We start from the raw sequence: 57,671 nt of genomic DNA on the forward strand, positions 1-57,671 counted from the left end.
CGTTTACGATCTGGTCTGGAGCGATGGCCCGCTGGGTAAAACTACCTACGGCGACGTATTCCATCAGAACGAAGTGGAGCAATCCACCTATAACTTCGAATACGCCGACGTGGATTTCCTGTTCTCCTGCTTCGAGCAGTATGAGAAAGAAGCCCAGCAGCTGCTGGCGCTGGAAAACCCGCTACCGCTGCCTGCTTACGAACGCATTCTGAAAGCCGCCCATAGCTTTAACCTGCTGGACGCGCGTAAAGCCATCTCCGTCACCGAGCGTCAGCGCTATATTCTGCGCATTCGCACCCTGACCAAAGCAGTGGCTGAAGCTTACTATGCTTCCCGTGAAGCCCTTGGCTTCCCGATGTGCAACAAGAATAAATAAGAGGCGGCCATGTCTGAGAAAACTTTCCTGGTGGAAATCGGCACTGAAGAGCTGCCACCAAAAGCCCTGCGCAGCCTGGCTGAATCCTTTGCTGCGAACGTGACCGCGGAGCTGGATAACGCCGGCCTCGCGCACGGTAAAGTTGAATGGTTCGCCGCGCCGCGCCGTCTGGCGCTGAAAGTGGCGAATCTGGCGGCTGCGCAAGCAGACCGTGAAGTCGAAAAACGCGGTCCGGCGATTGCCCAGGCGTTTGACGCCGAAGGTAAACCGAGCAAAGCGGCTGAAGGCTGGGCGCGCGGCTGCGGTATTACCGTCGATCAGGCTGAACGTCTGGCGACCGATAAAGGCGAATGGCTGCTGTATCGTGCCCACGTGAAAGGCGAGAGCACCGAAGCGCTGCTGCCGAACATGATCGCTACCTCGCTGGCGAAGCTGCCGATCCCGAAACTGATGCGCTGGGGCGCGTCTGACGTGCACTTCGTGCGTCCGGTTCACACCGTGACCCTGCTGCTGGGCGACAAAGTGATCCCGGCAACGATTCTGGGCGTACAGTCCGACCGGATTATTCGCGGCCATCGCTTTATGGGCGAGGCGGAGTTCACCATCGATTCTGCCGATCAATACCCAGAAATCCTGCGTGAGCGCGGTAAAGTGATTGCGGATTACGCTGAGCGTAAAGCCAAAATCAAAGCCGATGCCGAAGAAGCGGCGCGCAAAATTGGCGGTAACGCCGATTTGAGCGAAAGCCTGCTGGAAGAAGTCACTTCCCTGGTGGAATGGCCGGTGGTATTGACCGCGAAGTTCGAAGAGAAATTCCTTGCAGTGCCTGCCGAAGCGCTGGTTTATACCATGAAGGGCGACCAGAAGTACTTCCCGGTTTACGACAACGCGGGCAAGCTGCTGCCAAACTTTATCTTCGTGGCCAACATCGAATCGAAAGATCCGACCCAGATTATTTCCGGTAACGAGAAAGTAGTTCGTCCGCGTCTTGCGGATGCGGAGTTCTTCTTCAATACCGACCGCAAAAAGCGTCTGGAAGACAATCTGCCGCGTCTGCAAACCGTACTGTTCCAGCAGCAACTGGGTACGCTGCGCGACAAGACCGATCGCATTCAGGCGCTGGCCGGCTGGATTGCCGGGCAGATTGGCGCAGACGTTAACCACGCGACCCGCGCGGGCCTGCTGTCCAAGTGCGATCTGATGACCAACATGGTCTTCGAATTTACCGATACTCAGGGCGTGATGGGGATGCACTACGCGCGCCATGATGGCGAAGCGGAAGATGTGGCGGTTGCCCTGAATGAGCAATATCAGCCGCGCTTTGCCGGTGACGCCCTGCCGTCAAATCCGGTTGCTTGCGCGCTGGCGATTGCCGACAAGATGGATACTCTCGCGGGTATCTTCGGGATTGGTCAGCACCCTAAAGGCGACAAAGATCCGTTCGCGCTGCGCCGCGCTGCGCTGGGCGTGCTGCGTATCATTGTTGAGAAGAACCTCAATCTGGATCTGCAGACCCTCACCGAAGAAGCGGTGCGCCTGTACGGCGATAAGCTGACGAACGGCAACGTGGTCGATGATGTTATCGACTTCATGCTGGGACGCTTCCGCGCCTGGTATCAGGACGAAGGCTACACCGTCGATACCATTCAGGCGGTACTGGCGCGTCGTCCGACCCGTCCGGCAGACTTCGATGCGCGCATGAAGGCGGTTTCGCACTTCCGTACCCTCGAAGAGTCCTCCGCGCTGGCGGCGGCGAACAAGCGCGTTTCCAATATTCTGGCGAAATCGGACGTTACGCTGAACGATATCGTTCACGCCTCCGTGTTGAAAGAAGCGGCTGAAATCAAACTGGCAGGCAATTTAGTCGTGCTGCGCGATAAGCTGCAGCCGTACTTCGCCGAAGGGCGTTACCAGGATGCGCTGATCGAGCTGGCGTCCCTGCGCGAGCCGGTTGATGAATTCTTCGAGAACGTGATGGTCAACGCCGAAGACCAGAACGTGCGCGTGAACCGTTTGACGCTGTTGTCCAAACTGCGCGATCTGTTCCTGCAGGTAGCGGATATTTCCCTGTTGCAGTAAGCGTATCGCTAATAATAAAAAAACCTGCCTCAGTGCAGGTTTTTTTATGCGTATACTATAAATAAGCGAACCATTAATAATTCTCTGATCAATATTTTTGTTCAATATATAGATTCAAGAAAAATATTTTAGGAATATGCCAGCGCAGTCTGTTCAGATATTTGCGGTAGAATAGTTGTGGGTGTTTGAGACTGTTTTTCTCAGGCGTTCAGCAGGAGACAAATAGAGAAAAGCCCCACCTGATGATAAATCAAAGTGAGGCTCCCCTATGCATCAACACCATAAGAGTAGCCTCTTACCTGTTGGAAATCAACATCGGAGGCGAGGAATGCCGCAAAAGCATCTGTTGTTTGGCTTAATAGTGATTTGCTTCACTATTTTATTATTCACCTGGATGGTTCGTGATTCACTGTGTGAATTACAGGTCAGACAGGGGAATATCAAGCTGGTGACATTCTTAGCCTGTGAAATTAAACGGTAAGAGCATCTGGCGGGGAGAGATTCCCGCCAGACTTACGGCGTTAGGCATTTTCAATGCACCCTGTTTTTTTCATTAATTAATTATTTTGCCTCCTGATACAGGAGGCTTTTTTTTCGCAACCATCGTCTGTTGAAAAAACAGGCTTGAAAAGTATACCGCAGTATGGCTATCCTATGCTCCGACGAATCCCTCGTCTCACCGGAGAGCACGCGCCAAATGAACAAACACGACTGATGAATTTCGCTCCTTGCTTAGCGCTATTTGCGAGCAGGGGAAGTATTGATTTCATTCAGGAGTGCTTATGGCTCATTGTGCCCAATCCCCCTCTTTTCTTTTGCATCAGGTCACCTGTCAATTTGCGACGGGAGATACGCTTTTTGGTCCGCTGAATTTATCGCTGGAAGGCTCCCTCTGCGGGCTTGTCGGGCGCAATGGCGTCGGTAAAACCCGACTGTTGCGTTTACTGGCGGGCCTGGACTCACCGTCGAGCGGCCATATCGAACGTATGGTTTCGGTAAGCTACGTTGCTCAGCAGCATGCGATGACTCCTGATACGACGCTGGCGGAGTGGCTAAGCTTCGAATTCGTTTTTTCTGCTCTGGCGCGTCTTGAGCGAGGCGAAGGGCGAGTTGACGATCTCGAACGTCTTGATGGCTTTTGGGATCTTCCGGATCGTTTGAATGCAGGCTTCCTGGCCGCTGGCTTAGGGGAATTTTCTCCCGGACGGCTCGCCTCTTCGTTGAGCGGCGGGCAAAGAGTGAAGGCGCAGCTCTGCGCAGCATTCTTGTCCGGCGCGGATTTTCTCCTGCTTGATGAGCCCACCAACCATCTCGACAGACAAGGCCGGGCGTGGTTCTATCAGCAGCTTGAGCAATGGCGCGGCGGCGCGCTTATCGCCAGCCATGACCGCGAGCTGCTGGCCCAAACGCCGCGCATCCTCGAGCTGACGTCCGCAGCTTTGCGCAGCTACGGCGGTAACTATGCGGATTATCAGCAGCAGCGTGAGCTGGAGCAGCAGGCGGCTCGCGCCGCGCTGGAGCATGCCGTCATCGAACGGCGGCGTACTCGCGCAAGGATGCACAAAGAGCATGATGCCTGCCTGCGGCGCTCTGCGCAGACGTTGCGTACTATTGATACGCTAAATATCGCTTCATTCGAGCGGGTTGCTTACAAAGGCGCGGCGAAAGAGCGCCCCGGAACCCTTAAGCGCCAGCATCGTGAACAACGTAGCGCGCTTAACGATGCGGTGGTTCAGGCGCGGGAGCGGGTCGAGGAGGACAGCCCGGTGATGTTTACTCTGCCCGGTAGCCAGGTCGCTGCGGGAAAACAGGTGCTGGAGCTGGAAGCGTTGCGGCTGGCGTATGCGCCTATGGCGCCGCTGAACTGGCGCATGGATGGGCCGATGCGTGTGGCGCTGCGGGGCCCCAACGGCTGCGGTAAGACGACGTTGCTTAAAACGCTGCTGGGCCTGGAGTCGCCGCTTTCAGGACGCTGCCGCTTATCGGTAAACGCGGCGTATCTGGACCAGCATCTGACCCAGCTGGATCTGTCATTATCCGCAATGACGCATCTGAATCTCGGCGATACGCCTTTGGAAGAGGGCGTGCTGCGCAGCCAGCTGGCGCAGCTACAGCTGGGGGCGGACAAAGTCCATTTGCCGCTATCGGCCCTTAGCGGAGGAGAACGCCTGAAGGCGGCGCTGGCCTGCGTGCTCTGGCGGAGGGAAGCCACGCAGCTACTGTTGCTGGATGAGCCCACCAATCATCTCGACCTGGCGTCCACCCAGGCGATTGAAAAAGCGCTGGCGCAGTTTCCCGGCGCGATGCTGGTGGTATCGCATGATGACGCCTTTTTACAGGCGCTGAAGCTGACCCACTGCCTGGAATGGCGGGAAGATGGCTGGCGCTTTGAGCGGCGATAAATGCAAAACCGCCATCCCCGGGATGGCGGTTTCTTATCGCACAAATAAAAAAATCCCCGCCGTTTGGCAGGGACTTAAGAATTTTGAGCTTTTTAAGCTTACAGGCTGGTTACGTTGCCAGCTGCCGGGCCTTTAGCGCCGCTTTCGATGGTGAAGGAAACTTTCTGACCTTCGTCCAGAGATTTGTAGCCTTCGTTCTGGATAGCAGAGAAGTGTACGAACACGTCTTTAGAACCATCGTCAGGAGTGATGAAACCAAAACCTTTGTCAGCGTTGAACCATTTTACGATACCAGTCATTTTACCGGACATAGTGAATTACCTTTAAAAAAAATAAATGAGCCTTTCGGCGTTACGGTCTGGACTACAGATTTGAAGCGATAAAGGGAAAGTTCACTACCGGGGTATCAACGGATAACCTTTGAAGGACTGCTCTATTCGAATGCTCTGTGGTCTTTACATCAAACCTGCGAGCATTAACGCATGTTCACGTTGTGATAGCAAACTTTTTTTTCATTGGCATGAAAACGGTCCTTTATCAGGACCGCTAGCCGAAACCAAAAAACGCTAAAATTATGAGTCAATAAGCTGTCTTGAAAGCTGCGGATTCGCCTGTATCAGGCGCATCAGCTTAAGCTCCGTGGGAGAGGGCTTCACGCGTCTCGATTCCCACTCTTGTACCATTGCTACACTGACGCCCATGGCGCTGGCAAAATCATCTATTTTCAGCCCGGTGCCTTTGCGTAGCTGGTCAAATTCAATGCTTGCGGCGGGCTTACGCGTCAGCGAGGCCGCCTGTGCCTGATCTTTAAAAATAATTTGTTCAAGGTTGCTCAGCAGTTCAAATGCAGGATCTTTATATTCCATTGAGAACTCCTCTCTTTCATACGGCGGAGGGTGAATTATGTAGAGCCTCTTAAGAATAGTCGGAAAAAAAAGTCAGGAATGATTACCGTGGTAATTATTTATCACTTGAGGTTCTTTACGTCCGTTTCCAGCGGTATAACGTGCTGAAAAGTAACAAAGAGAGCCGTTAAGAAAATTATTGTAAACAGATAAGAAGAAAATCGGAAAAGGCCAGCGCGCGCCCGCTGGCCGGTGTATTACGCCTTTTGCAGCTTCTTCACATCGCCTTGCGAAGCCGCGGGTTGCCGTTGGCCCAGCTTATATTTGACCAGCAGCGCAATGGCCGACAGGAAGGCCGGAATAGCCAGCAAGGAGAAAATCGTTTCGAAAGAGAGCTGGGCCTGCATCAGGAACGCGCCGCTAAAGGCGCCGAGGATACCGCCAAAGCGGCCAATCCCTAACATCCAGGCCACGCCGGTCGCACGTCCCTGTGTGGGATAGAAACCGGCGGCCAGCGCAGGCATTGATGATTGCGCGCCGTTCATAATGCTGCCGGCGATAAAGACCATTATCCCCATCAGCAGCAGGTTATGGGTCGAGAAACCAACCAGACAAACGAACACGCCGGTCAACAGCCAGCCCACGGCAACCACTTTGTTTGGGTTGAGCTTATCCATCAGCGCGCCGAGGATAAGCACGCCAATACCGCCGCCCAGCGGGAACAGCGCGGTGATAATAGAGGCCTGACTCATCGTCGCGCCGGTTTCGCGGATGAGCAGCGGCAGCCAGCTGGTCAGCAAATAGAAGATCAGCAGGCCCATAAAGTAGGTCAGGCAGAGCATGATGGTGCCGACGGCGTAGCGCGGAGAGAAAATCACGCCGATGGATGATTTCTCTTGTATCTGGCCCGCTTCGCGTAGCTCAAACTCAGCCTGCTCGGGAACCGGCGCGATGCGGCGCAGGATCGCGGCGATACGCTGGGCAGGTTGGCGTTTGACCACCATATAGCGCGCGGATTCCGGCAGAAGAAAGAGCAGCACTACCGCCAGCAGCAGCGGCATCACTCCGCCAAGCACCAGCACGCTTTGCCAGCCGTAGTGGGGGATCATCCAGGCGGAGAGGAAGCCGCCCAGCGAGGAGCCCATCGGAAAGCCGACGAACATCAGGTTGACCATCAGCGCCCTACGCCGCTCGGGGGCGTATTCGCTCATCAGCGTCGCGGCGTTCGGCATGGCGGCGCCCAGCCCAAGGCCGGTGAGAAAACGCAGTAGCGTCAGTTGGTTAAGGCTGGTAGCAAAGGCGGTCAGCAGACTGAAGCCGCCGAAAACCACGATGGACATAATCAGAACTTTTTTCCGCCCAACGCGGTCGGCGAGCGGTCCGGCGGTCAGCGCGCCGACGGCAAGCCCGACTAAGGCGGCGCTCATCACCGGGCCTAACGCCGATTTTTCGACGCCCCATTCCTGCACCAGGTCAGAGGCGATAAAGCCGATTATCGCGGTATCGAATCCGTCCATCGCGACGGTGATAAAACATAAGGCCAGAATCATCCACTGGTATTTCGTGAAGGGATGTTCATTGATAAAAGCCTGAATATCGATGGTTGTGTTCTTCATGCGGCATTCCTGGCAGGCAGAGGGGGGGACAGAGATATACCCGTCATACTTCAAGTTGCCTGTGCGTTGGCTTCGCTCGTTCACCCTAGTCACTTACACCAGTAAGCTCCTGGGGACTCCCTCACTTGCCGCGTCACTCGGCCTAAGGCCTCGCCCCTTACGGGGCCAGCGCAAGCGCTGTTCAAAACGGTTTAACGTTTTGTCCCGCAACTCGAATTATTTTGGGTATAGATTATTGTTATCTCCCTCGCGATCGTTGATGTTGTTTGTGCGATTATCGAACAATACGCCGTTAATCGCTCATTTAATAAAATCATCGAACGGTGGTTCAGGCAATGCGGGAGAAAAGGGAAGCGTGCGATTATCGTCCGCTTTACGGGCAACTCGGGAGTGAGGTTAAAGTAATCGTAGTAAAATCATATTATTAGATAAACTCGCTGCGCGCTGAACGATGGTGGTAATTGTGATGAACTTAACAGAGGCCGCCGCCGCGCGCTAAAACGTCGAAAACCCGGTTTTAAAGGCGGAAGATTGTCAGGAAAAGGTATCCTGCAAGGCCGACCTGGACTATCCTTGTCAGCGTCTGGCACGTGTGTGTCTGTTTGCGCTTTTTTTGGCTGAAAGGAGTAAAAAAATGGCGACAGGAAAGTCCTGCTCTCGCTGGTTTGCGGCTATTGCGGCCCTGTTAATGGTGGTTAGCCTGAGTGGGTGTTTTGATAAAGAAGGCGATCAGCGCAAAGCGTTCATCGACTTCCTGCAAAATACGGCAATGCGTAGCGGCGAACGTCTGCCGACGCTGACCGCCGATCAGAAAAAACAGTTCGGGCCTTTCGTTTCCGATTACGCGGTGATTTACGGCTATTCACAGCAGGTAAGCCAGGCGATGGATGCGGGTTTGCGTCCGGTAGTTGATAGCGTGAACGCGATCCGCGTACCGCAGGATTATGTTACCCAGCGCGAGCCGCTGCGTCAGGCAAATGGCGCTTTGGGCGTACTGAGCCAGCAGCTGGAGAACGCAAAAATACAGGCGGATGCCGCCCACGGCGCGCTGAAACAGGGTGACGATCTCAAGCCGGTCTTCGACCAGGTCTATAATAAAGTCGTGACGGCCCCGGCGAATGCGCTACAGCCGTTAATTCCGGCAGCGCAGGTATTTACCCAGCAGCTGGTGCAGGTGGGTGATTTTATCGCCCAGCAGGAGACTCAGGTCAGCTTCGTGGCGAACGGTATTCAGTTCCCGACTTCGCAGCAGGCCAGTCAGTATAATACGCTGATTGGACCGCTGGCCGCTCAGCATCAAGCTTTTAATCAGGCGTGGACAGCGGCAGTTAACGCGACCCGTTAATGGCTCTGACAACCCGGGCAAGGCTTCACCTTAGCCCGGGTTTTCTTTTTTCACTTCTCACTTCACCTGCGGATTCACGCAGTTCTTCTCAACATTGCCGTTCAGGGCATCAATCAGATTATCCACCGCGCAGGCCGCCATGTTATAGCGGGTTTCATGCGTGGCTGAGCCAATATGCGGCAACGCGACGACATTCGGCATGCTCAGCAGCGGGGAGTCTTTCGCCAGCGGCTCTTGTTCAAAAACGTCCAGCCCGGCAGCATAAATTTCACCTTCCTGCAGCGCGGCAATCAGCGCCTTCTCATCCACTACCGGTCCGCGCCCGGCGTTAATAAAGATGGCGGAGGACTTCATTTTGGCAAACTGCGCTTTGCCGAACAGGTGATGAGTCTCTTCGGTCAGGGGCAGGATCAGACAGACAAAATCCGCTTCCTCCAGCAGGGTATCGAGATCGCAGTAGCGGGCGTTAAAGCGCTCCTCCGCCTGCGGGTGCTGGCGGCGGGCGTTGTAGAGAATGGGCATGCCGAAGCCCGCGTGGGCGCGCTGGGCGAGCGCCATCCCGATACGCCCCATACCGACGATACCGAGGGTTTTATGGTGCACGTCGTTGCCAAACCAGTCCGGGCCGATGCTTTTGGTCCACTCGCCGGCCTTCACGCGGTTAGCCACTTCCACCACCCGACGCGCGGTGCTCAATACCAGCGCCATCACGGTATCGGCGACGGTCTCGGTCAGTACCGTCGGGGTGTGCATCAGCAGTACTTTACGCGCGTTCAGCGCATCGACGTCGAAGTTATCGTAGCCGACGGAAATGGTCGAAGTTGCACGAAGCTTGGGCATTTTCTCCAGTAACGCGGTATCGACTTTTTCGCTGGAACCCAGCAGACCTACCGCCTCAGCAAACGCGGCGGCGTGCTGTGAAACGGTCTCCGGACGCAGGTTTTTCACCTGCGTGACGGTAAAGTGTTGTTCCAGACGCTGTTGCAGGTCGTCGGGAAGCGTTTTGTAGAGAATGACTGACGGCTTCATGCGGTTCTCCGTTGCGTTAAGGTTTCAGGCGTGACGTGCGCCGAGCGGAAGTTTTTGATTATTAGCAGGCTTAACAATCAAAGTAAGCCATACCGAGACGAAAAGCGCCACTCCCATGAAAATGTACGAGGCTGCGGGGCTGCCGGTGGTGCCGTTCAGGTAGCCGACAAACCATGAGCCAAAGAACGAACCCAGCGCGCCCATGCTGTTAATCAGGGCCATGGCGCCCCCGGCGACGTTACGCGGCAGCATCTCGGGAATGATGGCGAAGAACGGCCCGTAGGGGGCGTACATCGCCGCGCCGGCAATCACCAGCAGGGTATAAGAGACCCAGAAATGGTTGGCGCCAACGGCCCAGGAACCAATAAAGGCGAAGGCGGCAATCAGCAGCAGCGGCCAGACGAACAGCTTGCGGTTCTGCATTTTATCGGAGGCCCATGACACCACGATCATCGCGATGGTTGCCGCCAGATAGGGGACGGATGAGAGCCAACCGACCTCGACCATGCCCATATTCTCGCCGCCGCTGCGGATAATTGACGGCAGCCACAGCACGAAACCGTAAACCCCGATGCTCCAGGCGAAATACTGCATGCACAGCAGGACAACGTTGCGCGAGCGGAAGGCTTCGCCGTAGTTGCGCACCGGTTTGATTCCCTGCTGTTCACGCTCCAGCTGCTCCTGCAACGCGGCTTTTTCGCTTTCCGCCAGCCAGTTGACCTGCGAAGGTTTGTCTTTTACCAGCACCCACCAGCAGAAGGCCCAAATTACCGCCGGAACGCCTTCGATAATAAACATTTCCCGCCAGCCGAATGCCTGAATCAGGTAACCGGACACCACCGACATCCACAGCACCGTCACCGGGTTGCCGAGGATCAGGAAGGTATTGGCGCGCGAGCGTTCAGATTTGGTAAACCAGTTGCTGATGTAAATCAGCATCGCCGGCATGACCGCGGCCTCGACGACGCCGAGAATAAAGCGAATCGCCGCCAGCGCGGGAATATTGTGCACCATCCCGGTCAGCGAGGCGCAGGCACCCCACAGGATCAGGCAGATAAAAATGAGTTTGCGTACGCTGCGGCGTTCGGCGTAAATCGCGCCGGGGATCTGAAAGAAGAAGTAGCCAAGGAAGAACAGCGCCCCCAGCAGGGAGGAGATACCTTTGGTGATCCCCAGATCTTCAGTAATACCGGCCGCCGAAGCGAAGCTGAAGTTAGCGCGGTCGAGGTAGGCCAGGCTATACGTGATAAACACGATAGGCATGATGTACCACCAGCGTTTTGTTGCATTCGTCGAACTATTCATAGGTATGCCTCTGTGAGTGAGGTGACGCTCATCATAGAAAAGATCCGTTACGCCGCGCTGCATGTAGGGTACAGAACGGCCTGACGTTGTGCTGAATCTGCTTACTCGCCCAGCGCCTCACGCGTGGGTAAGCCTTCGCTATCGCCCTGAACCTGAATGGCCAGTGAGCCGATTTTGTTTCCGCGTTTCACCGCCTGCCGCAGCGGTTTTCCTTCCAACAGGGCGCTAATCACCCCGACGGCAAAGCCATCGCCGGCACCAACGGTATCGACGACGTTATCTACTTTTATCGCCGCCACGGCCCCCTGTTCGCCGTCGGCCGTTTTATACCAGGCGCCGTCGGAACCGGTTTTAATGATGACCGCGCGAACGCCCTGGCCGAGATAAAAGTCGGCGATGGCTTCCGGCGTTTGTAGACCGGTCAGAATCATGCCCTCTTTTAAACCCGGTAGAACCCAGTCGGCCTGAAACGCCAGCTGGTTAAGCTTCTCGATCATTTCGCCTTCGCTTTTCCACAGCGTTGGCCGCAGGTTGGGGTCGAACGAAATCGTTTTTCCCTGCGCTTTCATCGTGTGCGCCGCGCGCTCCAGCAGGGCGTATGAGCTTTCCGACAGCGCGGCGGCCACGCCGCTTAAGTGCAGGTGACGGGCGCTGGCGAAATACGATTCATTAAAATCGTCCGGCGACAGATGGCTGGCGGCGGAGCCTTTGCGGAAATATTCCACAATGGGATCGGTTCCATTTTCGACTTTAGATTTCAGCTGAAAGCCGGTAGCGTAGCGGCCATCGGTACTCACGCGGCGGGCGTCGATTCCCTCTTTCGCCAGCGTGTTGAGGACGAAGCGGCCAAAGCTGTCCTTGCCGATGCGGCTTACCCAGCCGACGCTCAGGCCGAGGCGAGCCAGCCCGGTCGCGACGTTCAGTTCCGCGCCCGCCACGCGCTTCATAAAATGTTCTACTTCAGCCAGCTCGCCGGTCTCTGTGGCGACAAACATCGCCATGGCTTCGCCTATCGTGATGACATCTAATGCTTTTTGCATAACTTAATCCTCGCGTAGCAGGTTGACGTAGCGGCGGGTCACGGCCGTCAGGTCATGGCCAGTCAGCGGAAATTCAATCCCGCGCGGGGCATCGGCGGGCAGGTTATCGAGCAGCGCCAGCCAGCGTCCGGAGGCTTCATCCGGCGGTACGGCGCGAAAGTGCGAATGGTGCGGCTCAGCCGCCTTAACATGAATATAGCTGACGGCCGGGGCCAGGTGGCGCGCGGCCTCTTCCGGCGAGTCGCCGACCCATAGCCAGTTGCCCATATCAAAGGTGAGAGTGATCGGCAGCTGGTTAACCCGGCAGGCGGCTTTGAAGCGCTGCATCGGCGCCAGCTGGCCGCAGTCGGTTTGATCGTTTTCCACCACCAGCGCCATGCCGCTCTCGCGCAAAATATCGCGCAGGGTTTCCAGGCCATGGTGGTGGGTAAAATGGCCCAGCGAGAGCTTAAGCCACAGCGCGTTAAGGGTTTGCGCTTCCTGTAAAAGGTCAGAAAGATGGGGGTTAAGCGCTCCGTCTGCGGCAAACAGGGCTTCCGGCGCGGAATAGCACACCAGCAGGCCGCGGCGCTCAATATCGGCGGCCAGCTCCGCCAGGCGGTTCAGCTCATCTGCGCTGAAAAGTTCCCGGCGGATCTCTACGCCGTCCGCGCCGGAACCGGCGATAAACGGCAGTACGGCGGACTGCCCGCCAAGCGCTTTAACATGGTCATTCCCGTACGCGGCGGTAACGACAATAATCTTTCTGGCCATCCCAATACTCCCGACGATAATCTGATGCGTTGTTTATTACGCTAGATGGTATCGGTTCCAAAGCAAAGGCCAGGATGTCTAATTTATGATCGCCATCACGAAGGATCGTTAGCGGGAGGTGGAGCCTCTGACGATCAGCTCGCCGGAAAACACCCGTTCGCAGACCGGGTCGTTGCTGCCTTCAATCCGACGCACCACCTGCTCGACGGCGGCGAAGCCAATCTGCCAGGTCGGCTGTTTGAGCGTGGTGATCCCCACGCCCGCCAGTTCGGCCCACTCCAGCTCATCGAAGCCCAGCAGGCCGATATCGCTGCCCCAAATCAGGCCAACGCGTTTAAGCGAGCGTGCCACCTGCAGCGTCAGCGCGCCGTTGGCGGAAATCACCGCCTTGCGCATGCCGCGATGGTGGGAGTGGAAATGGCGCAGGACGTTATCCAGCATCGCGCCATCGTTCAACGGTACTTCGGCGTTTTCCGCGACGATACCGCTGTGGCGCTGCAGGGTGTGACGAAAGGCGCTCAGGCGCTCGCGGCGGGTATTGACCGAGCCAAGGGGTTCGCTGAGGAACAGCAGGGCTTCGAAGCCTTTTTCCACCAGGTGTTCGGTGGCGGTAGTGGCGGCCTGGGTATTATCGAGGCCGACGACATCGCAGGCGAATTCTGGAATCTTGCGGTCGATAAGCACCATCGGCAGCGCCGACTGCTGCAGGCGGTTCAGGCCGTCCTCGCGCATCCCGACGGCGTTGACCACGATCCCTTCCACCTGGTAACTGCGCAGCAGGTCGAGGTAGTGCAGCTCCTGGTCCAGCTCGTTATTGGTATTACATACCAGCAGGGTGAAACCCTTTTCGCGACAGGCGGCTTCAATGCCGCTGAGCACGTTGACGGAGTAGGGATTGGTGATATCGGCGATGATCAGGCCGATCAGCCGGGTGCGGCCATGCTTCAGGCCGCGGGCCATCAGGCTGGGACGATAGTCGAGCTCGGCAATGGCTTTTTCAATCCGCCCCAGCAAATCCTCGGAAAGCAGATGCTTTTCGCCGTTCAGATAGCGTGAAATGCTGGTTTTGCCGGTCTGTGCGGCTTTCGCCACATCGCTAATGGTTGCTCGCGCCGCTTTCGCCATGGTGGCTTCCTTTGCTGAAATCTGCACACACCTTAGCGCGAAAATTCGCTATATCAAGCATTTTGCCCGGCGAGTCGCCGGGCAAAGAGGGCATTACTGCAGCGGGCTGAGGGTAATTTCAACGCGGCGGTTCTGCGCTTTGCCTTCCGCGGTGCTGTTGCTGGCGATCGGGTTCGCCGGGCCCATGCCGGTAGTGCGGATGCGGTTAGCCGCTACGCCCTGGGTGATAAGCGCGCTGGCGACGCTCTCCGCGCGCTGCTGAGAGAGGCGCATATTCAGATCCTGGCTGCCGGTGCTGTCGGTGTAGCCAACCACGTTAACGGCGGTTTTCTCATACTCTTTTAGCACCATCGCTACCCCGGTCAGGGTATTGGCGCCCGCCGGTTTCAGATTGGCGCTGCTGCTGTCGAAGGTCACATTGTTTGGCATGTTCAGCACGATATTGTCGCCATTTCGCGTCACGCTTACGCCGGTTCCCTGCATTTTCTCGCGCAGCTTCGCTTCCTGCACGTCCATATAGTAACCAATGCCGCCGCCCAGCGCCGCGCCGGCCGCCGCGCCGATCAGCGCGCCTTTGCCGCGGTCATGTTTGGAGGAAGAGAGCACCCCTACGCCTGCGCCGACTAACGACCCAATGCCCGCGCCGATCCCGGATTTACCCGCTTCGCGCTCCCCGGTGTAGGGGTTGGTGGTACAGCCAGAAATAGCCAGTGCGCCGCTAACGACAGCCGCAATCATGAGTACGCGTTTTTTCATCTTATTTCCTTAATCCTTTTTATTCTTTGCCACAGCGACCGTGACGGTTGATTATGACGCGCGAAACCGGAGAAAATTCCGCAGAGAGCATCTCAATTTGTAAATAACATTGAACGGCTGAATAACGTGCCGTCACCACACCTGCTATCGCTGACCAGGAGCCCGCATTGCCAACCTCATCCGCCACCAAAACTATCCTCACCGCAGCCCACTGGGGGCCAATGCTGGTCGAAACCGATGGCGAGAACGTCATCTCATCGCGAGGGGCGCTTGATACCCCTTTCGCCAACTCGCTGCAAAGCGCCGTACGCGATCAGGTGCATAGCAAAACCCGCGTACGGTACCCGATGGTACGTAAGGGATTTCTCGCCTCGCCTGAAAGCCCGCAGGGCGTGCGTGGGCAGGATGAGTTTGTGCGGGTAAGCTGGGATCGGGCGCTGGATCTGATTCACGCCCAGCATCGCCGAATTCGCGAAAGCTACGGCCCGGCGTCGATTTTTGCGGGTTCCTACGGCTGGCGCTCAAACGGCGTGCTGCACAAAGCGGCGACGCTGCTCCAGCGCTATATGAGCCTGGCGGGCGGCTATACCGGGCATCTGGGCGATTATTCCACCGGCGCGGCTCAGGCGATCATGCCGTACGTGGTTGGCAACAATGAGGTTTATCAGCAGCAGACCAGCTGGCCAATGGTGCTGGAACATAGCGATGTGGTGGTGCTGTGGAGCGCTAACCCCTTAAATACGTTAAAAATCGCCTGGAACGCTTCCGACGAACAGGGTATCCCGTGGTTCGACCGTCTGCGCCAGAGCGGGAAGCGGGTGATCTGCATCGATCCGATGCGATCGGAAACGGCGGAATTCTTTGGAGATGCGGCGGAGTGGATCGCCCCGCATATGGGCACCGACGTCGCCCTGATGCTTGGTATCGCCCATACGCTGGTGGAAAACGGCTGGCAGGATGACCAATTTTTGGCCCGTTGCACCAGCGGCTATGACGTTTTCGCCCGCTATCTGGCCGGCGAGAGCGACGGAACGGCAAAAACGGCGGAATGGGCGGCGGCGATCTGCGGCGTTAGCGCGGATAAAATTCGCGAACTGGCAAAACTTTTCCACGAAAACACTACCATGCTGATGTCCGGCTGGGGCATGCAGCGCCAGCAGTTTGGCGAACAAAAACACTGGATGCTGGTGACCCTTGCGGCCATGCTCGGCCAGATCGGCACTGAAGGCGGGGGTTTTGGCCTTTCCTATCACTTTGCTAACGGCGGCAACCCTACGCGGCGTGCGGCAGTGCTGGCCTCAATGCAGGGTAGCGTGGCGGGCGGTACCGACGCGGTAGCGAAAATTCCGGTCGCGCGCATCGTTGAAGCGCTGGAGAACCCCGGCGCCGCTTATCAACATAACGGGATGGATCGTAGCTTCCCGGATATTCGCTTTATCTGGTGGGCGGGCGGCGCCAACTTTACCCACCATCAGGACACCAACCGGCTGATCCGCGCCTGGCAAAAACCGGAGCTTATCGTGATTTCAGAATGCTTCTGGACCGCGGCGGCGCGCCATGCCGATATCGTCCTGCCCGCGACAACCTCGTTTGAACGCAATGATATGACCATGACCGGGGATTACAGCAACCAGCATCTGGTGCCGATGAAGCGGGTGGTCGCGCCGCGCGATGAAGCGCGCGATGATTTCGAGGTCTTCGCCGACCTCAGCGAGCGCTGGGAAGCGGGCGGGCGGGAGCGCTTCACCGAGGGTAAAAACGATCTGCAGTGGCTGGAGACGTTTTACCAGATTGCCGCCCAGCGCGGGGCGCAGCATCAGGTTACGCTGCCGCCGTTCGCCCAGTTCTGGCAGGATAATCAGCTGATTGAAATGCCGGAGAGCCCCGAAAACGCGCGCTTCGCCCGTTTTGCCGCCTTCAGGGCCGATCCGCAGGCGAACCCGCTGAAAACCGCTAGCGGTAAAATTGAGATTCACTCACCGACCATCGCCGGGTATGCCTATCCGGATTGCCCGCCGCATCCGATGTGGCTGGAACCGGACGAGTGGCATGGCAATGCGCAGGAAGGTCAGCTTCAGGTGCTGTCAGCGCATCCGGCGCACCGCCTCCACAGCCAGCTCAACCATACGTCGCTACGCGAACGCTACGCGGTGGCGGGCCGTGAACCATTAACCATTCATCCGCGCGATGCGCAGGCGCGTAATATCGCCGATGGCGATCTGGTGCGGGTATGGAATTCACGCGGCCAGGTGCTGGCCGGCGCGGTAGTGACTGACGGTATTCGTCCTGGGGTTATCTGCTTGCATGAAGGAGCATGGCCCGATCTCGACCCTCAGGCGGGGATCTGCAAAAACGGTGCGGTGAACGTGCTGACCAAAGATATTCCGACATCGCGGCTGGGCAACGGCTGCGCCGGAAATACGGCGCTGGCGTGGCTGGAAAAATATATCGGGCCCGAGCTTACGCTGACGGCATTTGATCCGCCGACCAATGCATAATCCAGGTCGGATGCTGGGTTTCATCCTGCCATGCGCAGTCTTCAATACGGAAGCCTTGCGCATGGTAGAAATTCACCGCCTGAACGTTTTTCTGGTATACCTCAAGGGTTAGCCAACCGTAGTGTTTTTTGACTTCGCCAATCAGCGCGCTGCCGATACCCTGTCTGGCTGCATCCGGTGCGACGAACAGCGCGCCGATGAAGCGTGACTCCATCACGCTGATAAAACCCTTCAGCACGCCTTCCTGCTCCCATACCCAGGTTTGGGCGGAGGGCAGGTAAACGTCGCGCACTATCGCCAGACTGTCATGCCAGTAGCTTTCGGCGATAAATGGGTGGGCGTGGATCGTACTCTCCAGCCATAGCTCAAGCAGCGGGCCGGTTTCGTTAGCGTCCCAATTGCGAATCATCCTGGCCTCCTGAGCGACAGAAACAGCCGGTAACGTGGTCATTGACCAGACCGCAGGCCTGCATAAAGGAGTAGCAGATCGTTGAGCCGACAAACTTAAAGCCCCGTTTTTTCAGCGCTTTTGACAGCGCATCAGAAGCCGGAGTGGTTGTCGGGATCTCCGCCAGCGCGGCGGCGGTAGTCACCTGGGGATGATTATCGACGAATGACCAGACGAAATCTGCGAAAGGCTCGCCATTTTCCTCCATCGCCAGAAAGGCCCGGGCGTTGCCGATGATGGCCTGAATTTTCCCGCGATGGCGAATAATACCGGCATCGAGCACCAGACGTTCAACATCTTCTTCGCCCATCGCCGCGACGCGAACCGGGTCAAACTGATGAAAGGCGCTGCGGTAGTTTTCACGCTTTTTCAGTACGGTGATCCACGATAGCCCGGCCTGCTGGCCCTCGAGACAAATCATCTCAAACAGCTTGCGGGGATTTTTTTCAGCAACGCCCCACTCGTTATCGTGGTACTCAATGTATAAAGGATCCTGACTGACCCATCCGCAACGTTGCATCTGTCTCTCCCTTTTGTCATAAAAATCAGCCGGGCAACTTGACGGCTGTAAGATAAAGATAATAGTTAATACAGGGTTATTATCCCCAAAACAGGGATAGGATACCCCATAAAAAAACACAGCAACCTTGCCGTTTCGGCTCTTTTTGGAGTCGCATTAATGATAATAAAGAAATGCAATGGCCTCCGGGTATTCCTGGTCCCGGCGTACGTATCCGTCTGGGCGTCGTGTGTTGCCGGTGCGAATGCCTGGCAACAGGAATATATCGCTATCGATACAAAAAGTAATACTGCGGAACGCTATACATGGGACAGCGATCACCAACCGCGCTATGAAGATATTCTCGCGGAGCGGATAAATGCGTCCGACGATCCTTCCGGGCTGGCGTTTAATCAGGGGGTCTCTCCAGTGGATAGCGCACGCGGTATGAGCGTCGGCTGGAATTTCTCTCTGACCGAGGGTATGACGTCCGGCCCGGTCGCCAGTTTACATTCCGATCTGACGTCGCCGCCGCTGACCCGCAATACGGCCGGAACCGGCTACGTGAATACGCTGGGCTGGCGGGTAGATTATCAGAAGCTATGGGGCGTACATCCGTGGGCCCAGGTGAGCTATAACCAGGGATTCACGGCTGATGCCGGCGGACAGAATCGCACGCAGGACGGTGCCTGGCGGGACGTGACCTTTGGCGCCGATATGTCGCTCAACTCTCATCTTGCCGCCTGGGCGGCGTTGTCGCAGGCGGACAACTTGCCCAACGGGGCAAACTATCTCTATTTAATGGGCGTGAGCGCCAATTTTTAATTTATTCGTCATGCTTCAAGCTGGAGATGCGTTGGCTGCAATTCGAATTATTTAGGCTAATTATGTAGCATATTTGATACGTTTAATTTACTTCATAATTACAGTAATGATGCATCTTCTGGCGGTAGCAGGTACTAACTTTTCAATGAATATTTAAGGCGTGAATGTTTTTCACTGTCATTCATTCCGCCTTTAGTGCATTTCATTCCGCGGTGACGGCAGTTCATGCCTTTTTTCCCCAGGCTTAAAGGGGACTTCGTTATGGTGGCGGCAGTTAATTATCCAGGACAACTGCTATGAACGCTGCAAACCGTCAATACACCCGCTGGCTTACGCTGCTTGGCACTATCATTACGCAATTTGCGCTGGGATCGGTTTATACATGGAGTTTGTTCAATAGTTCGCTTTCCACCAAGCTGGACGAACCGGTCAGCCAGGTGGCGTTCTCATTCGGCCTGTTAAGCCTTGGCCTGGCGCTCTCCTCATCCGTGGCGGGCAAATTACAGGAACGTTTCGGCGTCAAACGCGTCACCATGGCGTCCGGCGTCTTGCTGGGCCTCGGATTCTTCCTGACCGCGCATTCAAACAGCCTGATGATGCTGTGGCTGAGCGCGGGCCTTCTGGTCGGGCTTGCCGACGGCGCCGGCTATCTGCTGACGCTGTCGAACTGCGTCAAATGGTTCCCGGAACGTAAGGGGTTGATTTCTGCTTTCTCTATCGGTTCTTACGGGCTTGGCAGCCTGGGTTTCAAGTTTATTGATTCCCATCTGCTGGCGACGGTCGGTCTGGAAAAAACCTTTATCATCTGGGGCGCTATCGTGCTGGTGATGATCGTTTTCGGCGCGACGCTGATGACAGACGCGCCGAACCACACCGTCTCCGCGAACAATGGCGTGGTCGAAAACGACTTCACCCTCGCCGAATCGATGCGTAAACCTCAGTACTGGATGCTGGCGGTGATGTTCCTGACCGCCTGCATGAGCGGCCTGTACGTGATTGGCGTAGCGAAAGATATTGCCCAGGGAATGGTGCATCTCGATGTGGCGACGGCAGCCAACGCGGTGACGGTGATTTCCATCGCTAACCTGAGCGGCCGTCTGGTTCTGGGCATTCTGTCGGATAAAATGTCGCGCATCCGGGTGATTACCATCGGACAGGTCGTTTCGCTTATCGGTATGGCGGCGCTGCTGTTCGCTCCGCTGAACGCCACGACTTTCTTCGCCGCCATCGCCTGCGTGGCCTTTAACTTCGGCGGCACGATTACCGTCTTCCCGTCGCTGGTCAGCGAGTTCTTTGGCCTCAATAACCTGGCGAAAAACTACGGTGTGATTTATCTCGGTTTCGGTATCGGCAGCATCTGCGGTTCGCTGATTGCTTCCCTGTTCGGCGGTTTCTACGTGACCTTCTGCGTCATTTTTGCGCTGCTGATTCTTTCCCTGGCGCTTTCGACAACGATTCGCCAGCCGAAAAGTGAAATTTACCACCAGGCTCATGCCTGAAACCGGGCGTTATTACGGCCCCGATGGTTAATTACCTAAGCTAATAGTGCCAATCCAACCAAATGTTTTGTAAATGTTTGGTTGGATCACATTCCCTCCTGATACTTTTTCCTTCCGCTGTGGTCTACTTATCGCGCTTTGTAGAGGTTTCTTATAACCAAGCTAAACGCACTTTATTAACCTGCTTACTTATATCGCTTAAGTCGGGCGGTTTTATCTCTTCGTTTTCCAGGTTTTTTGCATGAAATACATTAAAACGATGACGCAGCTGAAGCTCAGTATCTGGCTGGCGCTGTACATCGGCTGGTTTATGAACGCTGCCGTATTCTTCCGCCGCTTCGAAGGGTACGCTCAGGAGTTTACCATCTGGAAAGGACTCTCCGGTGCAGTTGAGCTGATTGGGACCTTTCTGGTCACCTTCTTTCTGCTGCGTATTTTGTCGCTGTTTGGCCGCCGGGTCTGGCGCATCCTTGCGACCATCGTTGTACTATTCTCCGCCGCCGCCAGCTATTACATGACCTTCCTGAACGTGGTGATCGGCTACGGGATTATTGCCTCGGTGATGACTACTGACATCGACTTGTCCAGAGAAGTTATCGGCTGGCACCTGATTCTCTGGCTGGTGCTGATGAGCGCGCTGCCGCTGGTGCTTATCTGGAGCAACCGCTGCCGCTTCACGCTGCTGCGTCAAATTCGTACGCCCGGCCAGCGGATGAAGAATATTACCATCGTGCTGCTGGCTGGCCTGATGGTTTGGGGGCCAATTCGTCTGCTGGAGGTTCGCCAGAAGAACTTCGAGCGCAGTTCCGAAGTCGATCTGCCAAGCTATGGCGGGGTGGTGGCTAATTCCTACCTGCCGTCTAACTGGCTTTCAGCGCTGGGTCTTTACGCATGGGCGCAGGTGGATGAGTCTTCCGATAATAAATCTCTGATCAATCCAGCGAAAAAATTTACCTACGTTGCGCCGCAAGGGCTGGATGACACTTATGTGGTGTTTATCATCGGCGAAACCACCCGCTGGGACCATATGGGCATCCTGGGCTATAACCGCAATACCACGCCTAAGCTGGCGCAGGAGAAAAACCTGGTCGCTTTCCGCGGATACTCCTGCGATACCGCGACTAAGCTGTCGCTGCGCTGTATGTTCGTTCGTCAGGGCGGGGCGGATGATAACCCGCAGCGGACGCTGAAAGAACAGAACGTCTTTGCCGTCCTCCACCAGCTCGGCTTTACCGGCAATCTGTACGCCATGCAGAGCGAGATGTGGTTCTACAGCAACACAATGGCGAACAATATCGCCTATCGCGAGCAGATTGGCGCTGAGCCGAGTAACCGCGGCAAGAGCGTTGACGACATGCTGCTGGTAGATGAAATGAAGCGCGGGCTGGCGAAGAATCCCAATGGTAAGCACCTGATTATTCTGCATACCAAAGGATCGCACTTTAACTATACCCAGCGCTATCCGCGCAGCTTTGCCCAATGGAAGCCGGAGTGCGTTGGCGTCGATAATAAATGCTCGAAGGCTGAGCTGATTAACTCATACGATAACAGCGTGACTTACGTCGATCACTTTATCGTTAGCGTGCTGGATCAACTGCGGGATAAGAAGGCGATTGTTTTCTATGCAGCCGACCACGGCGAGTCCATCAACGAGCGCGAACACCTGCACGGGACGCCGCGCAAGATGGCGCCGCCGGAGCAGTTCCGCGTGCCGATGCTGGTGTGGATGTCCGATAAGTATCTGGAGTCGCCTGACCACGCAGCCTCCTTTGCGCGCCTGAAGCAGCAGGCGGCAATGAAGGTACCGCGTCGTCACGTAGAGCTCTATGACACCATTATGGGCTGTCTTGGCTATACCTCGCCGGACGGCGGGATTAACCAATATAACAACTGGTGCCACGTTCCTGACGCTGCGGCGAAGAAGGAGTAGCAGAGTGGCGAGTTTCTCGCCGCTTGAGCGACTTTTTCATAATAAGGCATTGACGGGTGTGTATCGCAGCAGTAAGATGCGCCCGCATTCGGTGATTGGCGCAGCCTGGTAGCGCACTTCGTTCGGGACGAAGGGGTCGGAGGTTCGAATCCTCTATCACCGACCAAATTCAAAAAGCCTGCTCAACGAGCAGGCTTTTTTGCATCTGCGCTTTATGAGGATGAGAACCTCCGGGGGTAGAGGTTCGACTCGAGCGGAGCGAGAGAACGTTGCGTCAGCAACGGCCCGCAGGGCGAGCCACGGAGTGGCGAGTTATCCTCTATCACCGACCAAATTCAAAAAGCCTGCTCAACGAGCAGGCTTTTTTGCGTCTGTCGCCGGTAAAGGCGCCCAGCACCGCCTCCGGGAATTTCAGCGACTCTGCGCTCGGCTCCCCGGTGGCGGCTGACGCCTTACCGGGGGGGCTACGGGTTCACCGTTGTCTGCGGGCCGGTAGCCCGGACAGATGCGCAGCATCGCCTCCGGGAAAATACGCTGCTTGCTAAGAGTGTAAAAAAACGCCTCCACCCTCATTTCCTGGCGCCAATTCCCTGTTTTGTGACATCTTCCATTGTATTTTTTTATATATACTCCGATCTTTTTTCGCGAAGCTTATGGATAACTTCAGCATTTTCCGCTGTGCGTTTTAACGTTCACGCTATTTATCGCTCACATATTGGTCACATCGCAAGAAATTTTTACCATTTGCCATAATTGCTTATCACTGGCTACCGGAAAATATTAAGGCGTTTATTCTGTATACTGGCCGCTAGCATAAATTTCTCTGCTGGAAATAGCGCTTTGCACTTTTTTTAATCTTTGCCTGCCGATTCTCACCCCGGATGTAAAACCTGGTTGGCTGTATTGACGTTTCCCCATTCTGTTGACAGATTGTAGGGCATGAGGGGCATTTCATGGAGAATCCGTACTGCAACTCAGTCGTTTTTGTGAAAGGAATCCCCATCTCTCTCAACGCTTTCGGGCACCACCGACCGGACCGGGTATATTCTAAATAGTTCGAGCTGCGGGAAGGCGGCAAGCTTGAGAATCCCCAGGAGCATAGATGACTATGTGACTGGGGCTATCGAGCGCAGCCAACGCATCCGTAGTTCGAAATATGACGAATAAAAATAAATAAAGGTCTGGCGGATATATGCAAACAACATCACATTTGGAGCAGAATAATGAGTATTTCCTTGAAAAAATCAGGGATGCTGAAGCTTGGTCTGAGCCTGGTTGCCATGACCGTCGCAGCAAGCGTACAAGCGAAGACCCTGGTTTATTGTTCAGAAGGTTCGCCGGAAGGCTTTAACCCGCAGCTCTTCACTTCTGGTACCACCTATGACGCCAGCTCAGTGCCGATTTATAACCGCCTGGTAGAATTCAAAACCGGCACCACGGAAGTCATTCCGGGCCTGGCTGAAAAATGGGAAGTTAGCGAAGACGGGAAAACCTATACTTTCCATCTGCGTAAAGACGTGAAGTGGCAGGATAACAAAGATTTTAAACCGACCCGCACGCTGAACGCCGATGACGTTGTCTTCTCATTCGACAGACAAAAAAATACCAACAACCCATACCATAAAGTGTCTGGCGGCAGCTATGAATACTTTGAAGGCATGGGGTTACCTGACCTGATTAGCGAAGTGAAGAAAGTGGACGATAATACCGTCCAGTTCGTGCTGACCCGTCCAGAATCGCCGTTCCTTGCCGATCTCGCTATGGACTTCGCCTCTATTCTGTCAAAAGAGTATGCCGACAATATGCTGAAAGCCGGTACGCCGGAAAAAGTGGACCTCAACCCAATCGGTACCGGCCCGTTCCAGCTGCTGCAGTATCAGAAAGACTCCCGTATTCTCTATAAAGCCTTCCCGGGCTATTGGGGCACCAAGCCGAAAATCGATCGCCTGGTCTTCTCCATCACCCCTGATGCTTCCGTGCGCTACGCTAAGCTGCAGAAAAACGAATGCCAGATTATGCCGTACCCGAACCCGGCAGACATCGCGCGCATGAAACAAGACAAGAACATCACTCTGCTGGAGCAGCCGGGCCTGAACGTCGGCTACCTCTCTTTCAACACCGAGAAGAAGCCGCTGGATGATGTCAAAGTTCGCCAGGCGCTGACCTACGCGGTTAACAAAGAAGCGATTATCAAAGCCGTTTACCAGGGCGCAGGCCAGGCCGCGAAGAACCTGATCCCGCCGACCATGTGGGGCTATAACGAGGACGTTAAAGACTACACCTACGATCCAGAGAAAGCGAAAGCGCTGCTGAAAGAAGCAGGCCTGGAAAAAGGCTTCACCATCGACCTGTGGGCGATGCCGGTACAGCGTCCGTATAACCCGAACGCGCGCCGTATGGCTGAGATGATTCAGGCTGACTGGGCGAAAGTCGGCGTCCAGGCCAAGATCGTGACCTACGAGTGGGGTGAATACCTCAAGCGCGCGAAAGCGGGCGAACACCAGACCGTCATGATGGGGTGGACCGGCGACAACGGGGATCCGGATAACTTCTTCGCCACCCTGTTCAGCTGCGCGGCGGCAAAAGACGGTTCTAACTACTCCCGCTGGTGCTACAAACCGTTTGAAGATCTGATTCAGCCGGCTCGCGCCACCGATGACCACAACAAACGCATTGAGCTGTACAAACAGGCTCAGGTCGTGATGCACGATCAGGCTCCGGCGCTGATCGTCGCTCACTCCACCGTCTATGAGCCGGTGCGTAAAGAAGTCAAAGGCTACGTGGTCGATCCATTAGGTAAACACCACTTCGATAACGTCTCTATCGAATAATAACAGCGTGTTTCCCCTCTCCCCGCCTTGGGGGGAGGGAATTGACATTTGTGAGCAATACAGACGTCCTGTCACCAGGCGGGTCGTCTCCAGAGAGAATCCGGGTTATGTTGCAGTTCATTCTCCGACGTTTGGGACTTGTCATCCCAACATTTATCGGTATTACCCTTCTCACTTTTGCCTTCGTTCATATGATCCCCGGCGACCCGGTGATGATTATGGCGGGCGAACGTGGTATTTCCCCTGAACGTCACGCGCAGCTGCTGGCCGAAATGGGCCTCGATAAGCCAATGTGGCAGCAGTACGTCAACTATATTTGGGGCGTGATGCACGGTGATTTGGGCATCTCGCTGAAAAGCCGTATTCCCGTCTGGGAAGAGTTCGTACCGCGCTTTAAGGCCACCATGGAGCTGGGCGTCTGCGCGATGATTTTTGCCATCATCGTCGGGATCCCGGTGGGTGTGCTGGCGGCGGTCAAACGCGGCTCTATCTTCGACCACACCTCCGTGGGCCTCGCGCTGACCGGCTATTCCATGCCTATCTTCTGGTGGGGGATGATGCTGATCATGCTGGTGTCGGTACAGCTTAACCTGACGCCGGTTTCCGGGCGTATCAGCGATACCGTCTTCCTTGACGATACCCTGCCGCTGACCGGATTTATGCTGATCGATACCGCGATTTGGGGCGAGCCGGGCGACTTTATTGATGCGGTGATGCATATGATCCTGCCCGCCGTGGTGCTGGGGACGATTCCCCTGGCGGTGATCGTGCGTATGACTCGTTCGTCGATGCTGGAAGTGCTGGGCGAGGATTATATCCGTACCGCGCGCGCGAAAGGCCTGACGCGGATGCGGGTGATCGTCGTTCATGCTTTACGTAACGCGATGCTGCCGGTGGTCACGGTTATCGGCCTGCAGGTCGGTACGCTGCTGGCGGGGGCCATCCTGACCGAAACCATCTTCTCCTGGCCGGGTCTTGGCCGCTGGCTGATTGATGCGCTGCAGCGCCGCGACTATCCGGTGGTGCAGGGCGGGGTGCTGCTGGTGGCGACGATGATTATTCTCGTCAACCTGCTGGTCGACCTGTTGTACGGCGTGGTGAACCCGCGTATCCGGCATAAGAAGTAAGGGGCCATCATGTCACAAGTTACTGAAAATAAAGTTGTCGCCGCACCGGTGCCAATGACCCCTTTGCAGGAGTTCTGGCACTATTTTAAACGCAACAAAGGCGCCGTTGTGGGGCTGGCCTACGTCGCGGTGATGATTATCATCGCCGTCTTCGCCAACTTCATCGCGCCCTATAACCCGGCGGACCAGTTCCGCGACGCGCTGCTGGCTCCGCCGTTCTGGCAGGAAGGCGGCAGCGTGACCCACCTGCTCGGCACCGATGACGTCGGCCGCGATATCCTGTCGCGCCTGATGTACGGCGCGCGCCTGTCGCTGCTGGTTGGTTGTCTGGTGGTGGTGCTGTCGCTGATCCTCGGCGTGGTGCTCGGCCTGATTGCTGGCTATTTTGGCGGCGTGGTTGACTCGGTCATTATGCGCGTTGTCGATATTATGCTGGCCCTGCCAAGCCTGCTGCTGGCGCTGGTGCTGGTGGCCATCTTTGGCCCATCCATCGTCAACGCCTCACTGGCGCTAACCTTTGTCGCCCTGCCGCACTACGTGCGTCTGACCCGCGCCGCGGTGCTGGTGGAAGTCAACCGCGACTACGTGACCGCTTCTCGGGTGGCGGGCGCAGGGGCTATGCGTCAGATGTTCATCAACATTCTTCCCAACTGCCTTGCGCCGCTGATTGTTCAGGCGTCGCTGGGCTTCTCTAACGCCATTCTCGATATGGCCGCTCTTGGCTTCCTTGGCATGGGTGCGCAGCCGCCGACACCGGAGTGGGGCACGATGCTCTCCGACGTGTTGCAGTTCGCGCAGAGCGCCTGGTGGGTCGTCACCTTTCCGGGTGTCGCTATCCTGCTGACGGTGCTGGCATTTAACCTGATGGGTGACGGTCTGCGTGACGCGCTCGATCCCAAACTGAAGCAGTAAGAGGTTCGAGATGGCGTTATTAAATGTAGATAAACTCTCGGTGCACTTCGGCGACGAAGGGACGCCGTTCCGCGCCGTAGACCGCGTAAGCTACAGCGTAAACCAGGGCGAAGTGGTCGGTATTGTCGGCGAGTCCGGCTCGGGCAAATCGGTCAGTTCGCTGGCGATTATGGGGCTGATTGACTACCCCGGCCGGGTGATGGCTGAAAAGTTGGAGTTTAACGGTCGCGACCTGAAGCGCATTTCCGAAAAAGAGCGCCGCCAGCTGGTGGGCGCGGAAGTGGCGATGATCTTCCAGGACCCGATGACCAGTCTGAATCCGTGCTATACCGTCGGCTACCAGATTATGGAAGCCATCAAGGTCCACCAGGGCGGTAATAAGAAAACGCGTATTCAACGGGCGATTGACTTGCTGACGCTGGTGGGGATCCCCGACCCGGCTTCGCGTCTCGATGTCTATCCGCACCAGCTCTCCGGCGGCATGAGCCAGCGTGTGATGATCGCGATGGCGATTGCCTGTCGGCCAAAGCTGCTGATTGCCGATGAACCGACGACGGCGCTGGATGTGACCATTCAGGCGCAGATCATCGAGCTGCTGCTGGAGCTGCAGCAGAAAGAGAATATGGCGCTGATCCTGATCACTCACGATCTGGCGCTGGTGGCCGAAGCGGCGCACAAAATCATCGTCATGTACGCCGGCCAGGTAGTGGAAACCGGCGATGCGAAGGATATCTTCCGCGCGCCTCGCCACCCCTATACGCAGGCGCTGCTGCGCGCGCTGCCGGAGTTCGCTCAGGATAAAGCGCGCCTCGCCTCGCTGCCGGGCGTGGTGCCGGGCAAATACGACCGTCCGAGCGGCTGCCTGCTCAACCCGCGCTGCCCGTATGCAACAGACAAATGCCGCAGTGAAGAACCTGAACTGAACCTGCTTAACGGCGGTCGTCAGTCAAAATGTCATTACCCACTTGATGATGCCGGGAGGCCAGGGCTATGAGTACGCATGAGGCCACCACGCAACAGCCTCTGTTGCTGGCCACCGATCTGAAGAAATACTATCCGGTGAAGAAGGGGCTATTTGCGCCGGAACGCCAGGTCAAAGCGCTGGACGGCGTCTCGTTTACTCTTGAACGCGGTAAAACGCTGGCGGTGGTGGGGGAATCCGGCTGTGGTAAATCGACGCTCGGCCGTCTGCTGACGATGATTGAAATCCCCACTGGCGGCGAGCTCTATTATCAGGGGCAGGATCTGCTTAAGCACGATCCGCAGGCGCAAAAGCTGCGCCGGCAGAAAATCCAGATTGTGTTCCAGAACCCCTACGGTTCGCTGAACCCGCGCAAAAAGGTGGGGCAAATTCTGGAAGAGCCGCTGCAGATCAACACCAGCTTAAGTAAGGAGCAGCGCCGGGAGAAAGCGCTGGCGATGATGGCCAAAGTGGGCCTGAAAACGGAACACTACGACCGCTATCCGCATATGTTCTCCGGCGGCCAGCGTCAGCGTATCGCCATCGCCCGTGGTCTGATGCTTGACCCGGACGTTGTAATCGCTGACGAACCGGTCTCCGCGCTGGACGTTTCGGTGCGCGCGCAGGTGCTGAACCTGATGATGGATCTGCAGCAGGATCTGGGGCTTTCTTACGTCTTTATCTCCCACGATCTGTCGGTCGTGGAGCACATCGCAGATGAAGTGATGGTGATGTACTTAGGCCGCTGCGTGGAAAAAGGGTCGAAGGAGCAAATCTTCAACAACCCGCAGCATCCTTACACTCAGGCACTGCTGTCGGCAACGCCGCGCCTGAACCCGGATGACCGCCGCGAGCGCATCAAGCTGACCGGCGAGCTGCCGAGCCCGCTGAATCCGCCGCCGGGCTGCGCGTTTAACGCCCGCTGCCGTCGCCGCTTTGGCCCATGCACTCAGCTTCAGCCGCAGCTGAAGGATTACGGCGGCCAGCTGGTGGCCTGCTTTGCCGTCGACCAGGATCAAAACGGCGAGAAACCGCTGAGCTGATAATCAGGTATTGTCTTCCCCGGTGGCGCTAACGCTTACCGGGGCTACGGGTTCACAGACGCCTGCGTTCCCGTAGCCCGGCTAAGGTGTTACGCCGCAAGCCGGGGAAAATCCCGGCAGCGGCGGTTTATGACTTAATGTACCACCTCATCGCCATTATCAATTGGCGACCAGTCGACTTTTCCTTCTTCCTTAACCTGTCGCCAGGCCATAAAGGTCAGGAACAGCGTGGCAACGCCATAGCCAAACGTCACCGTCGGTGAAGCGTTAAACGCCATCTGATGGCCGTGAATAAAGCCGAAGAACGACAGGACGGTGGCTGCTGCGGCATAAAGCGCCGCCCAGTTAAAGCGCCGGTCGATAATGAACGCGGCAATCGCCCCCATCATTAACCCCGCCAACACCGCACCGCCCCCGGTGGTTGCCATACCGTGATACAGCACACCGTTGTTGGCCATCGTATTAACGACGTCAGCCGGGAGGTTGACGGTATTCGCGCCGGCCGCCGCCAGCGCACCATCGACCTGGCTCTTCGCCCATTCGGCGATATTCGGTACCAGCGCCAACACGATCGCCGGAGCGTGGCGTTTCGGCGACACCTGGAACGCCTGAGCGCCAATGACCAGACCGATAAACAGCAGAATAGGTACGATTGCCACCAGTGGGATGATGGAGAGCAGCAGCGCGGTGAGGCCCAGGAAGCAGACGATGGCCATACAAACACCGGTTGCCAGCGAATAACCAATGCGCCCGCCCATCGCTTTCCAGCCCGGATGGCCGATATAAACCGCAGGTGGAAACGGCGAACCCAACAATGCGCCGACAATCGCGCCCAGCCCGTCAGCCGCCAGTACCGCGCGCAGGTTGTAGCTGTCGCCTCCTACTGCGGCGGATTCGACGTTATTGAGGATTTCGGTAAAGTTGAAAATCCCTAACGGGATCGCCGTCACCAGCAGTGGCCAGACCAGGCTCATCGGGACGTTAAAGACATCAGTAGAAAGCGTGGGTAAATAGAGCGAGAAACGCCCCGCGGCCTCTTTGACTTCCGCCGGATTCATAATGTCGCTAAAGCCAAGCCAGGTCGCGCCCCAGCCCAGCAGGCAACCCACCAGAACCACCGCCAGCCCGCCCGGCAGACCGAACGGCAGCCGCACGTTACCGACCCAGTTGAGCAGGATAATGGCGAAGCAGACAATGCCAATCCAGGCGGTATCAAACATCTGATACGCCGGGCGCATGGCGATAAACGCAATCGCAATCCCCGCCAGCGTCCCCAGCATTGCGGCGCGCGGCGTATATTTACGAATCGCCGGGCCAACCAGCACGCCTGCCAGCACAATAAGGCCGACAATCATTGCCCAGATAAGCCCGAGCTTCCACGCCAGCATCCAGTCTTTATGGATAAGCAGCGTTGGCAGCATGACAACGAACACCACGATGAACATGTGCGGTACGCTTGGCCCGTATGGCAGGGCGGTCACCGTGTCGCGACCCTCGCGTTTTGCCATCCGCCAGGCAAGCCAGGCGTAAAACAGATTACCCAGCGGCAGCGCGATACCTAACGCTGGTAGGATGCGGCCATAAACGGTGGTCGCCGGAATTTGCGCGACGTACAGCGCGAGTCCTGACAGGACCAGCACGTTCAGTAATACGTTGGTAAACAGTCCGAAAAAAGCGTTGAGATCGCCCGTCACCCATAGCGGTGGACGAAATGTGAGTTTTCCTTGCCCCATAATCCTTCTCCTGAAGTTATTCAGTCATGTGGTGGCCGGTGTATGCCCGCCAACCGCCGAGGTCAGTGATCTCCGGCTGGCCTTCAACCAGCCAGGATTCCGCCAGAACGCCCAACACTTCACTACCGTCGTCCAGTAACACTTTGCCGATACAGAGTCCGGCAGGTTCTTTTTGCAGAATATTCCCCAGTCCGGCAGGAGGAACCGCCCAGATTTCCAGCGCGATTTTTGCGCCGTTATCCGGTGAACGAATCATTCCGGGGTGATCGTCGTTGATGCTCCAACAGCGGTAGCAGGAGGCCGTTTTATCCTCACGAACGAATTCGGCATTAACGGCAAGCATGTTGGGGTTTAGCTTCAGGCCGCGCATTAGCGTGCCGTTAACCGCAAGCAGGATTTTGCTATCTGACATCGTATTTATCCTTATTTATACCTGAATATAGGGCCGCCATTCGCCGTGCGCATGGCGGCGTAAACTTAACCGGTAAACCGGGTTCCACCGTTACCGTCAATGGCGCGAACGATGGTTTCCGGATTGGTAATCAGCCCAACCCCCGCAGGATTACATCGCAGGAAGGTGAGCATGGCTTCGACTTTTGGCGCCATGCTGCCGGCTCCGAACTGACCGCTTTGCAGCATGGCCTGCGCTTCAGCTAACGTTAAAGTATCGAGCCAGCGCTGCTCCGGTGTGCCAAAGTTGATGGCGACTTGCTCTACGCCGGTCGGAATCAGCAGCATGTCCGCCTGCAATTCGCAGGCCAGCAGCGCCGATGCGCGGTCTTTATCAATGACCGCCTGGGCGGCAATAAGCTTGCCAGACGTATCGCGCCAGACTGGAATACCGCCGCCTCCGCAGGCAATGACTAAGACATTTTGCTCAAGCAGGGTGCGAATAACCGGCGTTTCGATGACTTCTTTTGGTGCCGGTGATGCCACGACGCGTCGCCAGCCGCGGCCCGAATCTTCTGCGATATCCCAGCCCTGAGCCGCCGCCAGCGTCTCCGCCGTTTCCAGAGTCATATAGTCGCCGATAGGCTTATCAGGATGGCTGAAGGCGGTATCGTTTGGGTCTATTAACGTTTGCGTCACCAGCGCGACGGCGCTGACGCTATCAAGACCGCGTAAGGTCAATGCGTTATTCAGCGCGTTCTGGAACATAAAACCAATTGCGCCCTGGGTATCGCCGACCGCGTACTCCAGCGGCACCGCAGGAACGGCGTCTTTGGCGATTTCGCTACGGCGCAGGATAAAACCCACCTGCGGACCATTACCGTGCGTCACCACCACGCGCCAGCCTGCGGCAATCAGATCAACCACATTTTCAGCAGTGGCTTTTACCGCTTCGTACTGCTGTTCCAGCGCATTTTCTCCGGGGTTGCGGATCAATGCATTACCGCCGACGGCGACGACGGCGACTTTAGTTTTTTTCATGGTCAGCTCCTTCTGCCAGCGCGCGAAGCGCGGCGGTAAAGCAGGCCAGCGGCGCAGTGGTGATCCCGGCACCGATCTGCCCTACGCCCGCGCGTTTATGCGCAATCCCGGTGTTGATGACCGGGAGAATATTGCGATCAACCACGTAGCGGGCATCGATACCGCAGCCGCTACCGGCAAAGTTCAGCGCGGGCAGCGTGAACGCCGGATGGGTGGCGAGCGTGATTTCCTGCATCGTCAGGCTATGACGGACGGCATCGGCTGGCGTGCCGCCGACGAATTTAACGATGGCCGGGGAGGCTGCCATGGCAAATCCGCCGATCCCGGCGGTTTCGGTAATTGCCGAGTCGCCTAAATCGGCCGCCGCATCGTCGATACCGTAGCCAGGGAAGAACAGGCCATCGACGGGATTAGCCGGGGCCTGGAACCAGCGTTCACCGGTACCAGAGAGGCGAATGCCGAAGTTGACACCGTTGCGCGCCATTACCGTAACCAGCGAGCTGTGCGGCACATCACAGGCGGCATCCAGCATTGATTTACAGGCAGCCATCGAAAGATTAAGGAAGAAATGGTCGTTGGCGGCGATAAACTCCAGCGCTTCCGGGCCGTGTTGAATACGCGCCAGATGCGGCGCCAGGCGTTTAAAGAACAGCCCGCTCGCTGCCGCGTTGCGGTTATGGCACTCATCACCCATATGCAGCGCCTGGGCAATCAGCGGTTTGAGCTCTATTTCGCCGCTGAGCGCCAGCGCCTGCTTCAATGCAGGAGCCAGCACGTTCCCCATCCAGGTCAGGCGGCTCAGCACATCCTCGTTATTGGCCCCGAAACGCAGAACTTTACCGAGTCCCTCGTTGAAGTTACAAAACGCGCGATTGCCGTGAGTGCGGTTTTCTACAATCCACACCGGCATGGAAGGACTGATAATCCCTGCCATCGGCCCGGTGGCGTGGTGATGATGGCACGGTTCGAGATCGACCAGCCCCGTCGCCGCCATTTGCATTGCTTCTTCCGTGCTGCTGGCCCAGCCTTCAAAAACAATCGCGCCAGCAATCGCGCCCTGCATCGGGCCGCACATATCGCTCCAGGCGATCGGTGGCCCGGCATGAAGAATTTTGCGTACGCCGTTCAGGCCGGAGATTGCCTCGCTGGCTTTGGCGACATCGACCAGTACCGGTTGGGCATCAAGATAGCGCTGTAGCGCCTGTTCGTTAGCGGCTTTTATACGCTCGTCGGCCAGCAGGGTCGCCAGCGTCCAGCCCGCCTGTTCATCACCCTGCGCCACGGGTTGCCATTGCAGATGAAGCACTTCGCCACCGGCTTCGCGCAGATTATCAGCAAAACTTTCCAGTCCGAGATTGATAACCGAAAGCGGTTGTTGAAATAAGGTCGTCATAGTTTATTTCCGTTGTTGCGCGATAAATGCCGCCAGGCGAGCGGCCTCGATATTGCTGTCAGCCACCAGGACGCCAGCGCTTTGCAGCAGCGTGATCTGCTGCGCTCTGTCCTGGGGATCGGTATCCGTGCCGCAGACATGAGCAAGCAAGACAATATGGCGCTGTTCAGCGGCTTCAATGCGCTGAATTTCTTCGATAATGGGCAGCAGGGCGCTGCACGGCTCGGCGCTGGCGCCATAGCCCAGCACGATGTCGAATAGCAGGACGGCGGTGCGCGGGTCCAGCGCTTCCGACAGCAAGCGCGCGTTACGCAGTTCCGGGTCAATCATCGGATGCGGGCGTCCCTGGGTGAACTCATCATCGCCCATATCCACCAGACTGTGGCCGTGACCATGATGTTTATCCTGCAGCGCCCGTGCGCCCGTTACCGGGGCATTGGATTCACAGGACAGTCCTGCCGCCTGGAGCGCGAGCTGGGTTTCGTAGCAGAAAGTCCCGCCCGCGAAAACGCCGCGAATGTCGGTTTGCTCCGCGGTCATCTCGCGAATCGATTGCACCGCTTGCTGCCGTAAGGCTTCAGGTAAGGAATGGCTGGCGGCGGCCGTTTCTCCCCGCAGCGTGGCGACCGCGATATCCGCGGCATGCTGCAGACTGTGGGCTGGGATGATGCCATACGTCAGCAGCGTCGCCTCGCTTGTCCCGAGGAAATGGGCTACAACCGGTTTGCCACACTGACGGGCGGATTCCAGCACTTTTTCCATGATGGCGGGTGACGGTGGTTTGGAGATCAGCGCAATGAGCTGCGTTTCGGGATCGTCCGCCAGCATGGCGATCCCTTGCAGCATGCTCAGACCACCAATCTCTTCGTGCAGATCGCGACCGCCGGTGCCGATAGCTTGCGAAACACCTTCACCGAGGTGGTGAATGCGGCAGCTCACTTCCTGTAAGCCGGTACCGGAAGCGGCAACCAGACCAATCGCTCCGCGGCGGACTACGTTGGCGAATCCCAGCGGCATTCCGTTGATGATGGCGGTACCGCAGTCCGGCCCCATCACCAGCAGGTTATGCTCGCGGGCATACTGCTTAATGGCCGCTTCCTGTTCTTCCTGGACGTTATCGCTAAAGAGCATCACGTGCAGCCCGGCGCTCAGGGCTTTAAGCGCTTCGGCGGCGGCGTAGCTGCCGGGAACCGAAATCAGCGCCAGATTAGCCTGCGAGGACGCTCCCACACCTGCGGCGATGCTGGTGGCCGGGCGTCGGGTTGTACCTTCGGTGTTTTCCGTTGCGGCTGGAGGGCTCAGTAACTCACCCGCCAGCGTCAGCGCCTGTTTTGCCGTTTCGTCATCGGCCAGCAGGGCAATAAGCAGATCGTTAGGTCGGGCTTCAAGCGTAATGGGCATTCCCGCATCGCGCATGCGTTCGATATTGGCCGCCGTCGCCATGGCGACAGAAGCTTGCTCAACGCCCTCTAAAGCATTGAGTTTTGCGGAAACCTGCATCAGAGAAACGGAATCTTTATACAGGTTAGGGAAGCAGTGGTAATGCAGAGTCATTTCCTGTCCTCGGGCAATAAGAGGCCACCGCCACAGATGTGGCGGAATGGGGTTATTACCAGTTGTCGAAAAATTAGTTTTGCAGCGCGCCGATAATGCTGGCTGAATCGCTGACCCAGCCGACGATGGCGCCCTGGGCTTTCATCATGTCGAGCGCGGCGCGGTGGAATTCTGGAAAGTAGGAGGCGCAGCAGTCTTCCGGGATGACCAGCTCGTAGCCTCTGTCGTTGGCTTCTCTGGCCGTGGTTTGCACGCACACTTCCGTGGTCACGCCGCAGATAATCAGTGATTTAATGCCGCGAGTTTGCAGAATCAGCCCCAGGTCGGTGGCGTAAAATGCTCCCTTGCCGGGTTTATCGATAATCGGTTCACCGGGGAGTGGCGCGAGCTCCGGGATGATATCGTGCCCTTGTTCGCCACGAATTAAAATACGCCCCATCGGGCCGGATTCGCCGATAAATGTTTTCCCGCCGCGTGTTTTTTTCGCTGGAGGACAGTCCGCCATATCCGCGCGATGGCCTTCGCGGGTGTGAATAATAAATAACCCTGAGGCTCGGGCTTGTTCCAGCAGTTGACGGCATGGCGCGATAGTCCGGCGCAGATGCGAGACGTCATTACCCAGCACCTCGCCAAAACCGGCGGGTTCGACAAAGTCGCGTTGCATATCGATGATGACCAGCGCAATGCTGGCAGGATCAAACGTGAAATCAAAAGGTTGAGCTTGAATAGTACGCATAAACGATCCCTTGTTAGCTATGACTACACTAGCAGTGTATGGACAGAACGCGATGGCTGCGCAGAAAGGTTTTCTGCTTATCCCTCAAAAAATATGAGGGATAAATCCATATCGGCAAGGCAAAATGGCTGGGGTCCTGATGCCGTGGGGATTACGGCGAACAGGGGATATCAGCCGGTCGGTCAAGGGGGTGAAAATGGATGTGCAAAAGTGTGAACCCCCTCGGGAAATAAGGTTAACGTATGGCTTTGAATGCACTAAAACATTGCGCCAGGCTGACTTCTGGCCAAGCGGGGCGCGTGCACTCGGTCTTCACCCGCGCCTGTAATCTGCTCATGCCGAATGGCGAACTCTGGGTTGTGCAAACCCGCGAAATGCCGCTGGCCCCCAACGGTATCATTGTCGACGTCGACGATTTGCGACTCCGTTTTATCGCCGGGACGAGCGTGGCCTGTTTGCCCCGCGGGGGCGATGTGTCGATGCTCGGTTCGACTCCTGTCTCCACGCAGCTTATTTCTGCCGGAAACGCCGCGAATTTACGGCGTTTCGCCAGCGCATTATCTGTTTTCCTCGCAGGGCAACCCTGCAATGGTATTCGGCTGGCCTTGCAGCAAGAGCCCGCGCTGGCTGATGTCTATCAACGCTTTACCCGCTGGCTGACGAATGGTGAAGGTGATGTCGTTCCCCTGCTGCGTTTTCTAATTGGGCGCGGGGAGGGGCTAACGCCCTCAGGCGATGATTTCCTGGTGGGCGTATTGCTGGTCATGGAGAACTGGCAACATCCCCGGCTCTCCTTGCTGCGCCGGGCTATTCCCCCGCTGTTGTTAGCTACCACGGATATCAGTCGGGAAATGCTGGGACATGCGTGTCAGGGGCGCTATAGCCAGCATTTGTTAGCGCTGATGGCGACTCCTGCGGTTAATTTTCCTGCGGTTGCCGGGTATGGTCATACGTCTGGTCTGGATATGCTGGCCGGGATGGCGGCGGCGGTCAGCGTTTTATACCCGTCATACTTCAAGTTGCATGTGCGTTAGTTTTGTTACTCGGCTCATCCATGAGCCTCGCCCTGCAATCTGTTCCGGACAGATTTGTCGCTCACCCCTGTCACTTACGGAAGTCAAGCTCCAGGGGATTCCCTGCGTCACTGCCTTCCTGCAACTCGAATTATTTAGGGTATATCAGCAAACCCGGTCAACTGAGTTCGGTTAAAAACCCTTCGATGACATCCGCCCGCTGCAACTGCGTCAGCCACCAGTGGCAACAAGGGCGGGGAGGTTCGTTTTGCCAGGCCAGAAAAAGCGGCGTCGGCGGTTTACTGACGTCCACCGGCACGCTAACGAGTCTGCCGTCGTCAATGTAGCGCTGGCAAAAATGGCGGGGAAGAAAGCCAATGCCCAGACCGTGGAGATGCATCGTAATTTTGCTGTGGTAATCGGGAGCGAGCAGCGCTTTTTGGCCGCGCAGTTGCCAGGCAACCTGTGGCTCGAGCTGCACGGAAGTATCCTGGATACAGATTGCCGGGTAGCGGCGCAGATCTTCTGCCTGTAGCGGGCGGTGAACCGCCGCCAGCGGATGGTCGGGCGCAATGGCGAACAGCCACTCAACGGCGGGCATTTCTGCACAAAGGACTTCACCGTGGCGTACCACCTGGTTAGGCGCGCCGATAGCGATATCCGCACGCTTTTCCAGCAGCGCGTCCCAGACGCCATCATGCACATCAATACTCAACTGAATTTCCGTTTGCGGGAAGTGGTGTTCACTTTGTTTCAACAGCGCGTAAATAGGTTGCAGGCTGATAATGTTATTGAGCGAGAGGCTTAAGCTCGTCTCTGTACCGCTGGCAATGCGACGAGTGGTGTGCTGCAACTCTCCCAGTTCGCTCAGGATCAACTGCCCTTTTTTGATAAAATAACGGCCCGCTTCCGTCAGGATCAGCTGTTTGCCCTGGCGTTCAAACAGTTTGGCGCCCAGCTCGTTTTCCAGCTTATGTACCGTGTAGCTGAGAGCCGTGGGCACCTTGTGCAGCTCTTCGGCGGCAGCACTAAAGTTGCCACAGCGCGCGATGGTGACGATGACGTTCAATGCCTGGACGCTTATCAACATACCCTCTTCCTAGCGATATACCCGTCATCCTTCAAGCTGCCTCTTTGTTGGCTGCACTCAGAAACCCCAGTCACATAGTTATCTATGCTCCTGGGGATTTCTTCCCTTGCCGCCTCGGTGCATCTCGAATGATTTTGTGTATAGACTGAAAAACCCCTTCACAATCGGGAACATAAAACGAACATTTATCGAATATAGAGGATCTGAAATCACTATGTCTATCAACTAAGCTAACTCTCTGAATATATTTTATTTTACGCTATTCAAGCTTTCAGGTGGTCTAAAAGGGGGGCAGCAATGATTTCTGATGTTGTTCTTTGTTGTTCGCTCAACGCTTTATATTCCTGGTTTTTGGATAACATCCTGAGCTATTTATTTTGCGGCAGAACATTATTTATTATTTTAATTAAGCGCGGGAGGTGATTTCTAAACGCCTTAAAAAATATTAAAATGTATTCTCTTTAGCCGTCGGTTGGCGTGTATTACGCCGTTTTTTAAAATTAAGGCAGTATAAAAAACTACTCTCTGCGAATAGCCTGGCAGGCTGCGGGGGGAAAGACGGCGCCGCCGCCTAAAAAATGGGGCTATCATTTTGAAAAAGAGCTGTTAGTGTAGCCGCACTACCACTATGGTATTACACCAGCCTGACTTATTCATAATAATCAAATCGCGACTAAAGTTAGCATATTGTGACGGGCATGACGCCGGATAAATGCCCAAAAAACAACAAATTAAACTATGCTTTAGCGGCGTAGAATGACAATTAAAACAGATTAAATATGATGTATTTAAATCATGAGGTTATCTATGAACCATTATGATGATTTGCAGCGCTTCAAGGAAAAGACGCGGACACACAGTCTAAAATTCAAGGACCTCTCATCAGAAACCGGCGCCGGTGAAAAAGGCGATTGGGTTATTCTCAATCAGCTTATTCCCGCGGAGGAAGCATCCTCTTTGGCTATGGGCGGATCGGTATCTTTACCCGTGCCGCAGCTGGTACCTGCCAATATGTTTCATCAGGTGGAGCGGACAGCCGTTCAGACCGCGCCGGCGGCATCGTCGGTTGTGCCGTCGGTAATGATTCCAGACCCTGTCGCATCATCCGCGCCGCAGCCTGTTCCCGCGGTGAGTCCTGTTGCTCCGGTGGCCGTTGAACCGGTAGTGCAGGCAAGCGAGGCCGCGACCGGGCAAGCTCCCCGGGCAGCCGTGTCGCAACCTGCTGCACCGCTATCTGACCACGTGACAGCTCCGGCTGTCAGACATCGCCCGGCGATAGAGCCGACGGCGGAAGGGTTTGCCCATCTCTTTGCGACAAAAACCGCAGAGCCGGTAGCAAAAGATAAAGATCAGTCACTGAAATCACTCCTGGAGAGGATCGCGACATGCCGTTGATCTGCGTGTGTTCACCGAAAGGCGGCGTAGGAAAGACGACCCTGGCGGCAAATCTGGCCTGGGCGCTGGCCCGCGCAGGCAGCAAAGTTCTGGCCCTCGATTTTGATGTGCAGAACGCCCTGCGCCTGCATTTTGGCGTCCCGCTTAGCGATGAGCGCGGCTATGTCGCGAAAGCGCTGGAGCTCCATGACTGGAGCCAGTGCGTATTAAGCGCCGGCAGCAATATTTTCGTCTTGCCCTACGGCGACGTGAGTGAAGCCCAGCGACAGGCTTTTGATGAGCGTTTGACCCACGACGAGCATTTCCTGACCCGCGGCCTGGCGGCATTACTCAACTATCCCGGGCTGATTACCATCGCCGACCTGCCGCCCGGCCCTTCGCCCGCGCTGAAGGCGCTCACTTCGCTTGCCGACCTGCATCTGGTACCGCTGCTGGCGGATACCGCTTCAATGTCGGTGCTGTCGCACGTCGACAATCAGCGGCTGACCGGGGGCGAACTCAACCAGAAACACGGACACTATTTTGTGATTAACCAGAGCGATAGCCGTCGCCAGGTCAGTCGCGATGTCACGGCGTTGATGGAAGAAAAGCTGGGCGATCGTTTGCTGGGCATCATTCATCGTGATGAAAGCGTGGTGGAAGCGAATGCTTCCCAGAAGTCGATCCTTGACTTTAATTCATCCTCCGCAGCCGCCTTTGATATTGAAATTATTGCCAAAAAAATTTCTGCGCTGTTGGGTATTAATATTGGTGACGGCAAGGTGCATAGCCAGCCTCGCAGGTCAGGGCTTTAATTTAATTGCAGGGCTGCTGAATGAAAAAGACGCTTTTCTGGTTGCTGGTACTGGTGCTTTCGCCGATTGCCGTGCTGGTGGTGATCACGCCGATGGACAGCCAAAAGCAGTATATTTTTGGCCTGCTGAGCATCGGTATTCTTTTCCTGATGGGATTCAGTAAAAATCGCAGCGTTTCCGTCATCATGGTGGTGACATCGCTGCTGATGTCGACCCGTTATATGTATTTCCGTCTGACGCAGACCCTGCATTTTAACTCCACCATCGAAGCGATTCTGGGGATGGGGCTGTTTCTGGCGGAAGTCTATATCTGGGTGATGCTACTGCTTAACTACCTGCAAACGGTCTGGCCGCTAAAGCGTGAAATCGTCCCGCTGCCGGATGATATGAGCAAGTGGCCGACGGTCGATATCTATATTCCCAGCTATAACGAACCGCTTGAAGTGGTGCGTGATACCGTACTGGCCGCACAGTGTATTGATTATCCTAAAGATAAATTAAAAATCTATTTACTGGATGACGGGAAGCGCAATGAATTTGCGGTCTTCGCCGCCGACGTTGGGGTGGGGTATATCACCCGTAACGACAACAAACACGCCAAGGCGGGCAACCTCAACCACGCGATGACGCTGACCCACGGCGAGCTTATCTGCGTGTTTGACTGCGACCATGTGGCAACCCGCGTTTTCCTGCAGGCGACGGTAGGCGGATTCCTCAACGACCCGATGCTGGCGCTGGTACAGACGCCGCACTACTTCTACTCGCCGGATCCCTTTGAGCGCAACCTCTCCGTTGGCCGCAATATTCCTAACGAAGGGATGTTGTTTTATGGCCCGATTCAGCAGGGGAACGATAACTGGAACGCGACCTTTTTCTGCGGCTCCTGCGCCGTCATTCGCCGTGCCGCGCTGGAGCAGATCGGCGGCTTTGCGGTAGAGACCGTGACCGAAGATGCCCATACCGCGCTGAAGTTCCAGCGTCTGGGCTGGAAGTCGGCATTCCTCGATATCCCACTGGCGGCCGGCTTAGCCACCGAACGTCTGGTGGTGCACGTCATTCAGCGTACCCGCTGGGCGCGAGGGATGACGCAAATATTCCGTCTGGATAACCCGCTGCTGGGCCGCGGGCTGACCTTTCAGCAGCGCCTGTGCTACCTCAGCGCCATGCTCTATTATCAGTTCGCCCTGCCGCGCGTGGTCTTTGTCACTGCGCCGCTGGCCTACCTGCTGTTCAACCTGAATATCATCTACTCCTCGGCCAGCCTGATCGTCTCTTACGCGCTGCCGCATCTGTTCCTCGCGATCTACGTCGGTTCGCGCATGAACGGTCGCTATCGTTACAGCTTCTGGGGCGAAATCTACGATATCGTGCTGGCGTTCCACCTGGTGCTGCCGACGCTGGTGACCATGATTTTCCCCAAACGCGGGAAATTCAACGTGACCGATAAAGGCGGCCTGCTGGACGTAGGCTACTTCGACTTTACCGTCGTCAGACCGCACCTGGTCGTCGCCTGTCTGCTGGGCCTGGGCGTGGTGGTCGGTATCGTCCGCGCCATCGGTCACGACTACTTTGGCTCAGACCCGAACGTTATCGCGCTGAACGTCGGCTGGGGAATTTACAGCCTGATCTTCCTGCTGGCGGCCATCGCCGTGGCGCGCGAAACCCGCCAGGTGCGAAAAACGATTCGTATTGACGTCGATATCCCGGTGCTTATCCACTACGCCAGCGGCATTGTCTCCCGCAGCCACACCGCGGACCTGTCAATGGGCGGCTGTCGCGTTAGCGCGCCGGATAACCGTCACCTGCAGGATGAAATTGAAGAGATTGAGCTGATCCTCCAGTCCGGGGCGATCTCGATTCCGGTACGCCAGATCACCGCCGATGAGCGCTTTATCCGCCTGCAATTTGATGAAAATATTCAGCTTTCCCGCCGCCGCGAACTGGTGCGCGTGGTATTGGCCCGCGCCGATGCGTGGATTAACCCGCCGCGCCCGCAGGATAACCCGTTCCGCTCTTTTGCCACCATTTTGCGCTGCGTGTTTGAACTGTTCTGGCTAACGTGGAAAACGCGCCGCAGCCAGCGCCGCCAGCCGCCTGCGGCCAATCCGGCGCAGGAGGATGGTAGCTTATGAAACGCTTAACGACGCTTGCGCTGCTGGCCGGGATGCTCTCTGCGCCGACGCTGCATAGCGAGGAAACGCCCGCTGACGCATTGTCGCAGCTTAACTTTCCGCTATCCGGGACGGAAGCCAACGGCGCATCGGCGGCCGAGGCGAATTCGCCCGCCGCGACGGAGCCCGAGCCGGCAAACGCCGTTCAGCCGGCTTCGCTACCCGCGATGCCGCCGCCGATCGCCCCCGGCATTCCTGATACGGTACCACTAACGCCGATTGTCGGCGGTAACCTGAACCTGACGCAGATGGGTATGCCGGACGGCATCATCCTTAGCGGCGGGCAAAACCAGGGCGGCGCCAGCTTTACGTTGCCCTCCGATCAGGTGGTGACCCACGCTCAGCTGATGCTGGACGTTAAGGTCTCGCCGGAGATGGCGGCCCGCAACGCCACGCTGCAGTTAATGCTCAATGGCCAGCCGCTCGGCACCTTGCCGCTGGGCGCGGACGGCGAGGATATTTCGCACTATCAGCTGGATATCCCGGCGGCGCTGATGGTCTCCAGCAACAACCTGAGCTTTAAGATTAACGACGGCGACGCGATGCAGTGCCGGCTCGATATTCACGACACCTCGCGGGTGACCATTTTACCCGCCTCGCACTTTAGCTGGGAGAGCCAGCAGCTCAATATCAGCAACGATTTAAGCCACTTTCCGCGGCCGTTTTTCGACAGCATGCAGATGACGCCGGCGGATATCGCTATCGCTTATCCGGAGAAATCGACGGCGGATATCTTCAGCGCTGCGGCGCTGGTGTCGTCGTGGCTGGGTATTCAGGCCGACTATCGCGGTATCGCCTTTGACGCGCTGCGCGATCGCCTGCCTGAGAAGCACGGCATTATTATCGGCCACCCCGGCGATCGGGTGGGCGGCCTGACGCTACCGCAAACCGACAAGCCGCTGCTGCGGATCGTTGATAATCCCGGCAACCCGGCCTATAAGCTGCTGCTGATTGTCGGGCAGAATGACGCCGCGCTGCGGATGGCCGCCTGGCGTCTGACCCGCGGCGATTTCGCCCTGCAGACGGCCAGTATGGAGGTTGATCCGCAGGCGATTCCCGTCGGCAAGCCGTATGACGCCCCGCGCTGGATCGCCACCGATCGGCCGGTAAAAATCAGCGAGCTGATCCGCCAGGATCAAAGTATGACCGTCAGCGGCGTGTGGCATGAACCGCTGCGCGTCGCCTTCCGCGCCGCGCCGGATCTCTACCTGTGGGATGGCGAAACCATTCCGTTGCAGATTGGCTACCGTTTCCCGTCGGAGAGCTGGATTAACGAGGACAAGTCGTTGTTGAGCGTGACGCTCAACAACACCTTTCTCAACAACCTGCCGATGAACAAACAGGGGCCGCTGGAGAAGCTCTGGCGTCACCTGGGCGGCGACGCGCGTCAGGAGCGTTTTACGATCCCGCTGGCGCCGTATCTGATTTACGGCGATAACCAGCTCTCGCTCTATTTTAATCTGGTGCCGAAGGATAGCGCTCCCTGTTCAGTGCTGCTGAACAGCACGATCAAGAGCCGCATTACCGACGACTCGTGGATCGATTTGAGCGGCACCCGGCACTTCTCGCTGTTGCCGAATCTCTCCTACTTTGTCGGCGCGTCGTTCCCATTCTCCCGGCTAGCGGATTACTCGCAAACCACGCTGCTGCTGCCGGAGCGACCTTCGGAAACCCAGGTCGCGATGATGCTGAATCTGGCCGCCCGCTCGGGGAACTCGACCGGCAAAGCGCTGGCCAATAACCGCGTGATGCTGGGCGTTCCTGACGACGTCGCCAATTCGCCTTTTCTACGCGATCGCGATGTGCTGGCGGTGAGCGCGCTTGACCAAAAAGCGTTCAACCAGCGCCTGTTGGCCGACTCTCCCTATAACCCAGTCGAAAACCTGCTGAGCGTGCGTGAACCGGCGCTATGGGCGAAAATTCAGCGCAGGCTGAGCGGCGACTGGGCCTCCGACGGCGTGGATGCCGATCGCTATTTCTCTTCCAGCAGCGCCTGGCGTGGGTTTATTAGCTATCGCTCGCCGTGGAACCCGCAGCGAGTAGTGGTGGTGGCGATGGCCAGCAGCGACGATCAGCTGGCGAAACTCGAAGACGACCTTAATTCACCGCGTATCAATGCCGGTATTCGCGGCGATACGGCGGTGATTACCAGCGATAACGGCGTGCGTAGCTTCCAGGTCAGTACGCCGTTCCCCAGCGGCCAGATGCCGTGGTACATGATGGCGGTGTGGTATGCCAACCAGCACTCCGGCCTGCTGGCTGTGCTGGGGTTAATCGCCACATCGATTCTGGGTCTGGCGCTGACCGCCATGTTTAAACGTCATGCTCGTAAGCGCCTGGAGTCGGGAGATAGCCAATGAAAAGAGTCAGCAGAATGAATAATAAGGCGGCCCGTCAATTTTCCACGCTGTGCCTGTCCGGCGCGCTGACGCTGGGCGCCTTTGGCGAGGCGCAGGCGGCGGGTAACGATGCGGCGCTACAGGCGCTGTTTGCGCAGGCCAACTACTGGCATGAAAAATCCCACGATGAGCTGGCAATGGAATCGCTGCAAAAAGTGTTGTCGGTGGATGCCAACAACGCTCAGGCGCTGTACCTGATGGCGCTGTGGGCGCAGCAGGGAGGCAACCTGCAGGCCGCGGCCCAGTGGCGGGCGCGACTGGAGAAAGCGGCGCCCAACAGTCCCGGCTTGCAGGATCTGGATAGCGCCAAAAAAATGGCCCAGGTCCCGCAGGGGCAGCTAAACCTGGCGAGACAGCAGGCGCGCAGCGGCAACGTGCCCGCCGCGCTGGCGACCTGGCGGAGTATGTTTAACGGCAACGTTCCGCCTTCCGGTCTGGCGGCGGAATACTACCTGACGATGGCCAGCGACAAGTCGCTCTATCCGCAGGCGGTGAGCGAACTGCGTCAATACGTCGCTCAGCATCCGCAAGAGAACGGGCCGCGCGTAGCCCTGGGTAAGGCGCTGACCTGGCGCGAAGAGACACGGCGGGAAGGGATCGCTATGCTGGAGCCGATGGCCAGCGGCAGCAAAGAGGCCGATGCCGGACTGCGCCAGGCGCTGCTGTGGATGGGACCACAGCCGGGGGATGAACCGTTTTACGATACCTGGATGCAGCGCCACCCGCAGGATAGCGAAGTGCAAAACTACTTCCGTGAACGGCGTAGCGGCCAGGCGCGCGGTCAGGGCTACTCTGACCTGAACAGCGGCAATACCGCCGCGGCGAAGCAGCAGTTTGAACAGGTCCTGCAAACCAATCCGCAGGACGCTGACGCGCTTGCCGGGATGGGCTATATCGCCCAGCGCAGCGGCGATTTTCAGGCGGCTTCTCAATATTTGAGCCGGGCGGCGGATCTCGGCGGCGAGAGTTCTGAAACCCGGCGCCAGCAGGCGGCGGATGCGCTGTTTTACGGCCAGCTCGCGCAGGCGCAGCAGGCCTACAAGCAAGGCAACATTAGCCAGGCGCTGGCGCTCTCCGCGCCGCTGGCGCAGCAGAGCGGAGCCCAGGGCTCGGCGGCGAAGCTGTTCCGCGCCGACGTTCTGCGCCACAACAAAGATCTGCCTCAGGCCGAACAAACGCTGCGGGCGCTGCTCAACGACCAGCCGCAAAATGGCCCCGCCCGGGAGAATCTCTATTACGTCTTGCGTGAACAGAATAAAACTGCGGAAGCCCAGGCGATGCTGCGAACGCTGCCGGAAAGCCTGCAGCAAAAACTGCAGCCGCGCGTGGTCACCGGGACGCCGGGAGACTCCCTGCGTCGGCAGGCGCAGGAGCAGGCCAGCGGTGGTAACGTGACCGGGGCTATCGCCACGCTGCGCCAGGGCGTTTCTCGCTATCCGGACGATGCGTGGATGCGCCTCGATCTGGCCCGACTGCTGCAAAAGTCCGGTAACGACGGCGAGGCGAACGCGATCATGGGCGCCGCGTATCGTCCCGGCGCCAGCAGCAGCTCGCTGTACGCCGCGGCCCTTTTCGCCAGCGAGAACGGCGGCTGGCAGCAGGCGCAAACCCTGCTGGCGAGAATTCCTCCCGCCAGCCAGACCAGCCAGATGCGCGATTTACACCAGCGGGTGAACTACAACCTGCAGTTGGCGACGGCGCAGGGCTATCTGGCGCAGGGGAATACCGTCGCGGCTTCCAATACGCTAAGGGCGATGGCCGCGACGCCGCCAAAAGCCCCGGCTGATGTCGGTAAACTGGCGCGTCTGCTGGCCCAGAGCGGCGATGTGACCACCGCGGTATCGCTGGTACGCAACAATATTAACGGCGGTATCTCGGGTAATGCCGGGGATTACGCAGACCAGGTGACGGTACTTAACCAGGCAGGCCTGACGAACGAAGCGCAGAGGCTGCTCACCAACCCGCAGCTGCAGGCGAGCAGTACGCCGACGCAGCTAGCCAGTATCCGCAACGGCTATGTGATTAACGAAGCGGACCATCTGCGCGAGCAGGGCAACTACGCGGCGGCATATGACAAGCTGATGGGCGCGATGCAAAGCGACCCGCAAAATACCGACCTGATGTTCGCCATGGCGCGTCTCTATCAGAGCGGCAAAATGAATAAAGAGGCCGGGGTCGTCTATGACTACCTGATGACCCGCGATACGCCGACCCAGGACGCGCGCAGCGGGGCTATTGATGTCGCGTTGTCGGCAGGCGATAACGACCGGGCGGCGCAGCTGGCAGGCGGGCTGCGCCCGGATAATTCGCCGGACCGTTTGCTGCTGCTGGCGCGCGTTGCCGAATCGCAGGGGCATCATCAGCAGGCGATGACCTATCTGCGCAGCGCTCGCGGAAGGCTGCTGGGGTTACAGAGCAGCAATGGTACGCAAACGCCGACCGTGGGCGGCGTGCTGGCGGCGGATAATCCGTTTGTCGGCGTCTCGCGTACGCCGGCGGCGACGCGTACCGCCTCCACCTACGGGCAATATATGCCGTGGCAGGTTTCTCAGGTATCGACGGGCGATGGTAGCACGCTGCCGGGGATCCAGCGCACCGATCTGCCGGTCGAAACCGCGCAGACCCGAATGCTGCGCCAGGTGGACACCATGATGGAGACGTTGCAGGAAAAAACCGGCACCTGGCTGCAGGGGGGCATGGAGGTTCGCGGTCGTGATGGCGAATCCGGCACCAGCAAGCTGACCGAAATAAAAACCCCCCTGACCTGGTCCTCCTCGCCGTTCGGTGATTCGCGTTTCGACTTTACCGTGACGCCAATTACGTTGAACGCAGGGACGGCAACCGGCGACGCCTGGCGGCGCTATGGCGCGAATCCGCTATCAAACGCGGTCTCCAATATGATCTCCACGGCCACCAGCGAGCAGGCGGCGATTGCGGCGATGACCGCTACCGAGCGCACGACGTACTTTGCCAACAATCCGGGGGCGGAGACATTGAGCGGCCTCGGCACGCTGAATGCTTCAGATTTTAATGCCACCACCAGCAGCGGCATGGAGAATCTGGCAAAGCTCGGCACCTATGACTCCGGGCAAGTTGCCAGCTATCTGGCTTCTTCAAATCTGAAACCTAACGTTGATCAGGCCAGCGGTTCGACGGATTCACAGAAGGCGAACGGCGTGGAGCTGGCGCTGGCGCTGAGCGGCGACGAATATCGCGTCGATATCGGCAGCACGCCGCTGGGTCAGGATCTGAATACCGTGGTGGGCGGTGTGAAGTGGTCGCCAAAGCTGACCAACTACCTGTCGCTGATTTTTACCGGCGAGCGTCGTTCGCTGACCGACAGCCTGCTCTCCTGGGTGGGGCTGAAGGATTCCTACTCCGGCAAGACCTGGGGTCAGGTGACCAAAAATGGCGGCACCCTGCAGCTAAGCTATGACGATGGCGATGCTGGTTTTTACGTCGGCGGCGGGGGCTATAGCTACCTTGGTCAAAACGTCGCCAGCAACACCAGCATTAACGCCAACGCTGGGGTTTACCTGCGGCCTTATCACGATGAATATCGTCAGTTACAAACCGGGTTGAGTATGAGCTACATGGATTACTCGAAAAACCTCAGCTACTTCACCTACGGGCAAGGGGGCTACTTCAGCCCGCAGAACTACGTCAGCGTGTCGCTGCCGGTCAGCCTGACGGAGAAATATGATAACTGGACGATGAAGCTTGGCGGTTCGGTGGGGTATCAATCGTACAGCCAGGATAAGAGCGCCTATTTCCCGACCAACGCCGAGTGGCAGCAGACGCTCGAGACCGCTGTGAGCAACGGTTTTGCCAAAGAGGCGTACTATTCAGCCACGTCGAAGAGCGGCATCGGCTATACGCTGCGCGCCGGCGCGGATTACAAAGTGAATAAACAGATGACGCTCGGCGGCCAGGTGGGCTATGACACTTTCGGCGATTATAACGAGAGCACCGCCGGCCTCTATATCCGCTACATGCTGGGAGATCGCTGATCATGACGGACAATAATAATGCGCTGGTGACGACCTGGTTTCAGCAGCAGCAAACGCCTGCCGGGTGGTTCGATCTGCTGCTGATTATGGTTGATGGCATGGTCAACAACGCGGGTGAACTGGAGAGTCAGCCCTTTCTGCGACAAATGGGCGAGGCGTTGGCCGATGAGCATCCGCTGCCGGAGTCGGAGACGATCGGTGAGCTGGAAGCCCATATCAATGCGCAGCTCAGCCGCTTTCAGTGGGGGCTGGTGAGCGTTGAGGTGAGCGATGATGGCCTGCGGTTACGCCATCAGGCGCTGCCGGTGAGCCGCGATGAAGCGCGCCGCGTACGCTGGTGTAATGCGTTTTGTGCCATACTCGAGGGGCTTTATTCCCGCTGGCTACAGGGACAGGGCGGCGCGGCGCATGTGGTTTTACAGCGCGAGCGGCTGTTTTCGGTCTCTGACGTTCAGTTTCTTTACTTCCATCCCTGAAGGGTGAATTTATGTCCTTGCGTGCTTTAGCGACAGTCGTGGTGACGACGGTGATGATGCTTCCCCACGCGTGGGCCGATACGGCGTGGGAAAGCTATAAATCGCGTTTTATGATGCCGGACGGGCGCATTATTGATACCGGCAATGGCAACGTCTCTCATACCGAAGGGCAAGGTTTTGCCATGCTGTTAGCGGTGGGCAATAACGATCGCCCCGCCTTTGACAAGCTATGGCAGTGGACCGATAAAACGCTGCGTAACAAAGAAAATGGGCTGTTTTACTGGCGCTACAATCCGGTGGCGCCTAATCCGGTGGCGGATAAAAACGATGCCACCGATGGCGATACCCTGATTGCCTGGGCGCTGCTGCGCGCGCAGCAGCAGTGGCATGAAAAATCCTACGGCAGTGCGTCGGATGCGATAACCGCTTCGCTACTGAAGTCCACGGTGGTCACCTTCGCCGGCCGTCAGGTCATGCTTCCGGGCGCGAAGGGATTCTATCTCAACGATCATCTGAACCTTAATCCCTCCTACTTTATCTTTCCGGCATGGCAGGCTTTCGCCGCGCGGACGCATTTAACCGCCTGGCGAAAGCTGCAGAGCGATGGTCAGGCGCTGCTGGGGAAAATGGCGTGGGGGACATCTCAGCTTCCCAGCGACTGGGTCGCCTTAAGAGCGGACGGCAGGATGGAGCCGGCAAAAGAGTGGCCGACGCGGATGAGCTTCGATGCGATCCGTATTCCGCTGTATGTTTACTGGAGTGACCCGAAAAGCAGCCTGTTGACGCCATGGAAAAACTGGTTCCAGCGCTATCCGCGTCTGCAAACGCCGGCGTGGATCAATGTCAACACCAATGAAGTGGCGCCGTGGTTTATGACCGGCGGGCTGCTGGCGGTACGCGATTTAACCCTTGGCGAAGCGCAGGCCGAGCCGCAGATTAGTGCCCAGGACGACTACTACTCCGCCAGCCTGAAGCTGCTGGTATGGCTGGCAAATAAAGACCAGGCGTAAACTATGGAAGGCGCCTCGAATAACGCGCCAGGACCGAGTGCTGAAATCGGAAGGGCGCCGTAGAATCATCGGCAAGCCGGGATTACCCGGTGAGGCGCAATGTTGCGGGGGCTTGAACCCCGGCGGCAGAGATGAATTGGTTGCTGGAAAGAGAAAACCCCCGCACGTTGTTTGGTATCAACCTGGCAACGTATCGGGGGCTACTCTCAAACCTGAACAATTTGAGGATAGCCGCGAACGGTTGCCATTGCAACAAGGCGGCTGTATGACGCTCGCTCAGTTAGGCCTGGTGCTGTGGGACGATCTGGCGGCTCCGGTGATTGCTGGCATTCTGGTCAGCATCATCGTGAGCTGGATGGATAACCGCAAGTAGCCAGCCGGTGGGTATCTGCCTGCCTTAGTGGCAGCATGCGCCCGAACGGGGCCGCAGGGGTAACATCCTGCGGCCTTTTCGTTTACTGCGGATAAGGGACCCAACTGCCGCCGTTCAGCTGAACATACGGTTTCCCCTGGTACTGAATGACGATAGCGTTGGAGTTTTCCGACACCGCCGCGCTCTGCGGCAGGTTGGCTATATACTGCTGCCAGTTGATGTCGTTTTCGTCAAACATCTTGCCGTCGAGGGCGCGAACCACCAGCTCAGAAATCGCCAGGTAGCTGCTTGGCTGGTTGATGATTATCGGCGCATCGGAATGTTGCGCTTTAATGCCGAAGAATTTCACCGCCGCAGGAACGTTAGTAATGGACGGACTGGGAATATCGCGCAGGCCGGAAACCTGCATTTTGTCGCCTTTCAATGCTGCACCGTGTTCCGGTACGACGATGACCAGCACCTTACGCCCCGATTTCTCCAGTTCAGTGAAGAAACTGTCCAGCTCATCGAAGAACTTCTGCGCACGGGCTTTATAGTCCGCGGTTTTGCTCTGGCCCGGATAGTGGTTACCGTCATGCAGCGGCAGCGTGTTGTAGAAGGTCGCCGTGCGCGGCGTATTCAGCTTATCCAGCGTCTGCAGCCAGCGGTTCAGCGTTGCCTGGTCGTCATAGACCGGGGAGCCGTCAAAGCCCTGCAGAATCACCGGCAGGCCGGATTGATCCATCAGCGGGCTCTGGATACCGCCCAGCGAGCGCAGTTCTTTCAGGAAATCGCCGAAGATACCGTTGTGACCGAGCATCAACTGCTGAGTAAAGCCCAGCTTCGCGAGGTTTTCAAACAGATAGCATTCGCTACCTGACGGCTGGTAGAGGTTGGCGTGCGAGAGCTGGCCGCAGCTGGCGCGCAGCAGACGCGCCGCCGCCGGGCCGCTGTAGGAGGTCGCCGAGTTAAAGTTTTTGAACAGCAGGTCGAAATGCTTCCACAGCGGATGGTCCGTCAGCCCGGCTGCTTCAATGTCTGACCATGAGAGCGAGCAGATATTGATAATCAGGACATCAAACGGCTGGGCATCGGCCGGAAGCGCGTCCGGGAAAGTGGTTTTACGTTTCTGCTCAGAAGCATAAAAGGCGTTCAGCCAGTTGGTCAGATTGGCTGAAGTCGGCGGCTCGGTTTGCGGCGGAATATCATTATTCGCCGGCGCGGTATTGGTCGCGATGGCCGTACCGCCGGTCGTATTCGCGGTGGTGTTCGCCGCCACTGCCGTTGGCTGACCTGCCGGCCAAAGGGTGAAAGAGGGCAGCAGCGGGCTGACGACCAGCCAGACCATGATTGCAGAGACGAAAACCGTCACCCGCAGCCACTGGCTGATAAACAGCCACAGAACCAGCAGCACGAAGAAAGCGCCGACCATATTCCAGTTAATAAAGCGGGTCACCAAATCCCAGATATAGTCGGCGCTGAAGCCGGCAATTTGCGAGCCCTGGCTGGCAATGCTTTCCGGGCCGGGCAGCCAGGTGTCGTGCCAGAACAGCATAAAGCCCAGCGGGATCGCTATCCAGTGGCGGATGCGGTGCAGCTTATACTGCGGAATCGGCACCAGCAGGAAGGCCAGAAACACCAGGTTTAACATGGGATGAAAATTGAGGTATCCCGCCCATAGCAAAGCGAACTTCACCAGAAAGTAGAAGTTCCAGCCAGATAAGCCTCGCCAGTACCGCCAGAGCGGAAGCGACGCGGTGGGTGTTTTGGGTTTGGTCATTTCGTTGGTTTGCCTTGCCTGGATGCCGCTTCCCGGCGCAGCACGCCAGCCGGTTTGACATAACGGGGTTTAAAGAACATCAGTCTTAACGTGGTGCGAATACGCCGCTGGTAGTGGCGCGTCAGGTATCCCAGCGGGAAGAACAGCAGGGCGCACAGGACGACCAGCTGAATAATATCGGCGATAGACATCATAAGGTTGGCTCCCCATCAAGGGACAGACGGTGCGCCTCGGGGTTGCGCCGCCAGCTTCGCCCGTCATGGGTCGCGTTGATGGTTTCATTTTTGCCAAGCGAAATGGGCAGCGGCGTGTTCCAGTTCTCCGGCAGAATCCCGCGCATCTGGATGATCTCTGCCGTTATTTGCTTATCTTCAAACCAAATCATACGGTTAGAAAAAATATCGCCGGTTGGTAAAGGGAAAATATGGTTTAACGCGGTATCCAGGTCGTTCACCCGGCAAAATGACAGAAACAGCACCAGGCGATTGTTGCCGATGGTCATAATGTCGCCCATGCGGTTGGGCTTGCACAGCGTCAGCGCCTGCTCTACGCGCAGGCCGGGCGCCGGGCGCAGCGCCACCATCACGCCTTTGCCATCGGCGGGCAGCATGGTGTTGGCCATAATATTATGCACCGCTTCGCAGAAGTCCTCCCATTTCTGGTAGCCGCGCAGTTTTAGCGGCTGGCTCCAGGTCAACAGAGTATTAAAATCTTCCGGAATATGGCGAGTAAACTGCTGTTTCTGAACGCTTTCTATAAGCGTAAGGCAGCGTGATAACGGCGCGCCGCTGGGAATAACCATATTGGCGCCGCTACTCAGCAGCAGGCGTTCATCGGTGGCGCGCAGGCTTGGCGTTTGCTCACGGACGATAATTTTTAACGCACTGCCGCGCTGTCGGCGCAGGGTATGGATATAGCGTCCCAGCTGTTCAATCTGCTCATTCTGGGTAATGGAGAAGATCAGCGTCGCCGCCTGCGCCATCCTCCCGGCGTTGAAAACGGCGTCGTTGGTATCGAACAGCGTCCAGTATTCGGAAAGCGCGGGAGCCCCCTCCAGTACGCGCAGATTGCTGAGAATGACTTTCTCATCGCTGCGCGGCTGCACCACCGTTTCTTCATCCTGCGCCAGCTGCCAGCCGTTCTCATCCTGGAGAACAATGAGCTGCTGCCGGGCGCTGATGCCTTTTTCACTTCCCCACCAGGCGATATCGAACAGGTGATTATCCCCCTGGTAACGAATACTTGCCAGGCCGGAAAGCGAGCGGTACTCGCGTAATAAAGGGGAGAGTTGCTTATCGATATCGTGCCCGGAATTAAGTACTAATAATGAGCAACGATGGTAATTAGTCCATCGATATGAATTTTCAACCCAATTGCATAGATCTTCACTTTTTATATTTTGCCAGGCATTTTCAGCGCATAGCAGAATAAACAAATAATTGCCAGGTTCGAGGGAGCAAACTAAATCACGGTGCATTTCTGCCAGACCCTCAAAGCGGTTCGGCATGCTAAACAACGCGATCTTTTCTGGGCCGCGACCTTTTCCTGGTGCAATGATTTTATTGGGGTTCTCGCCCATGACTATCGCCGCAACCTGACTCTTTTTATCCTGGGCTGCCAGCGTATGGTTGAGCAGGCTTACTGCGTCGGCATGGCGGTCGACATTCAGCCACCATACTCCACCAACGGGCATATGGCGTACTTCGTCCCATAATGATGAAATACCCAAAGAATATACGATATCCACGGCGTCCCTCGTGAGACTTGATTTACACTTGATTAGTTTACTAGCGAAAGCGTCAGAGTAAACCTAACATTGAAATTAAAGGACATCAGTTTTAGCATGTAAACATATTTTAAGGATGAACTTACGCCTCTCGGTTTAATTTATTGTATTTTCCAACGGACAGAGAAATGCCAGCAAAAGAGCCTGCTGTACCCACCGATGCGACTTTGGGCTACACGTTTCAAAATGATTTCCTGGCGTTAAGCCGGGCATTTTCCCTGCCTGATATTAACTACCACGATATTTCCCGACGCGAGCAGTTAACCGCGGCGCTAAAACGTTGGCCATTACTGGCTGAATTAGCAGAGAAAAAGTAAGGAAGCCATCAATGGCGATTCTGGGATTACAGGGCGTGCGCGGCGGTACTGGCACCACGTCGATAACCGCTGCGCTGGCCTGGGCGCTGCAGTTACTTGGTGAAACCGTACTGGTGGTGGACGCCAGCCCGGACAACATGCTGCGCTTCTTTTTCAACGTCGATTTCAGCCATAAAGCGGGCTGGGCGCGCGCCACGATCGACGGCACCGACTGGCGCGACGCCGGGCTGCGCTACACTTCGCATATCGATCTGTTGCCTTTTGGTCAGTTGACGCCGGGCGAGCGCGAGAATATCGACCAGCTTCAGCCGACGCTGGCGCCGATGGCCGGGATCGTGCAGAAGCTCCATCAGCAGGGCGATCACCGCTGGCTGCTGATTGACCTGCCGGACGGTTACTCGCCGCTGACCCGCTCTCTCATTGACGTCTGCGACCGCACGCTGGTCGTCGTGCATCCGGACGGCAATAGCCATATTCGCCTGCATCAGCAGGCGCTGCCGGTCAATAGCGATATTTTGATTAACGATCTGCGCGTCGGCAGCCAGCTGCAGGAGGATTTGTATCAGCTGTGGCTGGAGAGCCAGCGGCGCATTCTGCCGGTAACGATTCATCGTGATGAGGCGATGGCGGAGTGTCTGGCGGCGAAGCAGCCCCTCGGCGAATACCGCCAGGACTCGCTGGCGGCGGAAGAGATACTGACGCTTGCCAACTGGTGCCTGCTGCACTACGCCGGCAAGGGGGCGGAATGATTCGCCTGAGCGCGCTGCTGCTGGCGCCGCCGGTCGGGAAACGGCTGAGCGAGCGCTATCTTGATTACCGCCAGCACGGCGCCTCGTGGTTGTCGGCCGCGCTGGGCTGCCTGTGGGCGTCTCTGGCATGGGCGTTTATGCCGTTGGAAACGCCGCGCTGGCAGGCTATCCGCGAACGTCACGGCGAGTTTTTCCCACATATTAATCCGCATCGGCCGCGCCCGCTGGACCCGATTCGCTACCTGCTGCAAGCCGTGTGGCTGCTGGCGACGCGGGCGCCGGAGCCGGATAAAAAGATCAACTGGCGTTCCCTGGCGGCGCTGGAAGGCGTCCACGGGCGCTACGCCCAGTGGCTGGAAAAGCTGCCGGAAAAGGTCAACGCCCGTACCGGCCATCTGGATAAGCATAAAGAGCTGGGGCACCTGAATCCGAAAATACGGCGGCTTATTCTGGGCACGATAACCTTTTTCTCGCTGATCCTCGCGCTGCTCTGCATTACCCAGCCGTTTAATCCGCTATCGCAGTTTATTTTCCTGCTGCTGCTGTGGGGCGTAGCGCTGCTGGTGCGCCGTATTCCGGGACGCTTTTCGGCCCTGATGCTGATCGTGCTGTCGCTAACCGTCTCCTGCCGCTACATCTGGTGGCGCTACACCTCGACGCTCAACTGGGATGATCCCGTGAGCCTCGTGTGCGGGATAATTCTGCTGTTTGCTGAAACTTATGCCTGGGTGGTGCTGGTGCTGGGGTATTTCCAGGTCGTCTGGCCGCTGAACCGTCAACCGGTTCCGCTGCCGGAGGATATGGCGCAGTGGCCGACGGTCGATATTTTTGTGCCGACCTATAACGAAGACCTTAACGTGGTGAAAAACACCATTTACGCTTCTCAGGGAATCGACTGGCCGAAAGACAAGATCAATATCTGGATCCTCGACGACGGCGGGCGCGAAGAGTTCCGTCAGTTCGCCAAAGACGTCGGGGTGCACTACATCGCGCGCACCACCCACGAACACGCGAAAGCCGGCAATATCAACAACGCCCTGAAGTACGCCAAGGGCGAGTTCGTGTCGATTTTCGACTGCGACCACGTGCCGACCCGTTCGTTCCTGCAGATGACCATGGGCTGGTTCCTGAAAGAGAAAGAGCTGGCGATGATGCAGACGCCGCACCACTTCTTTTCCCCGGACCCGTTTGAGCGCAACCTGGGACGATTCCGCAAAACGCCGAACGAAGGCACGCTGTTTTATGGCCTGGTGCAGGACGGGAACGACATGTGGGATGCGACCTTCTTCTGCGGCTCCTGCGCGGTGATCCGCCGCGGCCCGCTGGATGAAATCGGCGGCATTGCCGTGGAAACGGTGACGGAAGACGCCCACACCTCCTTGCGCCTGCACCGTCGCGGGCACACTTCAGCCTACATGCGTATTCCGCAGGCGGCTGGTCTGGCGACGGAGAGCCTGTCGGCGCATATTGGCCAGCGCATCCGCTGGGCCCGCGGGATGGTACAAATTTTCCGCCTTGATAACCCGTTGTTTGGCAAAGGGCTGAAGCTGGCGCAGCGCGTCTGCTACGTCAACGCGATGCTGCACTTTCTGTCCGGTATTCCGCGGCTGATCTTCCTGACCGCGCCGCTGGCGTTTCTGCTGCTGCACGCCTATATCATCTATGCGCCAGCGCTGATGATCGCCCTGTTCGTGCTGCCGCATATGATTCACGCCAGCCTGACCAACTCGAAGATTCAGGGCAAATACCGCCACTCTTTCTGGAGTGAAATTTATGAAACGGTGCTGGCGTGGTATATCGCGCCGCCGACCTTTGTCGCGTTGATTAACCCGCATAAGGGCAAATTCAACGTGACGGCGAAAGGCGGCCTGGTGGAGGACGAGTACGTCGACTGGGTGATCTCTCGTCCCTATATCTACCTCGTGCTGCTGAACCTGGTCGGCGTCGGGGTGGGGATCTGGCGCTTTATGTACGGCCCGGAAAACGAAATTCTGACCGTCTGGGTGAGCATTATCTGGGTGTTCTATAACCTGATTATTCTCGGCGGCGCGGTGGCGGTCTCGGTTGAGAGCAAGCAGGTGCGGCGATCGCACCGCGTGGAGATGTCGATGCCAGCGGCGATTGCCCGCGATGACGGGCACCTGTTCTCCTGTACCGTCCATGATTACTCCGACGGCGGCCTCGGCGTCAAGATTCACGGCGAGGCGCAGGTGCTGGAAAGTCAGCACGTCAGGCTGC

The 57,671-nt window shown here is 57.1% G+C and carries 46 protein-coding genes, 1 tRNA gene, 1 other RNA gene and 1 pseudogene (2 of these 49 cut by a window edge); 28 read left to right on the forward strand and 21 right to left on the reverse strand.

Annotated elements, in window-relative coordinates:
- The 4 genes from glyQ to EGY08_RS16150 form a co-directional block, all read left to right on the forward strand.
- Positions 1-376 carry the final stretch of a glycine--tRNA ligase subunit alpha gene (gene glyQ / locus EGY08_RS16135; protein WP_004126458.1) on the forward strand. The gene continues 536 nt to the left of window position 1, outside the view, so only the last 376 of its 912 coding nucleotides appear in the window; the start codon falls outside the window, past its left edge; it ends in the stop codon at positions 374-376.
- A gap of 9 nt (positions 377-385) precedes the next feature.
- The gene (gene glyS, locus EGY08_RS16140) at positions 386-2,455 is read left to right on the forward strand and encodes a glycine--tRNA ligase subunit beta (protein WP_024359752.1); all 2,070 of its coding nucleotides are present in this window, start codon (positions 386-388) and stop codon (positions 2,453-2,455) included.
- A 328-nt stretch (positions 2,456-2,783) separates the two neighbouring features.
- Positions 2,784-2,936 carry a type I toxin-antitoxin system toxin HokA gene (gene hokA / locus EGY08_RS16145; RefSeq protein WP_004126452.1) on the forward strand — a complete coding sequence of 51 codons (153 nt, stop codon included), beginning with the start codon at positions 2,784-2,786 and terminating at the stop codon, positions 2,934-2,936.
- A 301-nt stretch (positions 2,937-3,237) separates the two neighbouring features.
- Entirely contained in the window at positions 3,238-4,857 is a 1,620-nt protein-coding gene (locus tag EGY08_RS16150; RefSeq protein WP_123828670.1) for an ATP-binding cassette domain-containing protein, read from the forward strand.
- A gap of 98 nt (positions 4,858-4,955) precedes the next feature.
- Here EGY08_RS16150 and cspA read toward each other — a convergent pair whose 3' ends face one another.
- The 3 genes from cspA to EGY08_RS16165 all read right to left on the reverse strand — a co-directional run bounded on the left by cspA (position 4,956) and on the right by EGY08_RS16165 (position 7,318).
- Complete coding sequence (gene cspA / locus EGY08_RS16155; RefSeq protein ID WP_004126446.1) at positions 4,956-5,168, reverse strand: RNA chaperone/antiterminator CspA; 213 nt, start codon at positions 5,166-5,168, stop codon at positions 4,956-4,958.
- Between the two features lie 261 nt (positions 5,169-5,429).
- Entirely contained in the window at positions 5,430-5,723 is a 294-nt protein-coding gene (locus EGY08_RS16160) for an HTH-type transcriptional regulator (protein ID WP_004126445.1), read from the reverse strand.
- Positions 5,724-5,959: 236 nt separating this feature from the next.
- A complete protein-coding gene (locus EGY08_RS16165; RefSeq protein ID WP_004126444.1) occupies positions 5,960-7,318 on the reverse strand; it encodes an MFS transporter in 1,359 nt (452 codons plus the stop codon).
- A gap of 634 nt (positions 7,319-7,952) precedes the next feature.
- Between EGY08_RS16165 and EGY08_RS16170 the strand changes: the two genes are divergently transcribed.
- Complete coding sequence (locus tag EGY08_RS16170) at positions 7,953-8,663, forward strand: DUF3053 domain-containing protein (RefSeq protein ID WP_004126443.1); 711 nt, start codon at positions 7,953-7,955, stop codon at positions 8,661-8,663.
- A 57-nt stretch (positions 8,664-8,720) separates the two neighbouring features.
- Here EGY08_RS16170 and ghrB read toward each other — a convergent pair whose 3' ends face one another.
- The 6 genes from ghrB to EGY08_RS16200 all read right to left on the reverse strand — a co-directional run bounded on the left by ghrB (position 8,721) and on the right by EGY08_RS16200 (position 14,671).
- Positions 8,721-9,692: a glyoxylate/hydroxypyruvate reductase GhrB gene (ghrB, locus tag EGY08_RS16175; protein WP_004126442.1), complete on the reverse strand. Its 972-nt coding sequence runs from the start codon at positions 9,690-9,692 to the stop codon at positions 8,721-8,723.
- Positions 9,693-9,716: 24 nt separating this feature from the next.
- On the reverse strand, positions 9,717-10,997 hold the full coding sequence (locus EGY08_RS16180; protein ID WP_004855346.1) for an MFS transporter: 1,281 nt from the start codon (positions 10,995-10,997) through the stop codon (positions 9,717-9,719).
- Between the two features lie 101 nt (positions 10,998-11,098).
- The gene (locus EGY08_RS16185; RefSeq protein ID WP_123828671.1) at positions 11,099-12,037 is read right to left on the reverse strand and encodes a sugar kinase; all 939 of its coding nucleotides are present in this window, start codon (positions 12,035-12,037) and stop codon (positions 11,099-11,101) included.
- Between the two features lie 3 nt (positions 12,038-12,040).
- Complete coding sequence (locus EGY08_RS16190; RefSeq protein ID WP_004137816.1) at positions 12,041-12,790, reverse strand: sugar phosphate isomerase/epimerase family protein; 750 nt, start codon at positions 12,788-12,790, stop codon at positions 12,041-12,043.
- 108 nt (positions 12,791-12,898) lie between these two features.
- On the reverse strand, positions 12,899-13,915 hold the full coding sequence (locus tag EGY08_RS16195) for a LacI family DNA-binding transcriptional regulator (protein ID WP_087828553.1): 1,017 nt from the start codon (positions 13,913-13,915) through the stop codon (positions 12,899-12,901).
- A gap of 93 nt (positions 13,916-14,008) precedes the next feature.
- Complete coding sequence (locus EGY08_RS16200) at positions 14,009-14,671, reverse strand: OmpA family lipoprotein (protein ID WP_004126414.1); 663 nt, start codon at positions 14,669-14,671, stop codon at positions 14,009-14,011.
- A gap of 167 nt (positions 14,672-14,838) precedes the next feature.
- On the opposite strand from EGY08_RS16200, the gene EGY08_RS16205 reads away from it, so the two are divergent.
- Entirely contained in the window at positions 14,839-17,169 is a 2,331-nt protein-coding gene (locus tag EGY08_RS16205; protein WP_004126411.1) for a molybdopterin guanine dinucleotide-containing S/N-oxide reductase, read from the forward strand.
- Here the strand turns inward: EGY08_RS16205 and EGY08_RS16210 are convergent.
- Positions 17,132-17,578, reverse strand: coding sequence for an N-acetyltransferase (locus EGY08_RS16210; RefSeq protein ID WP_004126407.1), 447 nt, complete (start codon positions 17,576-17,578; stop codon positions 17,132-17,134). The two genes, EGY08_RS16205 and EGY08_RS16210, sit on opposite strands and share 38 nt — an antisense overlap.
- On the reverse strand, positions 17,556-18,137 hold the full coding sequence (gene tag, locus EGY08_RS16215; RefSeq protein ID WP_004126404.1) for a DNA-3-methyladenine glycosylase I: 582 nt from the start codon (positions 18,135-18,137) through the stop codon (positions 17,556-17,558). Before tag ends, EGY08_RS16210 begins: the two co-directional genes overlap by 23 nt.
- Positions 18,138-18,296: 159 nt before the next feature.
- Between tag and EGY08_RS16220 the strand changes: the two genes are divergently transcribed.
- The 10 genes from EGY08_RS16220 (at position 18,297) to dppF (ending at position 29,244) form a co-directional block, all read left to right on the forward strand.
- Positions 18,297-18,941, forward strand: a complete 645-nt coding sequence (locus EGY08_RS16220; protein WP_123828672.1) for an autotransporter outer membrane beta-barrel domain-containing protein — start codon at positions 18,297-18,299, stop codon at positions 18,939-18,941.
- 296 nt (positions 18,942-19,237) lie between these two features.
- Positions 19,238-20,440 (forward strand): MFS transporter, encoded by a 1,203-nt coding sequence (locus EGY08_RS16225; RefSeq protein ID WP_004126398.1) that lies wholly within the window; start codon positions 19,238-19,240, stop codon positions 20,438-20,440.
- Positions 20,441-20,681: 241 nt separating this feature from the next.
- Positions 20,682-22,370: a kdo(2)-lipid A phosphoethanolamine 7''-transferase gene (eptB, locus tag EGY08_RS16230; protein ID WP_004126395.1), complete on the forward strand. Its 1,689-nt coding sequence runs from the start codon at positions 20,682-20,684 to the stop codon at positions 22,368-22,370.
- A gap of 89 nt (positions 22,371-22,459) precedes the next feature.
- Positions 22,460-22,536: transfer RNA gene (locus tag EGY08_RS16235), tRNA-Pro, on the forward strand.
- A 34-nt stretch (positions 22,537-22,570) separates the two neighbouring features.
- Positions 22,571-22,702, forward strand: a non-coding RNA gene (locus EGY08_RS16240) — RtT sRNA.
- Between the two features lie 891 nt (positions 22,703-23,593).
- Positions 23,594-25,201: a dipeptide ABC transporter periplasmic-binding protein DppA gene (dppA, locus tag EGY08_RS16245; RefSeq protein ID WP_087828557.1), complete on the forward strand. Its 1,608-nt coding sequence runs from the start codon at positions 23,594-23,596 to the stop codon at positions 25,199-25,201.
- Between the two features lie 107 nt (positions 25,202-25,308).
- Positions 25,309-26,328: a dipeptide ABC transporter permease DppB gene (gene dppB, locus EGY08_RS16250; protein ID WP_004126390.1), complete on the forward strand. Its 1,020-nt coding sequence runs from the start codon at positions 25,309-25,311 to the stop codon at positions 26,326-26,328.
- 9 nt (positions 26,329-26,337) lie between these two features.
- Positions 26,338-27,240 (forward strand): dipeptide ABC transporter permease DppC, encoded by a 903-nt coding sequence (gene dppC, locus EGY08_RS16255; protein WP_004126388.1) that lies wholly within the window; start codon positions 26,338-26,340, stop codon positions 27,238-27,240.
- A 10-nt stretch (positions 27,241-27,250) separates the two neighbouring features.
- On the forward strand, positions 27,251-28,234 hold the full coding sequence (gene dppD / locus EGY08_RS16260; RefSeq protein ID WP_004126385.1) for a dipeptide ABC transporter ATP-binding protein: 984 nt from the start codon (positions 27,251-27,253) through the stop codon (positions 28,232-28,234).
- Positions 28,231-29,244, forward strand: coding sequence for a dipeptide ABC transporter ATP-binding subunit DppF (gene dppF, locus EGY08_RS16265; RefSeq protein ID WP_123828673.1), 1,014 nt, complete (start codon positions 28,231-28,233; stop codon positions 29,242-29,244). Before dppD ends, dppF begins: the two co-directional genes overlap by 4 nt.
- A gap of 134 nt (positions 29,245-29,378) precedes the next feature.
- Here dppF and EGY08_RS16270 read toward each other — a convergent pair whose 3' ends face one another.
- The 6 genes from EGY08_RS16270 to EGY08_RS16295 all read right to left on the reverse strand — a co-directional run bounded on the left by EGY08_RS16270 (position 29,379) and on the right by EGY08_RS16295 (position 36,091).
- Positions 29,379-30,977: a hypothetical protein gene (locus tag EGY08_RS16270; RefSeq protein ID WP_004126379.1), complete on the reverse strand. Its 1,599-nt coding sequence runs from the start codon at positions 30,975-30,977 to the stop codon at positions 29,379-29,381.
- A 16-nt stretch (positions 30,978-30,993) separates the two neighbouring features.
- Positions 30,994-31,389: a glutamyl-tRNA amidotransferase gene (locus EGY08_RS16275; protein ID WP_123828674.1), complete on the reverse strand. Its 396-nt coding sequence runs from the start codon at positions 31,387-31,389 to the stop codon at positions 30,994-30,996.
- 65 nt (positions 31,390-31,454) lie between these two features.
- Positions 31,455-32,408 (reverse strand): carbamate kinase, encoded by a 954-nt coding sequence (locus EGY08_RS16280; protein ID WP_004126372.1) that lies wholly within the window; start codon positions 32,406-32,408, stop codon positions 31,455-31,457.
- A complete protein-coding gene (locus tag EGY08_RS16285; protein ID WP_004126369.1) occupies positions 32,395-33,801 on the reverse strand; it encodes a DUF1116 domain-containing protein in 1,407 nt (468 codons plus the stop codon). The genes EGY08_RS16280 and EGY08_RS16285 overlap by 14 nt, the downstream gene beginning before the upstream one ends.
- Positions 33,802-33,804: 3 nt before the next feature.
- On the reverse strand, positions 33,805-35,355 hold the full coding sequence (gene fdrA, locus EGY08_RS16290; RefSeq protein ID WP_123828675.1) for an acyl-CoA synthetase FdrA: 1,551 nt from the start codon (positions 35,353-35,355) through the stop codon (positions 33,805-33,807).
- A gap of 73 nt (positions 35,356-35,428) precedes the next feature.
- Positions 35,429-36,091, reverse strand: a complete 663-nt coding sequence (locus EGY08_RS16295; protein ID WP_123828676.1) for a cysteine hydrolase family protein — start codon at positions 36,089-36,091, stop codon at positions 35,429-35,431.
- 242 nt (positions 36,092-36,333) lie between these two features.
- Here EGY08_RS16295 and EGY08_RS16300 point away from each other — a divergent pair, with 242 nt between their 5' ends.
- Positions 36,334-37,125, forward strand: a complete 792-nt coding sequence (locus EGY08_RS16300; protein ID WP_123828677.1) for a DUF2877 domain-containing protein — start codon at positions 36,334-36,336, stop codon at positions 37,123-37,125.
- Positions 37,126-37,282: 157 nt separating this feature from the next.
- Here the strand turns inward: EGY08_RS16300 and EGY08_RS16305 are convergent, their stop codons facing one another.
- Positions 37,283-38,194: a LysR substrate-binding domain-containing protein gene (locus EGY08_RS16305; RefSeq protein WP_004126358.1), complete on the reverse strand. Its 912-nt coding sequence runs from the start codon at positions 38,192-38,194 to the stop codon at positions 37,283-37,285.
- Positions 38,195-39,001: 807 nt separating this feature from the next.
- On the opposite strand from EGY08_RS16305, the gene EGY08_RS16315 reads away from it, so the two are divergent.
- The 8 genes and pseudogenes from EGY08_RS16315 to EGY08_RS16350 all read left to right on the forward strand — a co-directional run bounded on the left by EGY08_RS16315 (position 39,002) and on the right by EGY08_RS16350 (position 50,822).
- Complete coding sequence (locus EGY08_RS16315) at positions 39,002-39,589, forward strand: cellulose biosynthesis protein BcsO (RefSeq protein WP_123828678.1); 588 nt, start codon at positions 39,002-39,004, stop codon at positions 39,587-39,589.
- A gap of 1 nt (position 39,590) precedes the next feature.
- Positions 39,591-40,383, forward strand: a pseudogene (gene bcsQ / locus EGY08_RS16320) (cellulose biosynthesis protein BcsQ).
- Positions 40,384-40,403: 20 nt separating this feature from the next.
- Positions 40,404-42,515 (forward strand): UDP-forming cellulose synthase catalytic subunit, encoded by a 2,112-nt coding sequence (gene bcsA / locus EGY08_RS16325; RefSeq protein WP_004126352.1) that lies wholly within the window; start codon positions 40,404-40,406, stop codon positions 42,513-42,515.
- Positions 42,512-44,914 carry a cellulose biosynthesis cyclic di-GMP-binding regulatory protein BcsB gene (gene bcsB, locus EGY08_RS16330; protein ID WP_123828679.1) on the forward strand — a complete coding sequence of 801 codons (2,403 nt, stop codon included), beginning with the start codon at positions 42,512-42,514 and terminating at the stop codon, positions 44,912-44,914. The genes bcsA (EGY08_RS16325) and bcsB overlap by 4 nt, the downstream gene beginning before the upstream one ends.
- Positions 44,911-48,963 (forward strand): cellulose biosynthesis protein BcsC, encoded by a 4,053-nt coding sequence (locus EGY08_RS16335; RefSeq protein ID WP_087828563.1) that lies wholly within the window; start codon positions 44,911-44,913, stop codon positions 48,961-48,963. The genes bcsB and EGY08_RS16335 overlap by 4 nt, the downstream gene beginning before the upstream one ends.
- Positions 48,963-49,439: a cellulose biosynthesis protein BcsD gene (gene bcsD, locus EGY08_RS16340; protein WP_162626056.1), complete on the forward strand. Its 477-nt coding sequence runs from the start codon at positions 48,963-48,965 to the stop codon at positions 49,437-49,439. The genes EGY08_RS16335 and bcsD overlap by 1 nt, the downstream gene beginning before the upstream one ends.
- 11 nt (positions 49,440-49,450) lie before the next feature.
- Positions 49,451-50,449 (forward strand): glycosyl hydrolase family 8, encoded by a 999-nt coding sequence (locus EGY08_RS16345; RefSeq protein ID WP_004126345.1) that lies wholly within the window; start codon positions 49,451-49,453, stop codon positions 50,447-50,449.
- 265 nt (positions 50,450-50,714) lie between these two features.
- Entirely contained in the window at positions 50,715-50,822 is a 108-nt protein-coding gene (locus tag EGY08_RS16350; RefSeq protein ID WP_042926890.1) for a type I toxin-antitoxin system toxin Ldr family protein, read from the forward strand.
- Positions 50,823-50,904: 82 nt separating this feature from the next.
- On the opposite strand, the gene bcsG is transcribed toward EGY08_RS16350, so the two are convergent.
- Genes bcsG through bcsE form a run of 3 tightly spaced genes read right to left on the reverse strand, consistent with a single transcriptional unit; the run spans position 50,905 to position 54,328 of the window.
- Positions 50,905-52,581: a cellulose biosynthesis protein BcsG gene (gene bcsG, locus EGY08_RS16355; protein WP_123828680.1), complete on the reverse strand. Its 1,677-nt coding sequence runs from the start codon at positions 52,579-52,581 to the stop codon at positions 50,905-50,907.
- Complete coding sequence (gene bcsF / locus EGY08_RS16360) at positions 52,578-52,775, reverse strand: cellulose biosynthesis protein BcsF (protein ID WP_004126340.1); 198 nt, start codon at positions 52,773-52,775, stop codon at positions 52,578-52,580. The genes bcsG and bcsF overlap by 4 nt, the downstream gene beginning before the upstream one ends.
- Complete coding sequence (gene bcsE, locus EGY08_RS16365; RefSeq protein WP_123828681.1) at positions 52,772-54,328, reverse strand: cellulose biosynthesis protein BcsE; 1,557 nt, start codon at positions 54,326-54,328, stop codon at positions 52,772-52,774. The genes bcsF and bcsE overlap by 4 nt, the downstream gene beginning before the upstream one ends.
- 167 nt (positions 54,329-54,495) lie before the next feature.
- On the opposite strand from bcsE, the gene bcsR reads away from it, so the two are divergent.
- The 3 genes in view from bcsR to bcsA (EGY08_RS16380) are tightly spaced (at most 11 nt apart) and all read left to right on the forward strand, a layout consistent with a single transcriptional unit that may run on beyond the window.
- Positions 54,496-54,684, forward strand: coding sequence for a cellulose biosynthesis protein BcsR (bcsR, locus tag EGY08_RS16370; protein ID WP_004126335.1), 189 nt, complete (start codon positions 54,496-54,498; stop codon positions 54,682-54,684).
- 11 nt (positions 54,685-54,695) lie between these two features.
- On the forward strand, positions 54,696-55,433 hold the full coding sequence (gene bcsQ, locus EGY08_RS16375) for a cellulose biosynthesis protein BcsQ (protein ID WP_004126333.1): 738 nt from the start codon (positions 54,696-54,698) through the stop codon (positions 55,431-55,433).
- Positions 55,430-57,671: the 5' portion of a UDP-forming cellulose synthase catalytic subunit gene (gene bcsA / locus EGY08_RS16380; protein ID WP_123828682.1), read on the forward strand. 377 nt of this gene lie beyond the right edge of the window; only the first 2,242 of its 2,619 coding nucleotides appear in the window; its start codon is at positions 55,430-55,432; the stop codon falls past the right edge of the window. The genes bcsQ (EGY08_RS16375) and bcsA (EGY08_RS16380) overlap by 4 nt, the downstream gene beginning before the upstream one ends.

Origin of the sequence: Klebsiella sp. FDAARGOS_511 (genome assembly GCF_003812845.1) — a bacterium.
Lineage (GTDB): Bacteria > Pseudomonadota > Gammaproteobacteria > Enterobacterales > Enterobacteriaceae > Klebsiella > Klebsiella grimontii.

Excerpts from the sequence above, each read along its gene's own strand:
- dppF (WP_123828673.1), top strand. The coding sequence starts at position 28,231 with ATGAGTACGCATGAGGCCACCACGCAACAGCCTCTGTTGCTGGCCACC.
- EGY08_RS16280 (WP_004126372.1), bottom strand. The coding sequence starts at position 32,408 with ATGAAAAAAACTAAAGTCGCCGTCGTCGCCGTCGGCGGTAATGCATTG.
- bcsQ (WP_004126333.1), top strand. The coding sequence starts at position 54,696 with ATGGCGATTCTGGGATTACAGGGCGTGCGCGGCGGTACTGGCACCACG.
- EGY08_RS16200 (WP_004126414.1), bottom strand. The coding sequence starts at position 14,671 with ATGAAAAAACGCGTACTCATGATTGCGGCTGTCGTTAGCGGCGCACTG.
- EGY08_RS16210 (WP_004126407.1), bottom strand. The coding sequence starts at position 17,578 with ATGATTCGCAATTGGGACGCTAACGAAACCGGCCCGCTGCTTGAGCTA.
- EGY08_RS16285 (WP_004126369.1), bottom strand. The coding sequence starts at position 33,801 with ATGACGACCTTATTTCAACAACCGCTTTCGGTTATCAATCTCGGACTG.
- glyS (WP_024359752.1), top strand. The coding sequence starts at position 386 with ATGTCTGAGAAAACTTTCCTGGTGGAAATCGGCACTGAAGAGCTGCCA.
- EGY08_RS16190 (WP_004137816.1), bottom strand. The coding sequence starts at position 12,790 with ATGGCCAGAAAGATTATTGTCGTTACCGCCGCGTACGGGAATGACCAT.
- EGY08_RS16180 (WP_004855346.1), bottom strand. The coding sequence starts at position 10,997 with ATGAATAGTTCGACGAATGCAACAAAACGCTGGTGGTACATCATGCCT.
- EGY08_RS16160 (WP_004126445.1), bottom strand. The coding sequence starts at position 5,723 with ATGGAATATAAAGATCCTGCATTTGAACTGCTGAGCAACCTTGAACAA.
- bcsG (WP_123828680.1), bottom strand. The coding sequence starts at position 52,581 with ATGACCAAACCCAAAACACCCACCGCGTCGCTTCCGCTCTGGCGGTAC.
- fdrA (WP_123828675.1), bottom strand. The coding sequence starts at position 35,355 with ATGACTCTGCATTACCACTGCTTCCCTAACCTGTATAAAGATTCCGTT.
- EGY08_RS16335 (WP_087828563.1), top strand. The coding sequence starts at position 44,911 with ATGAAAAGAGTCAGCAGAATGAATAATAAGGCGGCCCGTCAATTTTCC.
- EGY08_RS16350 (WP_042926890.1), top strand. The coding sequence starts at position 50,715 with ATGACGCTCGCTCAGTTAGGCCTGGTGCTGTGGGACGATCTGGCGGCT.
- EGY08_RS16165 (WP_004126444.1), bottom strand. The coding sequence starts at position 7,318 with ATGAAGAACACAACCATCGATATTCAGGCTTTTATCAATGAACATCCC.
- dppC (WP_004126388.1), top strand. The coding sequence starts at position 26,338 with ATGTCACAAGTTACTGAAAATAAAGTTGTCGCCGCACCGGTGCCAATG.
- EGY08_RS16345 (WP_004126345.1), top strand. The coding sequence starts at position 49,451 with ATGTCCTTGCGTGCTTTAGCGACAGTCGTGGTGACGACGGTGATGATG.
- bcsR (WP_004126335.1), top strand. The coding sequence starts at position 54,496 with ATGCCAGCAAAAGAGCCTGCTGTACCCACCGATGCGACTTTGGGCTAC.
- dppD (WP_004126385.1), top strand. The coding sequence starts at position 27,251 with ATGGCGTTATTAAATGTAGATAAACTCTCGGTGCACTTCGGCGACGAA.
- bcsA (WP_004126352.1), top strand. The coding sequence starts at position 40,404 with ATGAAAAAGACGCTTTTCTGGTTGCTGGTACTGGTGCTTTCGCCGATT.
- EGY08_RS16305 (WP_004126358.1), bottom strand. The coding sequence starts at position 38,194 with ATGTTGATAAGCGTCCAGGCATTGAACGTCATCGTCACCATCGCGCGC.
- EGY08_RS16315 (WP_123828678.1), top strand. The coding sequence starts at position 39,002 with ATGAACCATTATGATGATTTGCAGCGCTTCAAGGAAAAGACGCGGACA.
- EGY08_RS16185 (WP_123828671.1), bottom strand. The coding sequence starts at position 12,037 with ATGCAAAAAGCATTAGATGTCATCACGATAGGCGAAGCCATGGCGATG.
- dppB (WP_004126390.1), top strand. The coding sequence starts at position 25,309 with ATGTTGCAGTTCATTCTCCGACGTTTGGGACTTGTCATCCCAACATTT.
- hokA (WP_004126452.1), top strand. The coding sequence starts at position 2,784 with ATGCCGCAAAAGCATCTGTTGTTTGGCTTAATAGTGATTTGCTTCACT.
- eptB (WP_004126395.1), top strand. The coding sequence starts at position 20,682 with ATGAAATACATTAAAACGATGACGCAGCTGAAGCTCAGTATCTGGCTG.
- EGY08_RS16220 (WP_123828672.1), top strand. The coding sequence starts at position 18,297 with ATGATAATAAAGAAATGCAATGGCCTCCGGGTATTCCTGGTCCCGGCG.
- cspA (WP_004126446.1), bottom strand. The coding sequence starts at position 5,168 with ATGTCCGGTAAAATGACTGGTATCGTAAAATGGTTCAACGCTGACAAA.
- EGY08_RS16170 (WP_004126443.1), top strand. The coding sequence starts at position 7,953 with ATGGCGACAGGAAAGTCCTGCTCTCGCTGGTTTGCGGCTATTGCGGCC.
- EGY08_RS16195 (WP_087828553.1), bottom strand. The coding sequence starts at position 13,915 with ATGGCGAAAGCGGCGCGAGCAACCATTAGCGATGTGGCGAAAGCCGCA.
- EGY08_RS16270 (WP_004126379.1), bottom strand. The coding sequence starts at position 30,977 with ATGGGGCAAGGAAAACTCACATTTCGTCCACCGCTATGGGTGACGGGC.
- EGY08_RS16225 (WP_004126398.1), top strand. The coding sequence starts at position 19,238 with ATGAACGCTGCAAACCGTCAATACACCCGCTGGCTTACGCTGCTTGGC.
- tag (WP_004126404.1), bottom strand. The coding sequence starts at position 18,137 with ATGCAACGTTGCGGATGGGTCAGTCAGGATCCTTTATACATTGAGTAC.
- bcsF (WP_004126340.1), bottom strand. The coding sequence starts at position 52,775 with ATGATGTCTATCGCCGATATTATTCAGCTGGTCGTCCTGTGCGCCCTG.
- EGY08_RS16300 (WP_123828677.1), top strand. The coding sequence starts at position 36,334 with ATGGCTTTGAATGCACTAAAACATTGCGCCAGGCTGACTTCTGGCCAA.
- bcsB (WP_123828679.1), top strand. The coding sequence starts at position 42,512 with ATGAAACGCTTAACGACGCTTGCGCTGCTGGCCGGGATGCTCTCTGCG.
- EGY08_RS16295 (WP_123828676.1), bottom strand. The coding sequence starts at position 36,091 with ATGCGTACTATTCAAGCTCAACCTTTTGATTTCACGTTTGATCCTGCC.
- ghrB (WP_004126442.1), bottom strand. The coding sequence starts at position 9,692 with ATGAAGCCGTCAGTCATTCTCTACAAAACGCTTCCCGACGACCTGCAA.
- dppA (WP_087828557.1), top strand. The coding sequence starts at position 23,594 with ATGAGTATTTCCTTGAAAAAATCAGGGATGCTGAAGCTTGGTCTGAGC.
- EGY08_RS16275 (WP_123828674.1), bottom strand. The coding sequence starts at position 31,389 with ATGTCAGATAGCAAAATCCTGCTTGCGGTTAACGGCACGCTAATGCGC.
- EGY08_RS16150 (WP_123828670.1), top strand. The coding sequence starts at position 3,238 with ATGGCTCATTGTGCCCAATCCCCCTCTTTTCTTTTGCATCAGGTCACC.